Annotated in this window: 50 protein-coding genes and 1 tRNA gene (1 of these 51 running past the window's edge); 21 read left to right on the top strand and 30 right to left on the bottom strand. The window is 34.1% G+C overall.

Features of this window, described 5'->3' with window-relative positions:
* The 14 genes from nuoL to aspS all read right to left on the bottom strand — a co-directional run.
* Positions 1 to 386, bottom strand: the beginning of a protein-coding gene (gene nuoL / locus A4F88_RS05335; protein WP_068841529.1) for an NADH-quinone oxidoreductase subunit L. 1,498 nt of this gene lie to the left of the window's left edge; the window shows 386 of its 1,884 coding nt (coding positions 1-386); it begins with the start codon at positions 384 to 386; its stop codon lies beyond the left edge, outside the window.
* Between the two features lie 7 nt (positions 387 to 393).
* Complete coding sequence (nuoK, locus tag A4F88_RS05330; protein WP_012023318.1) at positions 394 to 714, bottom strand: NADH-quinone oxidoreductase subunit NuoK; 321 nt, start codon at positions 712 to 714, stop codon at positions 394 to 396.
* Entirely contained in the window at positions 714 to 1,253 is a 540-nt protein-coding gene (locus A4F88_RS05325) for an NADH-quinone oxidoreductase subunit J family protein (RefSeq protein ID WP_068841528.1), read from the bottom strand. The genes nuoK and A4F88_RS05325 overlap by 1 nt, the downstream gene beginning before the upstream one ends.
* Positions 1,253 to 1,798 (bottom strand): NuoI/complex I 23 kDa subunit family protein, encoded by a 546-nt coding sequence (locus tag A4F88_RS05320; protein WP_068841527.1) that lies wholly within the window; start codon positions 1,796 to 1,798, stop codon positions 1,253 to 1,255. Before A4F88_RS05320 ends, A4F88_RS05325 begins: the two co-directional genes overlap by 1 nt.
* 158 nt (positions 1,799 to 1,956) lie before the next feature.
* Positions 1,957 to 3,009 (bottom strand): NADH-quinone oxidoreductase subunit NuoH, encoded by a 1,053-nt coding sequence (gene nuoH, locus A4F88_RS05315; protein WP_068841526.1) that lies wholly within the window; start codon positions 3,007 to 3,009, stop codon positions 1,957 to 1,959.
* Positions 3,010 to 3,012: 3 nt separating this feature from the next.
* Positions 3,013 to 4,044 (bottom strand): NADH-quinone oxidoreductase subunit G, encoded by a 1,032-nt coding sequence (locus tag A4F88_RS05310; protein ID WP_068841525.1) that lies wholly within the window; start codon positions 4,042 to 4,044, stop codon positions 3,013 to 3,015.
* 89 nt (positions 4,045 to 4,133) lie between these two features.
* On the bottom strand, positions 4,134 to 5,504 hold the full coding sequence (gene nuoF, locus A4F88_RS05305) for an NADH-quinone oxidoreductase subunit NuoF (protein ID WP_068841524.1): 1,371 nt from the start codon (positions 5,502 to 5,504) through the stop codon (positions 4,134 to 4,136).
* A gap of 1 nt (position 5,505) precedes the next feature.
* A complete protein-coding gene (locus A4F88_RS05300) occupies positions 5,506 to 6,036 on the bottom strand; it encodes a complex I 24 kDa subunit family protein (RefSeq protein ID WP_068841523.1) in 531 nt (176 codons plus the stop codon).
* 42 nt (positions 6,037 to 6,078) lie between these two features.
* Complete coding sequence (locus A4F88_RS05295) at positions 6,079 to 7,317, bottom strand: NADH-quinone oxidoreductase subunit D (protein ID WP_068841522.1); 1,239 nt, start codon at positions 7,315 to 7,317, stop codon at positions 6,079 to 6,081.
* Positions 7,318 to 7,335: 18 nt separating this feature from the next.
* Entirely contained in the window at positions 7,336 to 7,857 is a 522-nt protein-coding gene (locus A4F88_RS05290; RefSeq protein WP_068841521.1) for an NADH-quinone oxidoreductase subunit C, read from the bottom strand.
* A gap of 1 nt (position 7,858) precedes the next feature.
* Complete coding sequence (locus tag A4F88_RS05285; RefSeq protein WP_057121621.1) at positions 7,859 to 8,407, bottom strand: NADH-quinone oxidoreductase subunit B; 549 nt, start codon at positions 8,405 to 8,407, stop codon at positions 7,859 to 7,861.
* A gap of 148 nt (positions 8,408 to 8,555) precedes the next feature.
* On the bottom strand, positions 8,556 to 8,921 hold the full coding sequence (locus A4F88_RS05280) for an NADH-quinone oxidoreductase subunit A (protein ID WP_068841520.1): 366 nt from the start codon (positions 8,919 to 8,921) through the stop codon (positions 8,556 to 8,558).
* A gap of 241 nt (positions 8,922 to 9,162) precedes the next feature.
* On the bottom strand, positions 9,163 to 9,357 hold the full coding sequence (locus tag A4F88_RS05275; protein WP_007137066.1) for a cold-shock protein: 195 nt from the start codon (positions 9,355 to 9,357) through the stop codon (positions 9,163 to 9,165).
* Between the two features lie 309 nt (positions 9,358 to 9,666).
* A complete protein-coding gene (aspS, locus tag A4F88_RS05270; RefSeq protein WP_068841519.1) occupies positions 9,667 to 11,418 on the bottom strand; it encodes an aspartate--tRNA ligase in 1,752 nt (583 codons plus the stop codon).
* Between the two features lie 187 nt (positions 11,419 to 11,605).
* On the opposite strand from aspS, the gene A4F88_RS05265 reads away from it, so the two are divergent.
* Entirely contained in the window at positions 11,606 to 12,601 is a 996-nt protein-coding gene (locus A4F88_RS05265) for a TlpA family protein disulfide reductase (RefSeq protein ID WP_068841518.1), read from the top strand.
* Between the two features lie 210 nt (positions 12,602 to 12,811).
* On the top strand, positions 12,812 to 13,159 hold the full coding sequence (locus A4F88_RS05260; protein WP_068841517.1) for a toxin-antitoxin system YwqK family antitoxin: 348 nt from the start codon (positions 12,812 to 12,814) through the stop codon (positions 13,157 to 13,159).
* Positions 13,160 to 13,204: 45 nt separating this feature from the next.
* Here A4F88_RS05260 and A4F88_RS05255 read toward each other — a convergent pair whose 3' ends face one another.
* The 7 genes from A4F88_RS05255 to A4F88_RS05225 form a co-directional block, all read right to left on the bottom strand.
* Positions 13,205 to 14,317, bottom strand: coding sequence for a PepSY-associated TM helix domain-containing protein (locus A4F88_RS05255; RefSeq protein WP_068841516.1), 1,113 nt, complete (start codon positions 14,315 to 14,317; stop codon positions 13,205 to 13,207).
* Between the two features lie 57 nt (positions 14,318 to 14,374).
* The gene (locus A4F88_RS05250) at positions 14,375 to 15,931 is read right to left on the bottom strand and encodes a PepSY-associated TM helix domain-containing protein (RefSeq protein ID WP_068841515.1); all 1,557 of its coding nucleotides are present in this window, start codon (positions 15,929 to 15,931) and stop codon (positions 14,375 to 14,377) included.
* A 3-nt stretch (positions 15,932 to 15,934) separates the two neighbouring features.
* Positions 15,935 to 16,237 (bottom strand): hypothetical protein, encoded by a 303-nt coding sequence (locus A4F88_RS05245; protein ID WP_068841514.1) that lies wholly within the window; start codon positions 16,235 to 16,237, stop codon positions 15,935 to 15,937.
* Between the two features lie 18 nt (positions 16,238 to 16,255).
* Positions 16,256 to 16,588, bottom strand: a complete 333-nt coding sequence (locus A4F88_RS05240) for a hypothetical protein (protein ID WP_068841513.1) — start codon at positions 16,586 to 16,588, stop codon at positions 16,256 to 16,258.
* A gap of 59 nt (positions 16,589 to 16,647) precedes the next feature.
* Positions 16,648 to 19,116, bottom strand: a complete 2,469-nt coding sequence (locus A4F88_RS05235; protein WP_068841512.1) for a TonB-dependent receptor — start codon at positions 19,114 to 19,116, stop codon at positions 16,648 to 16,650.
* Between the two features lie 216 nt (positions 19,117 to 19,332).
* Entirely contained in the window at positions 19,333 to 20,577 is a 1,245-nt protein-coding gene (gene odhB, locus A4F88_RS05230) for a 2-oxoglutarate dehydrogenase complex dihydrolipoyllysine-residue succinyltransferase (protein WP_068841511.1), read from the bottom strand.
* 78 nt (positions 20,578 to 20,655) lie between these two features.
* A complete protein-coding gene (locus A4F88_RS05225; RefSeq protein WP_068841510.1) occupies positions 20,656 to 23,430 on the bottom strand; it encodes a 2-oxoglutarate dehydrogenase E1 component in 2,775 nt (924 codons plus the stop codon).
* 116 nt (positions 23,431 to 23,546) lie between these two features.
* Here A4F88_RS05225 and A4F88_RS05220 point away from each other — a divergent pair, with 116 nt between their 5' ends.
* From A4F88_RS05220 to A4F88_RS05210, 3 genes are all read left to right on the top strand, one after another.
* Positions 23,547 to 24,098, top strand: coding sequence for a hypothetical protein (locus A4F88_RS05220; RefSeq protein WP_068842301.1), 552 nt, complete (start codon positions 23,547 to 23,549; stop codon positions 24,096 to 24,098).
* Between the two features lie 46 nt (positions 24,099 to 24,144).
* On the top strand, positions 24,145 to 24,654 hold the full coding sequence (locus tag A4F88_RS05215) for a hypothetical protein (RefSeq protein ID WP_068841509.1): 510 nt from the start codon (positions 24,145 to 24,147) through the stop codon (positions 24,652 to 24,654).
* A 353-nt stretch (positions 24,655 to 25,007) separates the two neighbouring features.
* Positions 25,008 to 25,808, top strand: a complete 801-nt coding sequence (locus A4F88_RS05210; RefSeq protein WP_162268783.1) for a T9SS type A sorting domain-containing protein — start codon at positions 25,008 to 25,010, stop codon at positions 25,806 to 25,808.
* 19 nt (positions 25,809 to 25,827) lie between these two features.
* On the opposite strand, the gene A4F88_RS05205 is transcribed toward A4F88_RS05210, so the two are convergent.
* Together A4F88_RS05205 and A4F88_RS05200 are read right to left on the bottom strand one after the other, a co-directional pair.
* The gene (locus A4F88_RS05205; protein WP_068841507.1) at positions 25,828 to 26,181 is read right to left on the bottom strand and encodes a hypothetical protein; all 354 of its coding nucleotides are present in this window, start codon (positions 26,179 to 26,181) and stop codon (positions 25,828 to 25,830) included.
* Between the two features lie 41 nt (positions 26,182 to 26,222).
* Positions 26,223 to 27,248: a LacI family DNA-binding transcriptional regulator gene (locus A4F88_RS05200; protein ID WP_068841506.1), complete on the bottom strand. Its 1,026-nt coding sequence runs from the start codon at positions 27,246 to 27,248 to the stop codon at positions 26,223 to 26,225.
* 164 nt (positions 27,249 to 27,412) lie between these two features.
* On the opposite strand from A4F88_RS05200, the gene A4F88_RS05195 reads away from it, so the two are divergent.
* From A4F88_RS05195 to A4F88_RS05185, 3 genes are all read left to right on the top strand, one after another.
* Positions 27,413 to 30,052: a TonB-dependent receptor gene (locus A4F88_RS05195; RefSeq protein ID WP_068841505.1), complete on the top strand. Its 2,640-nt coding sequence runs from the start codon at positions 27,413 to 27,415 to the stop codon at positions 30,050 to 30,052.
* A 121-nt stretch (positions 30,053 to 30,173) separates the two neighbouring features.
* A complete protein-coding gene (locus A4F88_RS05190) occupies positions 30,174 to 31,394 on the top strand; it encodes an MFS transporter (RefSeq protein WP_068842300.1) in 1,221 nt (406 codons plus the stop codon).
* Positions 31,384 to 33,249 (top strand): trehalase family glycosidase, encoded by a 1,866-nt coding sequence (locus A4F88_RS05185; RefSeq protein WP_068841504.1) that lies wholly within the window; start codon positions 31,384 to 31,386, stop codon positions 33,247 to 33,249. The genes A4F88_RS05190 and A4F88_RS05185 overlap by 11 nt, the downstream gene beginning before the upstream one ends.
* Positions 33,250 to 33,515: 266 nt before the next feature.
* Here the strand turns inward: A4F88_RS05185 and A4F88_RS05180 are convergent, their stop codons facing one another.
* The gene (locus A4F88_RS05180; RefSeq protein ID WP_068841503.1) at positions 33,516 to 34,490 is read right to left on the bottom strand and encodes a polyprenyl synthetase family protein; all 975 of its coding nucleotides are present in this window, start codon (positions 34,488 to 34,490) and stop codon (positions 33,516 to 33,518) included.
* Positions 34,491 to 34,757: 267 nt separating this feature from the next.
* Here A4F88_RS05180 and A4F88_RS05175 point away from each other — a divergent pair, with 267 nt between their 5' ends.
* From A4F88_RS05175 to A4F88_RS05155, 5 genes are all read left to right on the top strand, one after another.
* Positions 34,758 to 35,279 carry a YceI family protein gene (locus A4F88_RS05175; RefSeq protein ID WP_068841502.1) on the top strand — a complete coding sequence of 174 codons (522 nt, stop codon included), beginning with the start codon at positions 34,758 to 34,760 and terminating at the stop codon, positions 35,277 to 35,279.
* Positions 35,280 to 35,388: 109 nt separating this feature from the next.
* Complete coding sequence (locus A4F88_RS05170; protein ID WP_068841501.1) at positions 35,389 to 35,988, top strand: TetR/AcrR family transcriptional regulator; 600 nt, start codon at positions 35,389 to 35,391, stop codon at positions 35,986 to 35,988.
* Between the two features lie 10 nt (positions 35,989 to 35,998).
* On the top strand, positions 35,999 to 37,333 hold the full coding sequence (locus tag A4F88_RS05165) for a TolC family protein (RefSeq protein ID WP_068841500.1): 1,335 nt from the start codon (positions 35,999 to 36,001) through the stop codon (positions 37,331 to 37,333).
* Positions 37,334 to 37,342: 9 nt separating this feature from the next.
* The gene (locus A4F88_RS05160) at positions 37,343 to 38,410 is read left to right on the top strand and encodes an efflux RND transporter periplasmic adaptor subunit (protein WP_068841499.1); all 1,068 of its coding nucleotides are present in this window, start codon (positions 37,343 to 37,345) and stop codon (positions 38,408 to 38,410) included.
* Between the two features lie 141 nt (positions 38,411 to 38,551).
* The gene (locus A4F88_RS05155; RefSeq protein ID WP_068841498.1) at positions 38,552 to 41,728 is read left to right on the top strand and encodes an efflux RND transporter permease subunit; all 3,177 of its coding nucleotides are present in this window, start codon (positions 38,552 to 38,554) and stop codon (positions 41,726 to 41,728) included.
* Between the two features lie 97 nt (positions 41,729 to 41,825).
* On the opposite strand, the gene A4F88_RS05150 is transcribed toward A4F88_RS05155, so the two are convergent.
* The 5 genes from A4F88_RS05150 to A4F88_RS05130 all read right to left on the bottom strand — a co-directional run bounded on the left by A4F88_RS05150 (position 41,826) and on the right by A4F88_RS05130 (position 48,544).
* Positions 41,826 to 42,263, bottom strand: a complete 438-nt coding sequence (locus A4F88_RS05150; RefSeq protein WP_068841497.1) for a retropepsin-like aspartic protease — start codon at positions 42,261 to 42,263, stop codon at positions 41,826 to 41,828.
* Complete coding sequence (locus tag A4F88_RS05145; protein WP_068841496.1) at positions 42,215 to 44,878, bottom strand: CHAT domain-containing protein; 2,664 nt, start codon at positions 44,876 to 44,878, stop codon at positions 42,215 to 42,217. Before A4F88_RS05145 ends, A4F88_RS05150 begins: the two co-directional genes overlap by 49 nt.
* 123 nt (positions 44,879 to 45,001) lie before the next feature.
* A complete protein-coding gene (locus tag A4F88_RS05140) occupies positions 45,002 to 46,954 on the bottom strand; it encodes a PKD domain-containing protein (RefSeq protein ID WP_068841495.1) in 1,953 nt (650 codons plus the stop codon).
* A gap of 111 nt (positions 46,955 to 47,065) precedes the next feature.
* Positions 47,066 to 48,052 (bottom strand): hypothetical protein, encoded by a 987-nt coding sequence (locus A4F88_RS05135; RefSeq protein WP_068841494.1) that lies wholly within the window; start codon positions 48,050 to 48,052, stop codon positions 47,066 to 47,068.
* 192 nt (positions 48,053 to 48,244) lie between these two features.
* On the bottom strand, positions 48,245 to 48,544 hold the full coding sequence (locus A4F88_RS05130) for a hypothetical protein (protein ID WP_068841493.1): 300 nt from the start codon (positions 48,542 to 48,544) through the stop codon (positions 48,245 to 48,247).
* Between the two features lie 129 nt (positions 48,545 to 48,673).
* Here A4F88_RS05130 and A4F88_RS05125 point away from each other — a divergent pair, with 129 nt between their 5' ends.
* The 6 genes from A4F88_RS05125 to A4F88_RS05100 all read left to right on the top strand — a co-directional run bounded on the left by A4F88_RS05125 (position 48,674) and on the right by A4F88_RS05100 (position 55,065).
* Entirely contained in the window at positions 48,674 to 49,258 is a 585-nt protein-coding gene (locus tag A4F88_RS05125; protein ID WP_068841492.1) for an RNA polymerase sigma factor, read from the top strand.
* A 2-nt stretch (positions 49,259 to 49,260) separates the two neighbouring features.
* Entirely contained in the window at positions 49,261 to 49,983 is a 723-nt protein-coding gene (locus A4F88_RS05120) for a tetratricopeptide repeat protein (protein WP_068841491.1), read from the top strand.
* A gap of 171 nt (positions 49,984 to 50,154) precedes the next feature.
* Entirely contained in the window at positions 50,155 to 51,795 is a 1,641-nt protein-coding gene (locus tag A4F88_RS05115) for a S41 family peptidase (RefSeq protein WP_068841490.1), read from the top strand.
* Between the two features lie 268 nt (positions 51,796 to 52,063).
* Entirely contained in the window at positions 52,064 to 52,843 is a 780-nt protein-coding gene (locus tag A4F88_RS05110; protein ID WP_068841489.1) for a TatD family hydrolase, read from the top strand.
* A 64-nt stretch (positions 52,844 to 52,907) separates the two neighbouring features.
* A complete protein-coding gene (locus A4F88_RS05105; protein WP_068841488.1) occupies positions 52,908 to 54,044 on the top strand; it encodes a 1-acyl-sn-glycerol-3-phosphate acyltransferase in 1,137 nt (378 codons plus the stop codon).
* Positions 54,034 to 55,065: an asparaginase gene (locus A4F88_RS05100; RefSeq protein WP_068841487.1), complete on the top strand. Its 1,032-nt coding sequence runs from the start codon at positions 54,034 to 54,036 to the stop codon at positions 55,063 to 55,065. The genes A4F88_RS05105 and A4F88_RS05100 overlap by 11 nt, the downstream gene beginning before the upstream one ends.
* 95 nt (positions 55,066 to 55,160) lie before the next feature.
* Here A4F88_RS05100 and A4F88_RS05095 read toward each other — a convergent pair whose 3' ends face one another.
* Entirely contained in the window at positions 55,161 to 56,402 is a 1,242-nt protein-coding gene (locus A4F88_RS05095) for an MFS transporter (protein ID WP_068841486.1), read from the bottom strand.
* A 91-nt stretch (positions 56,403 to 56,493) separates the two neighbouring features.
* Here A4F88_RS05095 and A4F88_RS05090 point away from each other — a divergent pair, with 91 nt between their 5' ends.
* Positions 56,494 to 57,363 carry a LysR substrate-binding domain-containing protein gene (locus tag A4F88_RS05090; protein WP_068841485.1) on the top strand — a complete coding sequence of 290 codons (870 nt, stop codon included), beginning with the start codon at positions 56,494 to 56,496 and terminating at the stop codon, positions 57,361 to 57,363.
* Positions 57,364 to 57,422: 59 nt separating this feature from the next.
* A tRNA-Ser gene (locus tag A4F88_RS05085) sits at positions 57,423 to 57,509 on the top strand.
* Positions 57,510 to 57,671: the final 162 nt, after the last annotated feature.

Below are 57,671 nucleotides of genomic sequence, written 5' to 3'. Positions count from 1 at the left end.
ATCATAAAGAATACGAACAGATTTAAATACGCAAAAAACTTGTGCATATTTTCATCGTCATGCATGTAACTGATAGAGTATAAGTGAATCAAAGATCCAATTCCGGTCACGAAAAGCAACCAAAGAACAGATAGCTGATCTAATAAAAATCCAAGATTGATTTTTAGATTACTAATTTGAATCCAGTCAAATAAAGTAACTTCAATTCCTTTTCCGGTTGAAGTTATTTGATTAAAAAGAACAAGAGTAACTATAAAAGAAACAGCCACGGCAGCAGTTCCGATAATTCCGGAAACTGTTTTTCCTAAGCTTTTCCCAAAGAAAACATTTATTAAAAATCCTAAAAAAGGAGCTAAAACTAAAACTAAAGCTAAATTGGTATCCATTTCTATTTTATCCTTTTAAATTTTTTAAATTATCGATACTAATTGAGCCAATGTTTCTGAAAATAGAAACCAGAATAGCTAATCCTACCGCAACTTCAGCAGCAGCAACCGCCATCGAAAAGAATACAAAAACTTGTCCTTGTGCGTCCTGATGATAAGTTGAAAAAGCCACAAATAAAAGGTTAACTGCATTTAGCATGATCTCGATAGACATAAAAACGATAATTGAATTTCGTCTGTACAATACACCAAAAACACCAATACAAAAAAGTACAACACTTAAAAAGATGTAATTTTCAATACCTATTTGATTTAATATATTACCCATTATTTATTTAATTTTTCTTTTTTAGACAATAATACAGTTCCAATCATCGCAACCAAAAGTAAAATCGAAGCAAATTCAAATGGTACCATATATTCGTTCAACAATATTTTACCCAATACTTTAATAGATTGGAAATCTTCTCCAGTCGAATCGTATTCGCCCATAATTGGTTTCGAATTGATGAATATTGCAATCAAAACAATAACAATAAGACAAAAAGAAACGATCGCCCCTAAACGTGTAATTCTTGGTCTGTGAACTTCTCGCTGCTCGTTTAAGTTCATTAACATAATCGTAAACAGGAACAAAATCATAATCGCTCCGGAGTAGACTATTATATGTACAATGGCTAAAAATTGTGAGTTTAATAATAAATAATGTCCGGCAATTGAGAAGAAACAAATCACCAGGTAAATAGCAGAATGAATAGGGTTTCTGCTAAAAATAGTTAAAAAAGCAGTTATTACCGTGATAAACGCTAAGAAACAAAATATAATTTGTACAGTTGTTGCGTGTGCAAAATCAGGAATATGTATCATTAGTTAGCGTTATTTAATTGTGAGTTTTTAATAGCCATTTCTAAAGGCATCACTAATTTGTCTTTCCCAAAGATGAAATCTTCTCTTTCGTAACTTGCAGGAACCAAAACCTTAGAAGTTGTTAAATAAATAGCATCTTTTGGACAAGCCTCTTCACATAAACCACAGAAAATACAACGAAGCATGTTTATTTCATAAATCGAAGCATATTTTTCTTCTCTGTATAAATGTTTCTCATCTGGCTTACGTTCAGCAGCTTTCATTGTGATTGCTTCTGCAGGACATGATAAAGCACATAATCCGCATGCTGTACAATTTTCACGACCCTGCTCATCACGTTTCAACATATGCTGACCACGATAAACCGGACTCATCTCACGAACCTGTTCCGGATAATGAATCGTAATTTTTTTTCTAAAAAGGTGCTTAAGTGTAATAGCAAGACCTTTTACAATCGCCACAAGATACAATCGTTCCAAAAAAGTCATCTCTTTGTTAGAGACCACTTTTTTTCTACCCGATAATGATATAGTTTCTATTGACATTTTTTAATCTATGATTTATGATTTACAATTTGAGATCAATCAAATTCAAAATCTATTTTGTTTTTATTTAAAGCTAATCCTGCTATCCGCTTTATCTTTTATGGTGAACCCCACCATAAAAGGATGCCGCTTCTATCAGGGCTAGGACATTACGGTTCTTAGAATCCTAAAGCTGCTGCGATATCGTGTCTTAAAATAACAGCGCCCGTAATCATAATATTAATAATCGAAAGCGGAATCAAAATTCTCCAGCCTAAGTTCATTAATTGGTCATATCTAAATCTTGGAATTGTCCAACGTACCCACATGTAAAAGAATATGAAGAAACATATTTTTACAAATAATACTGCAATTCCTAAAAGATTAGCTGTGTTTACTCCAACATTTTCTACCATCCATTGCATTCCAGGATAGTTATAACCTCCAAAGAATAATACAGAAATAATAGTAGCAGAGATAAACATACTTGCATATTCAGCAAATAAATAGAATCCCATTTTCATGGATGAATATTCTGTATGGTAACCTCCAATTAATTCGTTTTCACATTCTGCTAAGTCAAAAGGAGTTCTGTTTGTTTCTGCAAACGAACAAATTAAGAAGATTAAAAATGATACTGGCTGATAGAAAACATTCCAGTTCATTCCTTGTTGCTGTAAAGAGATTTCTTTTAAACTCATTGTTCCGGTCATCATCAATAATGCGATCATTGATAATCCCATTGCAATCTCATAAGAAACCATTTGAGATGCTGCACGAACAGCTCCCATTAAGGAGAATTTATTGTTAGAAGCCCATCCACCAATCATGATACCGTAAACTCCAACAGAAAGAACTCCAAAAATGTATAATAAAGCAATATTTACATCAGTTGCCTGAAGGATTACATCTCTTCCAAAAACATGAAGTCTGTCTCCCCATGGAATTACAGCGCTTGTCATTAGGGCTGTACTCATTGCAATCGCAGGACCTACAATAAATAAAAATCTATTTGGCGTGTTTGGAAAAAACTCTTCTTTAGAGAATAATTTCATACCATCGGCAAGCGGTTGTAATAAACCTCCCCAACCTGCACGGTTTGGTCCAACACGATCCTGAAGAAAAGCAGCAACTTTACGTTCTGCCCACGTAGAATACATCGCCATAATCATGGTTACCGCAAAAACGACAACAATAACAACACTTTTTTCTATAATAAATGCACTTTCCATTTCTTAAGAATTTTTATCATTAGCAGTTAATGGAATTGCCGCCATACTAATTTTTTTACGGTCAATATCTCTACCTAAAAGAATATTCTTTTCAGTATCGATTTCAACTTTCTCTAATTTTTGAGTGTAATTGTTTTGGTTGATCACAGAATCTTTTTCAAATTCTCTTGGTCCTTCGATAACCCAGTCCTTAACATCTTTGTGATCAAAACGACAGCTGTTGCAAATAAAATCTTCTACTTCATGGTACTCATCTTTACGACCAGTCACACGTTGAATTTCTCCACCAAACATCCAAACCGTAGTTTTACCACAACATCCAGGAGTTGTACATTCTCTGTGTGCGTTAAAAGGTTTGTTAAACCAAACTCTTGATTTAAAACGGAAAGTTTTATCGGTTAAAGCTCCAACCGGACAAACATCAATCATGTTTCCGGAGAACTCATTGTCGATCGCTTTAGAAATTCCTGTCGAAATATTAGCGTGGTCACCACGGTCTAATACACCGTGAACTCTGTTGTCTGTCAATTGATCTGCAACTTGTACACATCTTTGGCATAAAATACAACGGTTCATATGCAGTTGAATATTTGGACCAATATTTTCTGGTTCAAATGTTCTTTTCTCTTCAATATAACGTGATTTTGGATTTCCGTGCTCAAAACTTAAATTCTGAAGATCACATTCACCAGCCTGATCACAAATAGGACAGTCTAATGGGTGGTTAATTAATAAAAATTCTGTTACAGATTTACGCGCTTCGGTAACTCTGGCAGAAGATTTACTGTTTACTTCCATTCCGTCCATACATCCTGTTACGCAAGATGCCATTAATTTTGGCATTGGTCTTGGGTCAGCCTCACTACCTTTAGAAACTTCAACTAAACAACAACGGCATTTTCCACCGCTGCCTTTTAATTTTGAGTAATAGCACATGGCTGGCGGAACCAAATCTCCACCAATCATACGTGCAGCCTGCAGGATTGTTGTTCCTGGCTCTACGTCTATACTTTGACCGTCTATGGTTACTTTCATTTCTTTATGTCTTAATGTCTAAAGTCTAAAGTCTAAAGTCAATCTACATAACTTTTAAACTTTTCAACTTTCGACTTTTTAACTTTTGACTATATTATTACTTTACCGCCTACTAAATGCTTTACTTGCGAAAAAGGTTCAGCAACAAAGTGATCTCTATTTTTGATTTTTTCAGGGAAACGAACGTGATATTCAAATTCATCTCTAAAGTGACGAATCGCTGCTGCTACTGGCCAGGAAGCGGCGTCACCAAGCGGACAAATTGTGTTTCCTTCAATTTTACTCTGAATACTCCAAAGTAATTCGATATCTTCTTCACGGCCTTGACCGTTTTCAATTCTCCATAAGATTTTTTCTAACCATCCTGTTCCTTCACGGCAAGGCGTACATTGACCGCAAGATTCGTGGTGGTAAAAACGTGCAAAGTTCCAGGTGTTTCTTACAACACAAGCGGTATCATTGTAAACAATAAATCCTCCGGAACCTAACATAGATCCGGTAGCAAAACCACCGTCACTTAAAGATTCGTAAGTCATTAATCTGTCTTCACCGTTTGCTGTTTTGAAAATCAATTCAGCTGGTAAAATTGGCACAGAAGAACCTCCAGGTACAAATGCTTTCAAAGGTCTGCTTGAAGACATTCCTCCTAAATATTCATCAGAATTCATGAATTCGTCTACACTTAAACCTAATTCAATTTCGTAAACCCCAGGGTTTTTGATATGTCCAGAAGCAGAAATTAATTTAGTTCCAGTTGAACGTCCAATTCCAATTTTAGCATAATCGTCACCAGAATTGTTTACAATCCATGGCACCGTTGCAATAGTTTCAACATTGTTTACTACTGTTGGATTTGCCCAAAGCCCTGAAACCGCTGGGAATGGTGGCTTAATACGAGGATTTCCTCTTTTACCTTCCAAAGACTCAATAAGTGCAGTTTCTTCTCCACAGATATAAGCTCCGGCTCCACAGTGAACATGAAGTTCAAGATCGTAACCTGAACCTAATATATTTTTTCCTAACCAGCCTGCAGCTTTAGCTTCGGCGATTGCTCTTTCTAAAATTTTGAAAACCCACATATATTCTCCACGAATGTAGATATACGAAAGGTTAGCACCTAAAGCGTAACTAGAAGTGATCATTCCCTCGATCAATAAATGAGGAATAAATTCCATCAAATAACGATCTTTGAAAGTTCCTGGTTCTGATTCGTCAGCGTTACAAACTAAATGTCTTGGTTTTCCTGATTTTTTGTCAATAAAGCTCCATTTCATTCCGGCAGGGAAACCTGCACCACCACGACCACGAAGACCTGATTTTTTTACTTCTTCAGTAACTTCATCCGGTGTTAGTGTTTTTAAAGCTTTTTCTACAGAAGCATAACCGCCATTTTGACGATAAACTTCGTAGGTTTTAATTCCAGGAATATTGATTTTATCTAATAATATTTTTTGTGACATCTTATTTATCGTGTAATATTATTTTATCATCTCTACAATCAGCAATGATCTGATCGATTTTTTCTTCTGTCAGTTTCTCTTTGTAGAAATCGCCTAACTGCATCATCGGAGCGTATCCGCAAGCACCTAAACATTCAACTCCGGCAATGGTGAACATTCCGTCTGGAGTGGTTTCGCCCATTTTAATGCCTAATTTTTCAGAAGTATAATCCATTAAATCTTCTGCACCACGTAAACAACAACAAGAAGTCTGGCAAAACTCAAACATGTATTTTCCAATTGGTTTTTGGTTGAACATGGTGTAAAAAGTAACTACTTCATAAACCTCAATTGGTTTGATCTGAAGAATTTCAGCAACTTTATCTTGTAGTTCAGTACTAAGCCAGTTGTTGTGTGCATCCTGAACTTCGTGCAAAACAGGCAGTAAAGCCGATTTTTGTTTGCCTTCAGGATAATGACTGATTAATTCATTGATACGGGCGATCAATGCGTCAGTCATATTTATTTCTTGTTTGTAATGTTTTCTTTCCATTTTATTCTTGTTTTGCCACAAAGGCGCAAAGGCACAATTTTTTTAGGCGTCTAATTCTCCTGCAATTACATTTAAACTTGATAAAATAACAATTGCATCAGAAAGCAACGATCCTTTAATCATTTCCGGATATGCTTGGTAATAGATAAAGCAAGGTCTTCTGAAATGTAATCTATATGGAGTTCTGCTTCCGTCGGTAACTAAATAAAAACCGATCTCACCGTTTCCACCTTCAACAGGATGGTAAATTTCGGCAACGGGAACAGGAACTTCTCCCATTACGATTTTAAAGTGATAGATTAATGATTCCATCGAATTGTATACATCTTCTTTTGGAGGAAGGTAATAATCAGGAACCTCTGCATGATATTCGTTTCCAGCCGGCATTTTTTCTAATGCCTGACGAATAATGCTTAAACTTTCCCAAACTTCAGCATTACGTACACAGAAACGATCGTAAGTATCACCTGATTTTCCAACAGGAACAATAAAATCGAAATCTTCGTAAGAGGAATAAGGCTGAGCCACACGAACATCGTAGTCAACTCCGGCAGCACGTAAGTTTGGACCTGTAAATCCGTAAGCCATTGCTTTTTCTGCAGAGATTGCACCTACGTTTACAGTTCTGTCAAGGAAAATTCTGTTTCTTTCGAATAAGTTTTCGAATTCTTTCCAGGCAACTGGAAATTCTTCAAGGAAAGTGTCTAGTTTTTTGAAAGCTTCCGGAGACCAGTCTCTCTCAAAACCACCAATCCTTCCCATATTTGTAGTCAAACGAGCTCCACAAATTTCTTCGTAGATTTCGTAGATTTTTTCTCTAAATTGAAAAACGTATAAGAAACCAGTATACGCACCAGTATCAACACCAAGAATTGAGTTACAGATTAAGTGATCTGTAATACGAGCAAGCTCCATTACAATAACTCTTAAATATTGTGCTCTTTTTGGAACTTCAACGCCTAATAGTTTTTCTAATGTCATCCACCATCCCATATTATTAATAGGAGAGGAGCAATAGTTCATACGGTCTGTAAGAGGAGTGATTTGGTAAAACGGACGATTTTCGGCGATTTTTTCAAAAGCTCTGTGAATGTAACCAATGGTTGGTTCAGCTTCTAAAATTCTTTCACCATCCATTAACAGGATATTTTGAAAAATACCGTGAGTCGCAGGGTGAGTAGGACCTAAATTCAATACCGAAAGTTCGCTTCCGTCTTCGTTTAGTTTCTCCTTAATTATTTTAGCATAACGATGCTCTGGTGGTAATAATAGTTCTGACATTTTATAATGTTGAATTATTTAGCTATTTGATACTGTTCTTCCGAAGAATCTGTCGTCTTTATCAGTTCTTCCGCTGTCTTCCATTGGGAATTCTTTTCTCATTGGAAAAGAGACCATTTCGTCCATATTCAAAATACGTTTCAATTGCGGGTGACCAATAAAATTGATTCCGAAGAAATCGTATGTTTCTCTTTCCATCCAGTTTGAACTTAAGAAAATATTTGAAATAGATTTAATTTCCGGTTTTTCACCATTAAGGTAAACTTTTATTCTCAAACGTTTGTTTTCGTACCAGTTATGTAAATGATATACAACAGCAAACTGACGTTCTGAATCGTTATCCGGATAATGAATTCCGCATAAATCTGTTAAAAAGTGAAAACGTAAATCAGAATCGTTTTTAAGGAATAGAATCAACGCTGTAATTTTATCAGCTGATGCTTCAAGAGAGAAAATATCTCTTTCCTGCTGAAAGTTAAAAACATCGTTGTTGAATGTTTCTGTAAGTTTATCTTGGATCAGGGTGTTTTCTAAAGCCATCTTATGAAATGTTATAGGAAGCTAATAATTCTTGGTATTCCGGAGAGCTTCTGCGTCTCACAGATTCGCTTTTTACCAATTCTTGTAATCTCATTACTCCGTCAACAATTTGTTCAGGTCTTGGAGGGCATCCGGGAACATAAACATCAACCGGGATTACTTTGTCAATTCCTTGTAAAACTGAGTAAGTGTCGAAAACACCTCCTGAAGAAGCACATGCTCCTACAGCAATTACCCAGCGAGGTTCAGACATTTGTTCGTAAACTTGTCTTAAAATTGGAGCCATTTTTTTTGAAATCGTTCCCATTACTAACAACATATCTGCCTGACGAGGAGAGAAACTCACACGCTCAGATCCAAATCGTGCCAAATCATAATGTGAAGCCATTGTTGCCATAAACTCAATTCCGCAACAAGATGTTGCAAAAGGTAAAGGCCAAAGAGAATTCGCGCGTGCCAAACCAACAACATCATTTAGTTTTGTAGCGAAGAAACCTTCTCCTACAACTCCTTCCGGTGGCGCAACCATATTTACATTTGAATCGCTCATTTTTATTTTAGATTGTAGATCTCTGATTTTAGATTTAATTCTGAAATCGAAATCAATATTTTAAAAATCAATATTGTGTTTTGAGAAATTATTTTTCAAATCTTAAATTCTAAATCAAACAATCTAAAATCTGAAATCTAAAATTTCTTTATTCCCAGTCTAAAGCTCTCTTTTTGATGATGTAGAAAAAACCAACTAAAAGCAATGACATAAAAACAATCATTTTTAGCATTCCTTCAACACCAAGATCTTTAAAGTTTACTGCCCAAGGATAAAGGAAAATAACCTCTACATCAAACAATACAAATAAGATCGCAACAAGAAAATATTTTACAGAAAAAGGAATACGGGCATTACCAACAGATTCGATACCACACTCGAAGTTTTTATCTTTTACTTCAGAGGTTCTTTTTGGGCCTAATTTTCCGGAAATAATGATTGTTCCTACCACAAAACCAACAGCCAGAATGAACTGCATTAAAATAGGAATGTAACTGTATTGATCAGATTGCATAAACTTAGGATTTTTACTTAAAGAATAAGCCACAAAGATAACTTTCAACTATGTAAATCACAAACTAAAGGAGGATATAAGTAGGGTATGAAACCGCGTTTATGTGTAATTTTTATTGATTATAAATAAGATTTGAAAATTTTAATATTTTTTTAAGAAATGGGCAAAAAAAAACGTTTCGAAATTAATCGAAACGTTTTAAACCATTCAGAGGCAAAAAAAATAAATTGCTATATTTTTCTTAGATTACTGCTACTTTAGCAGCAACTTTCCCTTTTCTTCCTTCTTCTTCTTCATAGCTTACACGGTCACCTTCGCGTAATTCTTCCGCGTTAATTCCTGAAGCGTGAACGAAGATGTCCTTTCCTGTTTCTTCGTCTGTAATGAATCCATAACCTTTAGATTCATTGAAAAATTTTACTGTACCTGTACGCATTGTAATTGTAATAATAATTTATAATAAAGCAAATGTAATATATAAATTCATACAAAAGACATGAACCTGTTAATTTTTTGTAAAAATTATTGATTTACAGTGTTTTTACGTCGTTTATTGCATCAAATTTTATATGAAATACCATAATTTGAGAATCATTAATTGTAAGAATATAAAAACGATAAAAATGTAGGAATTTGATAATTTGAAAAATATAAAATTTGGATTTGTTCATATCATCTTCTGAAATAAAAAAAGCAGCTGAAATTTCAGCTGCCTTATCTTTATTCTAATTGTTATTCCTGAGAATTAAATAGCATCAATTTTAATATGCAATTCTTTTAACTGAGCCTCGTCTATTGCAGCAGGTGCATCGATCATGACATCACGTCCTGAATTGTTTTTTGGGAAAGCAATAAAGTCTCTAATAGTTTCCTGACCACCTAAAATGGCAACTAATCTGTCTAATCCAAAAGCTAATCCACCATGAGGCGGTGCTCCAAATTGGAAAGCATCCATTAAGAATCCAAATTGTGCTTTTGCTTCTTCTTCAGTAAAGCCCAGGTATTTAAACATTAACTGCTGTGTTGCCTTGTCGTGAATACGAATCGATCCTCCACCAATTTCATTTCCGTTTAAAACCATATCGTATGCGTTTGCACGAACTTTTCCCGGTTCTGTTTCTAACAAAGCCATATCTTCTGGTTTTGGAGATGTAAACGGATGGTGCATTGCGTGATAACGACCACTTTCTTCATCTAATTCTAATAATGGAAAATCTACAACCCATAATGGGGCAAATTCTTCAGGATTACGTAATCCTAAACGAGTAGCCAATTCCATACGAAGTGCCGAGAGCTGAGCGCGTGTTTTATTAGCCGGACCAGAAAGTACAAAAATCATATCTCCCGGGTTTGCTTCAGTAGCTTTTGCCCAGTTTGTTAAATCATCCTGATCGTAGAATTTATCTACAGATGATTTGTAGGTTCCGTCTTCATTACATTTTACATAAACCATTCCAGACGCTCCAACTTGCGGACGCTTAACCCAGTCAATTAATCCGTCGATTTCTTTACGGGTATAATTTCCTGCTCCCGGAACTGCAATTCCAACAACTAATTCTGCTGCATTAAAAACAGGGAATTCTTTGTGTTGCGCAAATTCGTTCAATTCGCCAAATTTCATCCCGAAACGGATGTCCGGTTTGTCATTTCCGTATGTCTTCATGGCGTAGTCGTAGGTGATTCTTGGGAATTTCTCTACTTCTATACCTTTAATTTCTTTTAATAAATGTCTTGTCAATCCTTCAAAAACATTCAAAATGTCTTCTTGTTCTACAAATGCCATTTCGCAGTCAATTTGTGTAAACTCAGGCTGACGGTCTGCACGTAAATCTTCGTCACGGAAGCATTTCACGATTTGGAAATATTTATCCATTCCACCTACCATCAAAAGTTGTTTGAAAGTTTGTGGAGATTGTGGCAATGCATAAAACTGTCCTTCGTTCATACGGCTTGGTACAACGAAATCTCTCGCTCCTTCGGGAGTCGATTTGATTAAGTAAGGCGTTTCAACTTCGCAGAAATCTAAATCAGATAGATATTTACGAACTTCCATCGCTACTTTATGACGGAACAATAAGCTGTTTTTTACCGGATTTCTACGAATATCCAAATAACGATATTTCATTCGAATATCTTCACCACCATCAGTTTCATCTTCAATTGTAAATGGAGGTGTTAATGCCGAATTAAGAATAGTTAATTCAGAAACTAAAATTTCGATATCACCAGTCGGGATGTTTTTGTTTTTGGCTTCACGCTCAATAACAGTTCCTTTTACCTGAATTACGAATTCACGACCAAGGGTTTTGGCTAATTCAAAAACGGTTTTATTAGTACGACTTTCGTCGAAAATAAGTTGTGTGATTCCATAACGGTCGCGTAAATCGACCCAATTCATAAATCCTTTATCGCGTGATTTTTGAACCCAGCCCGCAAGTGTTACTTCGGTATTAATATTTGAAGCGTTTAATTCGCCGCAATTATGACTTCTATACATGATCTCAATTTTAGACTGCAAAAATAAACACAAAATTCAAATTACAGCATTTTAAATCTAACTTTAAACAGGAATAAACCAGTAAAGTGATAAGCAATGACCTATAAAAATGAAATATTTTGTTAATTCTGAAATTTCATGGCCGTAATTTTTTAGATTTGAGTCAGTAAAATAAACTTTAATACTTATGAAAAAACTTTTTGTTACAGGTTTATTGGTTTTCAGCACACTAACTATCATTGGTCAAACTAAGAATCAAATAAAATTTACAGCCAAAATCGCCAATAGAAACAGTGATACTTTGGTTATTAGAGGTAAGGATAATTTTAAACAGGTTATTCCAATTAATAAAAAAGAAATTTTTGTTGCTTCTTTTGATGCTCCAAAAGGATTTTATGTGTTTTCTGATGGTACAGAATCTTCTAATTTATATTTAAAACCAAATTCTGAAGTGAATCTGACAATGAACGCTAAAGAATTTGATGAAACCATTGTGTACAAAGGTAAAGGTGTAGACGAAAGCAATTTTCTGGCACAACAAGCTTTAAAAGATGAACAATTTCAAAAAGAAGCTTTTGCCAAAGAAGCAACTGAGTTTGCTACGGTTTTAGAAGCTAAGAAAAAATCGGATATTGAAAATGTTGAAAAAGGCAATTTTGATCCTGAATTTAAAACGGCTTTAAAACGTAATTTCGAAAGTTTTAATCAATATGCTGTTCAGGAATATGAAAGAGCTGCAAAAGCAAATAAATTAAACGGAAAACCTTCTCCGGATTTTGAATATGATAATCACAAAGGCGGAAAAACAAAACTTTCTGATTTAAAAGGTAAATATGTTTATATCGATCTTTGGGCAACATGGTGTGCGCCATGCAGAGCCGAAATTCCGTATTTGCAAAAGATAGAAGAGAAGTATCACGGAAAAAACATTGAGTTCGTTAGTATTTCAATTGATAAATTGAAGGATAACGAAAAATGGAAAAAGTTCGTAACGGATAAAAACCTGGGCGGAGTACAATTGTTTGCTGATAAAGATTGGGAATCTGAGTTTGTAACCAGTTATGGTGTAACAGGAATTCCGAGATTTATTATCGTAGATCCAAAAGGAAATGTTTTAAGTGCTGATGCAGAGCGACCTTCGTCTCCAGAGCTTCAAACGAAGTTAGATTCATTATTGAAGTAATTTATTGATCAAATTTACAACGTTATCGTAAAAATAGCTTTTTTATAAAAAGTCAGTAAAACCAAGGCATGAGCTTTGGTTTTTTTGTTTTAAAGGAATTTTCAATGTTAAGTTTTTATTCAATGTTACCAAATTGTTAAGTAAAAGTTTTTTTAATGTAAACAATTAGGTATATTTGATAAAGATTTGATAACATTAAATACCTAAGATATGAAAAAGTGTGTAATTTTAGTTGCAATATTGTTCTCTGGAATTTTAGTTGCACAAGAAGTAAATCCTCAATTAGAAGCTGTTGGAAACAAAGTAAAAGCTACCTATTATTATGAAAATGGCAGAGTACAACAAGAAGGCTTTTTTAAGGATGGTAAATTAGATGGTGTTTGGGTATCGTATGACGAAAAAGGAAATAAAGTAGCAGTAGGCGAATACACAAACGGATTGAAAACTGGAAAATGGATGTTTTTTAACGAAAAAAGCCTTTGTGAAGTTGCTTATGATAACAGTAAAATCAGTTCAGTTAAGAATTTACAAAGAAATGCTTTAGCTAATAGAAATTAATAAGATTTCGAATAATTTATAAACCGCCTTTAACTGGCGGTTTTTTTATGCCTTGATTTTTTTAGTTTTCTTTCTTCTGCCATACCAGATTGTAAAACCAGTTACGGGTAAAGCAGCCGCAATTAAACTAATTACAAATGCAATAATTTTGCCCGGTAAATCTAGAATTTGCCCTGTGTGAATTCCATAATTCATTTCGACAACCTGTAAACCTAAACTCTTTTTATCAAAAGGCTGACTCTGAATCAAATTTCCATTCTCGGGATGAAAGTAATAATTACTCTGATGATCGTATCTTAAAGTATGCGGATAAGCTCCGGTATTGATGATGTCGCCTTTTTGTTGTGGAAATGTTACAAAAAACATTTCGGCTTTTGGCTGTAGTTTTATGGTTTGAATAAAAGCGCGGTCTACAGCATTAGTTTTATTCTTGTCAAATGTAGTCGTATCAATTACCGGTGCTTTTGTTTCTAAGGTCTTATTACCTCCAAAATTGAAAATTTTATAAATCCCGTCTCCAACCCATTCGTAGGTAAAGGTTAAACCTGTAATTGCAATAATGACAGCAATAATTGTAATGTAAAATCCGGATGTATTGTGCCAGTCGTAATTTACACGGCGCCATTTTGCAGACCATTTAACAGTAAAACTTCGTTTGATATCGCTTTTGCGTTTGGGCCACCACTGAATAATTCCCGAAATCAATAATAAAATAAAAATGATAGTAGCTCCGCCCACAATATGTTTACCAATATAATCCGGAAGCAGTAAATACAAATGAATGTATTCGACAATAATAAAAAAATCAGTTTCGGGATTTTCAGTCTTTAAATATTTTCCAGTGTATGGATTAAAGTAGAGATAAAGATTTCCAGCATCAGAAAAGGTATAAACTATTGCAGATCGGTTTTTTCCGTAATACGAAACCATCGACAATTTATTTTTTGGAGCAATTTTCCTGGCTTTTTCCTGTAAAACTGATGGAGTTAAAAAAGGTTTGTTTTGTGGTTCAACAAATCGCCATTCTTTGCGGGTAATGTCTTTTATTTCATCATGAAAACAAAAGATACATCCGGTAACGCTTACGATAAAAACAATAAGCCCGGAAATTAATCCGAGCCATTTATGTAAAAATCGTATTTGTGTTTTAAAGCCCATTTTCTGAATCAAACCGTAAAAGTATACGCTAAATCAGTTAGGCACAAATTATTTCAATTATTTTTGAGAAGCAGGAACTTTAGGTTTTAATGAAAAAGCAACATAAAGCGTTATAGAAGCCAACACAATCCAGAAAGCATCTATAAAGAAAACCTGGATTTTATTCTCTATAAATGATGTCCAAAACCAGTTTCCTGAAACAATCCCGTTTGTTATCGGGATTAGGAAACCTAAAATACTTCCCGAAATTAAACAGAACTTATTGGTAAAAGTATCATTCTTTTTAAGAATAAAAAAGATCGTAAGAATTAGCCATCCACTAAAATAAACCCAATAGAGATCATTTTGAGTTAATGGATAAAATATTTTGGTAACAATAAAAGCAAGTGCTGTAATTGGATACATGCTTAAACAAATGGCAAGATAAATGCGAACAACTGCTGCATTAAAACGACGTTTTTTCTCCGGTAAATTATTTTTTTGTCTGGCAACAAGCCAAATCATAACCCCCGAAATGATTACAAAACAGGTAATAATTCCCAGAACAAAACTTATAATTTTTAAGGCATATCCGCCATAATCGCCAAAATGAATTCGGTACAAAACATTTTTTACTATATCTAAATAGTTGGTTTGGGTAACAGGATTTTTTCTTGCGATTTCTTTTCCGTCAACAATTCGATAAATTACTTTTCCTATTCCTGTAAATTTTTTTTGGTTTGGCATTTCACCTTCAACGATCACATGCATGTTTGCATCACCATAATTCTGAATAAAAACTTTTGTAATTTCAAAGTCCTTCCAGTTGCTTTTTGCTTTTGCAACCAGCTGTTCTATATTAAAAGGTGTCGCGAGTTCTTTATTGTCAAATTTATATTCTGGATCATTGTATTCTAATTCCTGATATAATTTTTTGTCGTCACCCTGATACAAAGCCATTACTGCCGGAGCTACAATGAGAAGTTTGATCATAAAAAATGTACCTGTAACAGCATATACAAACTGAAAAGGCAATCCAATCATTCCTAAAGCTGTATGCGCATCTGTCCAGAGTGTTTTTAATTTTTCTTTTGGACGGAAAATATAAAAATTAGAAACGATTTTTTTCCAATGCAACAAAAGTCCCGTTACAATAGCAAATAAAAAGAACAGGGCAGTAAAACCAGACAGATAATAACCCACAGGATACGGAATCTGTGCGAAGAAATGTAAACGGTATAAAAACTCACCTAACGAATATGATTCTTCGTAAGTGAAAGTTTTGAAGCTTTTTGTGTCAAGGTAAAAGAATGTGCCTTCTTTTTGTTTGGCTGGAGCCAAAGTGTCTTTGGTACCTTCCATATAAACCGCAACTCTGTTTTCTACGGATGGTTTAGAAATAGTGATATTTCTTCCATGCAAAACATACTCTTTGTCAAGTTTGTTCAGCGCTTTGTTGTAGTCTAACTGGATTTCTCTGGTAATAGCAGTAGATTCACTTCTTTCCCAATTGATGATTTCATCTCTAAAAAAAGAAAAGGATCCTGCGAAAAAAATCACAAAAAGCACCACGCTAATCACAATTCCGCTAACAGTATGTGTGTGAAAATAGATATTATAATGACGGTTATTCATAAGTTATTTGGCTATCGGATTGTAGGTTTGACCTAAGTAAATAAAAAGAGAAAAAAATAAAGTAAGGAGTATATAAAGACCCCAGATTTTCCATCCGCTTTTTGCTAAAAAAGCAATTACCATTAGTGCAACCCAAAGAATAAATCCGCTAAAAGCCATTGTCATCAGGATTGCAGCGCGATTGAACCACGCAGCCAGTGCCAGATGAAAACTGACCGAAACAAAATAGCCGCCTAGTATGGCTGCTGTAATTTTGGCAAAACGCGGCCAAAATGATGGGGTTAGGTATTTAGGATTTGCTGGCATATTTTGGTTAGAAACAGGTTAGTTGTAATAGAACTCTAATAAAGCAACAAGTACAAAAAGAGCAATAATAGCATATTTGCTTATTTTTTTCAGAGGGGTTAAAATGATAATTAAGCTGCCAATTGTCATGAGCTGTATAAGAAACATGAAGGTTCCGCAGCCTAAAGACTGACTAAACAGCCAAAAGGAGTAAGCTAATAAAAGAAGTCCTAAACCTATAATTTTAGTTGGCTTAAGATTGCTTTTCATCCATTTTTCAAAACCTAAATCATAAGATAAAACGGCTCTTTTTGAGGTATAATAAAGAGTATAAAAAGCTAAAAAAACGATAAGACTTGCAATTGTTATCATGATTTTATGAATTTAAAAAACACCTTTCTGACTGAACAGAAAGGTGTTTTTGTTTTTTATTAGAATCTGTACGTGAAACTTGCTGCAAAAGTTCTAGGATCTTTTGGATGAATAGTTGACCATCCATCATAAATTTGCTCGTTTGTAAGATTGTTGGCTTTAAGCGTAATGGTAAACTTCTCAGCACTGTAGAATAAAGATGAGTTTAATGCTGTATATGCAGGAATTGTAAATGTTCCGGAAGTAGTTCTGTTCATGATTTTATTATCACCCACATAGTTTCCTCCAAATCCTACACCAAATCCTCTTAATAAACCTTGTGTGAATTTGTAACTAGCCCATAAGTTTGCCAGGTTTTGTGGTCCTGCACTTTCTGGTCTGTGATTTACGAAATCCGGATCACCTGCAGTTAAAATAGCATTGTTGTAGCTGTATCCAAAAATAATATTTAAACCATTAATTGGGTTAGCCACGATTTCAGCTTCAAAACCTTTATTGTGTTGTGCTCCATTTTGATATGAAGTCTGATCGTTTGGTATATTAGCAGGATCAGAACTTGGTGTTTCTATAACATACACCTGATCTTTTACCTGAATGTCGTAATAGCTGAATGTAGCATAAAGTTTATCTTTAAAAAGATTCAGTTTTGTACCTGCTTCAAATTGATTAGCGTGCTCAGGATTGAATGTTTTTGGAGTTGAAATTCCATTTACACGATTTGCACCAGGAGCTACGTTAGTAAAACCATTCATGTAATTAGCAAATAGAGATACTTTGTCAATAATAGGCTGGTATACTAAACCAAATTTTGGAGAAAAAGCAGTTTGATTATAGTTGTCTGCATCTGTAGAAACATCTCCTGTGTTAATGAAACGGTCTGCACGTAAACTTACCATTGCTGATAAAGCCGGTGTAAAGTTGATTACATCTGAGAAATAAGCACTGTAAACTTCTTGTTTTGTTTTGTTGTCGTTTCTTGGACTGTTTCCTACGATAGCGTCAGATGCAGCTTTTGTTAAAACTCCGGTATCACCATTTGATGGGCCAAAAACAGCATTAAAAGAAGCTAAGTTATCTCCAATATAAACAGATCCATTACCAAAATATCCTGAACTTTGATCTGTTGCTGTTCTTTTAAAATAATCAAAACCTACAACAAGTCTGTTTCTTAAACTTCCAATTTTAAAGTCACCAATAAAATTTTGTTGAATATCTGTAGTTAAGTTTGTATTGTCCTGGTAGTTAAAAAATCTGTTCAGTACAATTCCTTCTGTAATTTTTGGCTGGTATGCTGTTCCTTCGTATAAATAAGCATAATTTCCTGTTGATTTAGAAGAGCTTGTAGAGAAAACAGTTTGCGAGTTCCATTGATCAGAAATCTTATAATTCATTTGACCCTGAATATTATAAGATGGTGTTTTTATTGTCAATTCATTACTGGTATAAGAACGTTTGTTGTCGTACTTTAATTCAGCAATATTATGAACTCTTAAAGGATTCGATCTGTCTAAAAACAACATTGTTGGATTAGTCGATTCATTGCTCATAAACTCTGTGTTTACCAAGAATGATAATCTGTCGTTTACTTCGTAAGATAATGAAGGTGCAACAAAGAAAGATTCTCTAAAACCGGCATCCTGAAAACTATTTTGTTTGTTGTATGCTGAGTTAATTCTGAAATTTAAACTTTTTTTCTCGTTTAATGATGTATTAATATCTGCAGTAACACGGTTTAAGCCATAGCTTCCAACAGTATAGTTTAGCTCTGCACCAAAACCTTTGTAAGGTCTTTTTGTAGTGGTATTGATTAATCCTCCGTATGAGATTAAGCTGCTGCCAAATAAAGTTCCTGATGGTCCTTTGATGATTTCGATTCGGTCAACATTAGCAGGATCTAAACTTCCGTTTGTTAATCCCGGTAATCCGTTTACCATTGTTGGCTGAACGGCAAATCCTCTAAGAGAGTAATATCCGGCACCATCTCCGCCACGACCTGTTGAAGCCCAAAGTTGTGTAATACCAGGTGCATTTTTCAATGCATCATCAAAAGTAGTTACAACTTGTTCTTTTAAAACTTCTCCGGTAATAGTAGTATAAACTTGTGGATTTTCAAGATTTTTAAGTGGTAATCTTGATACTTGTTGGTTTTCTTTTCGGGCAAAATGATTTTTTCTTCCGTTTACAACTACTTCTGTTAATTCTTCTGAATTTGAAGTAAGTTTAAAATTTTCAGTCAATTCTTCACCTTCTTTTATTATAATCTTCTTTTCGGTTGAAGTATAGCCTACATAAGAAACTTTTAAAGTGTAGGTTCCGGGTTTTACATTTTTTAACTTGTAATTTCCCTGTTCATCTGTAGTTGTTCCAAATCTTGTTCCTTTTAGTGCCAGCGAAATTCCTTCAGGAGATTCTTTGTCGCTTAAAGATATTTTACCTTTAATGGTTGCTTTTTCCTGCGCTGAGATTGTTGTAGCTGCTAATAGAAAAAAACAAAAACTCAAAAAGGAAATTGTCAATTTATATTTCATTTTTATTTAGAATTGATTTTAATAGCGCAAATTTAGTTGTTGAATGCCAACTATACAAGCTATTCTTATTTATTCTAAATAAAATATTTTTTAAAGGGTAAAATTTTAATTTGTTTAAAAAATTAACATCTTAAGCTAAAATTAAGCCAATATTAAGAAAAAAAACCTGTTCAAAGCAATGAACAGGTTTTAAAGTATTGTTGAAAATTATTACAATTACAATTCTAAAGCACGTTTAGCATCGCCATTCATTAATAATTCTAATGGGTTTTCTAAAGCTTCTTTTACAGCTACTAAGAAACCAACAGACTCACGTCCGTCAATGATTCTGTGATCATAAGAAAGTGCCACATACATCATTGGGTGAATTTCAACTTTTCCGTTTACAGCAATCGGACGCTCAATAATATTGTGCATTCCTAAAATTCCTGATTGAGGAGGGTTGATAATTGGGGTAGATAACATACTTCCAAAAACTCCACCATTAGTGATTGTAAAAGTTCCTCCAGTCATATCGTCAACTGTAATCTGGCCATCACGAGCTCTTAAAGCTAATCTTTTGATTTCGGCTTCAATTCCACGGAACGTTAATAATTCAGCATTACGAACAACAGGAACCATTAATCCTTTTGGTCCAGAAACTGCGATAGAGATATCAGCAAAATCGTAAGCGATTTTGTAATCACCGTCCATCATTGAGTTTACATCCGGATATAATTGTAAAGCTCTTGTAACTGCTTTTGTAAAGAATGACATGAAACCTAATCCTAAACCACCATGTTTCGCTTTGAAAGCATCTTTGTATTCATTACGAATTTGGTTGATTGGTGTCATGTTCACTTCGTTGAAAGTAGTAAGCATAGCTGTTTCGTTTTTAGCCGAAACTAATCTTTCTGCTACTTTACGACGTAACATTGATAATTTTGTACGCTCAGTTCCACGGCTTCCACCAGTTGGAGTTCCCATAGAAGGTACTGCATTTACAGCATCATCTTTAGTAATTCTTCCACCTTTACCAGTTCCTGAAACTGTTGCCGGAGCAATATTTTTTTCGTCTAATATTTTTCTTGCTGCTGGAGATGGAGTTCCTGCTGCATAACTTGTAGCTGCTGGAGCCTGAACCGGAGCTGCTTTTGGAGCTTCAGCTTTTACTTCTGCCTTAGGAGCCTCAGCTTTTGGAGCTTCAGTTGCTGGTGCAGCTGTAGCATTTCCTGCTGGTTTAGCAGCATCTGTATCAATTAAACAAACTACAGCGCCTACAGCTACTGTATCACCTTCTTCAGCTTTTAGCGTAATAACTCCGCTCATTTCAGCAGGTAATTCAAGAGTAGCTTTGTCTGAATCAACTTCAGCAATAGCCTGATCTTTTTCTACATAATCTCCGTCTTTTACTAACCAAGTTGCAATTTCAACTTCTTTTATTGATTCCCCTGGTGATGGGACTTTCATTTCTAAAATCATCTTTGTTTTTGTTTAAGGTTTTTATGGTTTCAGGTTTCATGTTGTTAAAACTGAAACCTGAAACTTGAAACATTCTTTTTATCTGAATAAATTTTTATCGAATACCATTCTAATTGCATCTGCATGACGACGTTTTGCACGTGTATAACTTCCAGATGCTGGAGCAGCATATGCTTTTAATGAAGCTAATCTCCATTTTACAAGATCAAAGTTCATTAACATAAAGCTGTAAGCTCCCATGTTTTTAGGTTCTTCCTGAGCCCAAACATAATCATCAGCGTTTGGATATTGTGCGATGATTGCTTTTAATTGTTCTACAGGTAATGGGAACAATTGTTCGATACGAACAACTGCTACATCATTTCTTCCATTGTTTTCTCTTTCAGCAACGATGTCATAGTAGAATTTACCGGTAACAAAAACTAAAGTTTTTACTCCTTTTTTATCTACTGTATTGTCATCGATAGTTTCCTGGAAACTTCCGTTTGCTAATTCGTCAACTGTTGATACACATCTTGGATCACGCAATAAACTTTTTGGAGAGAAAACCACCAAAGGTTTACGGAAATTAGTTTTCATTTGTCTTCTTAACAAGTGAAAGAAGTTTGCCGGTGTTGTACAGTCAGCAACATACATATTTTGTCTTGCACAAAGTTGTAAGTAACGTTCCATTCTTGCAGAAGAGTGTTCTGCACCTTGTCCTTCATATCCGTGTGGCAATAATAAAACGATACCATTTTGGTTGTTCCATTTATCTTCTCCACAAGAAATATACTGGTCAATCATAATTTGAGCTCCATTTGAGAAATCTCCAAATTGTGCTTCCCATATTGTTAAGGCTTTCGGATTTGCTAATGCGTATCCGTAATCAAAACCTAGAACACCATATTCAGATAAAAGCGAATTGAATACACCAAATTTTCCTTTTTTGTTTTCGATTCCATTCAATAAGATTACTTCTTCTTCAGAATCTTCAACTTTAACTACAGCATGACGGTGAGAGAATGTACCACGCTCTACGTCCTGACCTGAAATACGAACATCAAATCCTTCTGTTAAAAGAGATCCGTAAGCTAATGCTTCTGCAGTTCCCCAATCAAGTGTGTTATTGTCGTATCCTGTTTTTCTATCAGTAACAATTTTCGTTATTTTACTGATGAATTTCTTATCAGATGGTAACGTTGAAATTGTATTGATGATAGAATCCAGTCCTTTTTTATCAAAAGTAGTGTCTACTTTTTGAAGCATTTGCGTATCTGTTACCTGAACAAATCCGTCCCATTCGTTTTTCATGAATGGAGTTATAATAGTCAAATCTTTTTTACGTGAAGCTTCTAAGTTTTCTTCTAAAGCAGATTTGTATTCTTTTTCTAAAGCATTTACATAAGATGCATCGATTACGCCATCAGACAATAATTTCTCTGCATAAATATCTCTTGGATTTTTATGTTTTGCGATGATTTTATATAATACCGGTTGTGTAAAACGAGGTTCGTCACCTTCGTTATGACCGTATTTTCTATATCCTAACAAGTCAATAAATACGTCACGTCCAAATTGCATTCTGTAATCTAATGCAAAAGAAACTGCATGTACAACAGCTTCAGCATCATCAGCATTTACGTGTAAAACTGGTGAAAGAGTTACTTTGGCAACATCTGTACAATAAGTAGATGAACGAGCGTCTAAGTAGTTAGTGGTAAATCCAACCTGATTGTTGATTACAATATGAATTGTTCCTCCGGTTTTGTAACCGTCAAGCTGTGCCATCTGAATGATTTCATACAAGATACCCTGACCTGCAATTGCAGCATCTCCGTGTACGGCGATAGGTAATACTTTAGAGAAATCGTCAGCATAATATTTATCTTGTTTTGCTCTTGTGATTCCTTCAATAACAGCTCCAACAGTTTCTAAGTGAGAAGGGTTTGGTGCTAAATTGATATTGATGCTTTTTCCAGATCTTGTTTTTTTGTCAGCTGTAAGACCTAAGTGGTATTTTACGTCACCATCAAAATATTCCTGATCGTAATCTTTACCGTCAAACTCGCCAAAAATATCCTGAGTTGATTTTCCGAAGATGTTTGCCAAAACGTTCAAACGACCACGGTGAGCCATTCCCATTACGAATTGTTCAACACCTTTTTCAGCAGCTTGCTCGATTAAAGCGTCAAGAGCCGGGATAATTGATTCTCCACCTTCTAGTGAAAAACGTTTTTGCCCAACATATTTAGTGTGAAGGAAGTTCTCGAAAGAAACAGCTTCATTTAATTTATTTAAGATCGTTTTCTTTTCTTCTGTAGAGAAATTAGGCTGGTTAACATTTACAGCTAATTTTTCCTGAATCCATTTTACAACACCAGGATTCCTGATGTACATATATTCGATACCAATATGCTGGCAGTAAATAGCTTTAAGACGATTTACGATAGCTTCTAGTGAAGAAGGTGGAATTCCGATTGTTTGTGCAGCATCAAAAACAGTTGAAAGGTCAGCTGATGATAATCCGAAGTTTTCGATGTCTAAAGTTGGAGATGAAGTTCTGCGGTCACGAACCGGATTTGTTTTGGTAAACAAATGTCCGCGGGTACGGTATCCATCGATTAATTTTAGAACGTTAAATTCTTTTTGCAGTTTGTCTGAAACCTGACTGTAATCTGTGTTTGGGCTAGTCACATACTCAACAATCGTTTGCACTGGATTTTCGTCATTATAAGTCGTTTGTCCAAAGTCAAAACCTTGAAAGAAACTTCTCCAGCTAGGCTCAACGCTGTCTGGGTTAACTAAATATTGATCGTATAATTGTGCAAAAAACTCGGTATGCGCTGCATTTAAAAATGAAAACCTATCCATAATATTAGTGAATATACTTTTTGTTAAATAGAATGGCAAAAGTACAACAATCGCATTTATTTAAATCCTTTTTTTACGTACTTTTACGTAAAAATTTGTTAAAAATAGACTTAACTATGAATAATAATCAAATTTCAATCGTTTTCAAATCTTTTTTTGTGATTTTGGTGTTGGTGTTTTCAGGTTCTCTAAATGCACAGCAAAAATACATTATAGATAACAGTAATCATTTCTGGGATAAAGTTCAGTTTGGAGGTGGTCTTGGTGTGGGAATTGGTTCGGGCTACACTGATATTTCGGTAATGCCAAGTGCCATTTATAATGTAAACGAAATTGTAGCTGTAGGTGTTGGACTGCAATTTGGTTATTTGTCTTCAAAAAGTTATTATAATTCCTTTGTTTATGGAGGAAGTCTGGTTGGACTTGTCAATCCAATTCCTGAAATTCAGTTGTCTGCAGAATTAGAGCAGGTGAGGGTCAATACAGATTACAATGCTACTAATTACAGACCAAGTTATTCTGATAATTACTGGAATACCGCTTTATATCTGGGAGCAGGTTACAGAACCGGAAGTGTTACTATTGGTGCACGATACGATGTTTTGTATAATCCGGACAAAAGTCTTTACGGATCAGATTTTATGCCTTTTGTGAGGGTTTATTTTTAATTTAAAGATGCTAAGGTACTGAGGTGCTAAGATTCTAAGTTTTTTTATGAATTATTATACTTACTGGTCTATTTCGGAATTGCCATCTAACACAAGATCCTTTGATGTCTTTTTTTGGGTTGCAATTGGCTCTCTGGTTTTTTGGATTTTGATTAAAAAGTTCAAAAGAAAAAATAATGATTATGAAAAGTTGATACTATTATGGACTACTGGTGTCGTTTTTAGTTTATCAGCAGTTATGTTTTTTTATTTGAAATTATATACAACAGATACTACGGAAAAAAGAATTCAGAACCTTTTTAATTCTCCAAATGTGTTTGTGATAGAAGGTAAAATTACTGATTTTAAAAGGGAAGAACAAGTTAAAAAAATGGCAACTATTACTTGGGAAAGCTTTATGGTCGATTCTATTCAGTTTAGATATAATGATGTATTATTAGGAAGATTTAATCATTTTGGTGAAACAAGAAATCGAGTTTTTAAAAATGATTTACCAATTAGAATAACTTATGCAAAAGAAAATCATGAAATTCTAAAAATAGAAATTGCTAGATAGCTTTAAAAAAAAGCTATAAACTCAGCGTCTCAGTACCTTAGAAACTTACTTATAATAATTTCGAAACCAAACCTTTTGTCATTCTCTTTTTTAAATCAAAAAAGGAATCTCTTCATCGGTTTTTTTACCTTTATTTCAAGGATATAGGCAATATAAAGCAGATTAAGATATTTAGTAAACTTTACCATATTATAATAAAAAACAAATGATTTTATGTTGTTGTAGACAAAATCAAAAGTTTTATAAATAAAACTGAAAGTGTGAGTTAGGATTAAAATTTATGTTTGTGCGTAATGATTGTAGAGAAAACAATCAATCAGACAAAAATATTTTCTAACACAATACTTTCTATTATGACTAAAAAACTACTTCTTTTACTGTTTACTGTAGTATCTTCAGTAAGCTATGTTAATGCTCAAAAAGTTTGGAATTTTTCTAACGATACTTCAAACTGGACGACTTCTACAGTAGGTTACACTACCAATACAATCAAAGATAATTTGGGAATTTATCCGGGCGTTACGATCACTACACCATCAATAGGAGGAATTATTCCGTCGACAATAACTTTTTCAGACGGGTTTGTTGCCTCACGATATTTTAGAATGGGACAATCCTCTGTGTTTTCAGGTAATAAACCATCAGAACGTTATTTGTATTTTGCTACAGCCGGAGCAGGAACCATAAAAATATGGTTTACAAGTGGCGGTGGCGGGAGCCGTTCTATCAAGGTTACAGATGGGACAAATGAGATTGCTACAGTTAGTTCTGCCAATTCTACAACGCCTGCAATCCTCGAAGCTGAATATACTCAAACCAGTGGTAATATTTTTATTTATACCAGTGTGGGTACAGGTGTTAATATTTATAAAATTGAAATAACCGGAGCAACGGGTACTACAGCATTAATAGCAACACTTGGTGTAAATGATTTTAAAGAAGATTGGTCAGCAAATGTATATTCTAACGGAAAAGAAGTTTTTGTAACCAGAGTAAAATCAAATACAAAAATAGATGTTTACAATATGACAGGTGCATTAACGAAATCAGTACAAACAAATACAGATACTTCTTTTGGATTGAATGCGGGATTGTATATTGTAAAAGTAAAATCTGATGAAGGAGAAAAATCAGTGAAAATAGCAGTAAAATAAACTTAACAACTGAGTACCTCTACTTATAATAATTTCGATACCAGACCTTTTGCCATTCTCGTTTTAAAATCAAAAAAGAAACCTGTTCGGCAAGGATTACTAAGTCAGATCCGTCGAGTTTTTTTACCTCGATTTCAGGAACATCGATAATATAAAGAAGGTTCAGGTACTCAGCAAATTTGTACTGAATCATTCGGTAAATTTTTTCGTGAAGCTGAATTTTTAGTTCTTCAGGAGTAACACTTAACGGAAAATCAATTCCTTCATTAGCCAGATTAAAATCTTTATTAATTTGCTCAATTAAGCTTAAATATAAATTTTCTTTTTCGGCATCGGCCAATAAAAAATCGGTATTTTCAGGAATTGGAAACATTGAGGCTTTTTAAGAATTGGCGCAAAGTTAAAACTAAAAAATCATTTAACAGTAGATTCTCTTTCAATGATTCTTGTTGGAAGTTCGATAATTTGATGTGTTACCGGCCGGTGTTCTTTTATATCGACAATTTCATCAATTAAAAGCGAAACAGCCTGATGTCCCATTTCAAATCCGGGCTGATCAATTGTAGTTAATTTAGGAGAAATAACCGTGCTCATAAACCAATTACTGAAGCCAAAAACCGCAACCTGTTCCGGTGTTTTTATTCCGGCTTCATTAAAATATTTTATAATCCCAATGGCGACTAAATCTGTAATGGCAAAAATGGCATCGATATCCGGATGTTCCGTCATTATTTTCTGGGCATTTTCGTAACCGTCTTCAAAGTCAGTGTTGTTATCGCATACATACACCAATTTCGAATCGTACTCAATTCCATGAGCTTCCAGTGCTCTTTTATACCCTAAAAAACGATCAATAGAATTTTGCGGAACATAGGAACCTCTAAAATGAGCTATTTTTTTATAGCCTTTATTAATAAGGTACGAAACCGCATCAAAAGCCGCTTTAGCATCATTGATAACTACTTTGGAGCAGTCTACTCTTTTCGCAATTTTATCAAATAAAACAACAGGTGTATTTTTTCGGATGGCCTCATTAATATGAGAGAAGTCGTCCGTTTCATTTGAGAGCGACATCAAAACACCATCAACCCGCTTTTGAATCAACAAGGCAAGTTGTTTTTTCTCCAGTTCGTATTTTTCATTCGATTGTAAAATAATAACCAGATAACCTCTTTTTTCAGCCTCTTCGAGAATACCATTGAGCACACTTGAAAAGAAATGATGCACTGTTGCAGGAATAATAACACCAATGGTTTTGGTTTCATTGGTTCTCAGGTTAACCGCAACAGAATTAGGCATGTAGTTCATAGTTTCGGCCATTTCGATCACTCTGGCGCGGGTAGACTTGCTAATATCTGTATATCCTTTTAACGCTTTTGAAACCGTAGTAACTGAAATTCCCAGTGCAGAGGCTATATCTATTAATTTTGTGTCATTCATGAAATAAATGTACTAAAAATAAACTGCATCAATAAAAAATTAACTTCCGAAAACGTTTTAGGTCATTTCGAAAACGTTTTCGATTTTTAATTCCCATATTCCTTATAATTTGTTGTTAAGTTTGACAGTGATAACCATAATTACTAACTAACCAAACAAAAAAAATGAAAAAGCTACACCATTATTTAGGTACATTTCTTTTAATGTTTTGCCTATTTTTTTTACCCGATAATCTGTTTGCCCAAAATAAAAATACAGTTTCAGGAAAAGTACTTGACGATAGCGGAGTAACAGTTCCGGGAGCCAATGTATCGATTAAAGAAACGGGCATGAATACCGTAACAGATATCAATGGAGGATATTCATTCTCAAATGTTACTGCCGGAACCTATACTATTATTGCATCAAATGTGGGATATAAAACATTCGAAAAGCGAATTGCAATAAAAGAAGGAGAATCTTTAGAGGTAAACCTGCTTCTCGAAGGAGAATCGCAAAGTTTAAAAGAAGTTGTCGTGACCGGATCGTCAAGCCCGAGATCAAAATTAGAATCGAGTGTTGCCATAACAACAATGGGAGCAAAAGCAATCGAAGACAGAGCGCCATCAAGTACAGCTGCTTTATTGCAAACCATTCCAGGATTTGTGGTTGAAGCATCAGGAGGAGAAATTGGAAATAACCTTTTTGCAAGAGGAATCCCGTCTGCAGGAGCTTATGAATATGTACAGATTCAGGAAGACGGATTACCGGTTTTTGAAGATGGTGCATTACAATTTGCCAATGCCGATACTTTTTACAGACTAGATGAAACCGTAAGTAAAATGGAAGCCGTTCGTGGAGGTTCTGCATCTATATTTGCAAATAATGCTCCGGGTGGAATTATCAACTTTATTTCGAAAACAGGACAAAATGATTTTCAGGGACGAGCAAAATTTACCACTTCAGATTATGGAATGTTAAGAACAGATCTGAACTTATCAGGTGCTTTAATTCAGGATAAATTATTTTTCAATATCGGAGGTTTTTACAGAGCCGATAACGGTGTTAGAAATACAGGTTTTACAGCCAATAAAGGCGGACAAATAAAAGGAAACATCACCTATAAATTTGATGATGACGATTATTTAAGAGTTAACTTCAAACATCTTGACGACAGAAATACATTCTATTTACCAATTCCGTTAAAAAGTAATAATGGAAAAGTAGAAGGTATTCCCGGATTTAATCCGAATTACGGAACATTGACTTCAGTAAATTTAAGTCATTTAAATGTGCCTCAATATGGCGGCGGAACTTTTAGCGCTGATTTAGAAGATGGTTCTCATCCAATTATCAATTCTATTGGAGCAGAGTTTAAAAAGAAAATATCGGAGAAAGTAACCTTCAAAAATGCTTTCAAAAACACGAATATCGATTTGAATTATAATGCGATTTTTCCAAATGGAGGTCCGTGGACACAAGATGCTTATGCTACAAGCGTTCAAAATACAACAGCTAGTAATCTGACTTATTCGTATGTAGATAACGGACAAAAATTAGATCCAAATGCTTTAATTATGAGAGCTGATCTTTGGCATATCGAAAAAAAGATGAACAATTTTGCGAATAATTTCTCTTTTGCTTTTGATTTAGATCCTGTAAAATTAACTGCGGGTTACTATTATTCTAACTGGAAATCGAATCAATACTGGAACTGGAATTCATATTTAGTTGGAGTTTCAGACAACCCGAGATTATTAAATGTAAAAGACAATACCACCGGAGTTAATCATACCTGGAATGGTATCGAACGAATCACCTGGTTAGAAAGAGACGCACAAACTAAAGGGCTTTTGAATGATATTTATGCTGATGCCGAAATTAAAGCTACAGATAATCTGACCTTCAATGCAGGTTTAAGATACAACAAAGACAAATACTCAGGTTACAGAGATAACGCGAGATTTTTTGCAGAAAATTTAGGAGTTTTAGACAATAATACGGCCGATGATGCGGTAACAACAGTAAAAGGAAATCCGTATACATACTGGAGATATGATGTAAGCGAATGGTCGTATACGGCTGCAGGGAATTACAAGTTTAATGACAATATGGCTTCGTATGTTCGTTACAGTCACGGATTCAGATCTCCAATCGAAGAATCTTTTTATGACAATGCTGCTGATTTAAGCAAACTTCAGAATACCGAAGTAAACCAGTTTGAATTAGGGTATAAATATGCAAGTTCGTTTTTCTCTGTAAATGCCAATTTGTTTCATATGAACTTAAAAAACGTTGCTTTTACGGATATTTTGTCTGATGGATCTTCAGAAAATAAATTTGCAGATGTAAACAATATTGGTCTTGAGGTAGAAACCAATGCCAGATATGAGTTTGTAAAACTGAACTTTACATTTACCGTTCAAAAACCAGAATATGATAATTTTACAGGTACAAATGCAGATGGTTCTACGTTTAATTTTAACGGAAATACAGCCAGAAGAATCCCTAAATTTTTCTGTAACCTAAGACCTGAAGTAGATATTACTAAAGATTTGACAGCTTATGTTCAATTCTCTTATTACGATAAAAAATTCACCAATCAGGATAACAAACAAGTTTTGCCGGCTTACAAAGAAGTAGGAGCAGGTTTAAATTATAAATACAACAATCTCCGTTTTGCAGTCGATGCTTCGAATTTATTCAATGAAATTGGTTTAACAGAAGGAGATCCTAGACAAACAACATCTGCGGCAAGTGATGTGTTTATGGCAAGACCTATTTTAGGACGCGCGTTTAGATTTTCGGTTGCAATTAATTTCTAAATTTATATTGTAAAGACGTACAAATGTGCGTCTTTACAAAATATACGGGAATTCAGAGATGTATAAAAAAGCATTTTTGTGCCGCAAAAATAAAATATCGGCAACCAAATCACATTCAAAAATGAAAAACATAGGAATTAAAATCTCACTCTATCTTAATTATTTTGTCTTCGCTATTCTATTAAACAGCGTGGGCATTGTGATTTTAAAATCGCAGAAAAATTACGGAGTAGATGAAGTTCAGGCTAGTATTTTAGAAGCCTTTAAAGACATGCCTATTGCTATTGTATCTTTTTTTATAGCCTCTTTTTTACCCAGAATAGGCTATAAAAAATCGATGCTCATTGGTTTAGGTCTGGTTACTTTAGCCTGTATTTCTATGTATTTTGGAAACTCATTCGACAATGCTAAGATTCTTTTTGCAACCGTAGGAGTTTCGTTTGCACTGATCAAAGTTTCTGTTTACTCTTTGATTGGAACCGTGACCGAAACCAAAAAAGAACACAATGCTTTAATGAGCAGTATTGAAGGTTTTTTTATGGTAGGAATTGCCCTGGCTTATTTTTTATTTCCCGCTTTTAATAACGAAAACGATGCTAATTCATGGTTAAATGTATATTGGTTTTTGGCTGCATTATCGTTCCTGTCATTTTTGTTTTTATTTTTTGTAAAATTCAAAGAACCCGAAGTTTCTGCAGGAGCGAATCTCAAAGATGACTTCATGCAAATGTTTCGGTTAATGGCAAAATTGCTTACCGTAATTTTTGTAATTAGTGTCTTTTTGTTTGTCATGATCGAACAGGGAATCCTTTCCTGGTTGCCCACATTCAATACCAAAGTGCTTCATTTACCCGAGAATATTAGCATTATGATGGCGAGTATCTTAGCAGTTTCACTGGCAATTGGCAGAATGATTGCGGGTATTGTGACCAAAAAAGTCAATTGGATCTGGGTTTTAAGTTTTTGTATTATTTCGGCTATGCTGCTTGTCACTTTTGTACTTCCAAAAACAGTAGGGTTAGAAGTCAAAAACATCAATACACTTTCAGATATTCCATTAATAGGTTTTGCGTTTCCATTAATAGGATTATTTATTGCGCCTATTTATCCGTTACTAAATTCAATTGTATTGAGTGCTTTACCCAAGAATTTACAAAGTTCCATGACCGGATTAATTGTAATTTTTTCGGCTCTTGGCGGAACCTTAGGTTCCAGGATAACAGGTTGGCTGTTTAAAAATGAAGGACCGGAAAAAGCCTTTTACTTTACTTTAATTCCAATGTCTTTATTATTAATATCCTTTTTTATTCTTAAAAAAATAACTGCAAAAGATGAAATTTAAATTACATATAACCCAAACCATCGAAAAATTATTGGCTCAGGAAGATACTGACGGTGATAAAAAAATAACGATCGATGATCATGGTCCAAAAAAGTTTTTGTTGAATGATGAAAACGGAAATTCTGCTTTGATAGAGGGAACGTATCAGCTTTCGAATTTGTTACAGGAATTGGCTTTAGCCAAAAAAAGCAATACCGAATTTGCCGAAATTGACCTGAATGAAATTACCGAAGATCCGGTAAAAAGAATCTCAGGAAAAATAAAAGAACTGTATTGGAAAGGACTCACACGTACTATTGACGCTGTTGGCGTAAAAAAGATTCTGGAAGACAATAAGATCGAAAATGAACTGGCTTATTTGTATGTGCCTTTTGGTGATGAAATTGTTTTTGATTATTTCAAGAAATTAGAAGCTGTCACACCAAAATTGAAAGTAGTGCAAATGCCTAAAAACATTACACCGGAATATGTTTTGTCGTTGAATAAAAAACCCGGAATCCTGGCCTTGGCACTTCAGATCAAAAACAATGAAATTTCAGGAGTTCCGTTTGTCGTTCCTGGCGGAAGATTCAACGAAATGTACGGTTGGGACAGTTATTTTATTGCCAAAGGACTTTTGATCGATGATAAAATTGAACTTGCCTTGGGTATTGCCGAAAACTTTAAATATCAAATTGATCATTACGGAAAAATTCTAAATGCCAACCGGAGTTATTATTTAACCCGAACACAACCACCGCTTTACACATCGCTGATTATGGATGTTATTGAAAAGTCTGATCCGGATATTTTCTGGATTGAAAGACATTTAAAAACTGCCATAAAAGAATATCAGACAGTTTGGATGGAAGAAGGTAAACGACTAACGGCAAATGGATTAAATCGCTATAAAGCAGAAGGAATTGGACTTCCGTTTGAAGTAGAAGAAGGGCATTTTGATGATATTCTGGAACAATATGCACCAAAATACAATCTGTCAACACGCGAGTTTGAAAAGAAATACCTGGAAAGAGAAGTTGTTGATCCTGAGCTGGACAAATATTTTATTCATGACCGAAGCATGCGCGAAAGCGGACATGATACGACCAATAGACTGGTTGGAATTTGTGCCAATTTAAATACAGTTGCTATCAATAGTTTGCTTTTTAAATATGAAACTGATATTGCTTTTTTGATTAAGAAATATTTTAAAAACGAATTTCAGTATTTTGAGGATAAATCATTTTCAAGTGAATATTGGCTTTCGAAAGCTGCTTCCAGAAAAGACAAAATCAATGAATTATGCTGGAATCCAGAATATGGATGTTATCTGGATTATGATTTTGTGAATGAAAAACAGCATTTCTTTGAAGCTGCACCAACTTTTTATCCGCTTTGGGCGAAAATAAGCACACAGGAACAAGCAGAAATTTTGGTTAAAAAGACGCTTCCGAGATTTAAAATGAAAGGCGGAATTGCCGGAAGTACAAAAGAATCAATTGCCGGTGTTGATGAAAATGCGCCAATTCGACAATGGGATTATCCATTTGGATGGGCACCGCATCAAATGCTTTTGTGGGAAGGTTTACTCAATTATAATTTTAGCGAAGAAGCACAGGAAATGGTCTATCGCTGGCTTTGGCTCATTACCAGAAACGCAGTTGATTACAACGGAACCATTCCGGAGAAATTTGATTTATCGATAAGCTCACATAAAATCTTTGCCGAATATGGAAACGTAGGAACCGAATTTGATTTTATTACCGAAGAAGGTTTTGGATGGATGAATGCTTCGTATCAATACGGATTAACGATTTTAGAAGACGATTTAAAGCAAAAATTATCAGATTTAGTAGATCCGGATGAACTTTTTTAGTCAAACAAGCCTTCGACTTCGCTCAGGATAACACTCGGTTTTATTATAATATTTATCGGGCCAAGCGAAGTTGAGGTCTTTTTAGGTTCTGAAAGTGACAAATCTGTTAAATTTCTTATGTATAAAAAAACACAGACTAAAAAGATTTCAAGGATTTAACCTGTGATAATCATTTTAGTCTGTAGCTTAAAATTTTAGTGTTCTCTTAATCGTTTAGACAGGAACTTGTAATGTCAGGCTGAGCGAAGTCGAAGCCCTTTTGAAAACTAAACCTTTCTTCCCATTAAATTCTCACCAAAAGTTCTGAGAATATCTTTCTTTTCAGCGTTAATATCCATTTTTTCTAAAGTTTCAAAAGCTTTAAAAGTATACGTTTCAATAGCATCCTGAGTCGCTTTTGAAGCGCCTGATTCATTAAAAATGTTTTTGGCAGTTTCTATTTTTTCAATATTGTCTTTCAGTTGTAAACTGAATAATTTTTCTAATTCAGAAGCTTTTTCCGGAGATGAAAACTCACGTGCTTTTAGATATAAATAGGTTTTTTTATTCACCATAATATCTCCTCCAACTTGTTTTCCAAAAGTTTCAGGATCACCAAAAGCATCTAAATAATCGTCCTGAAGCTGGAAAGCCAATCCTAAATTTAATCCGAAATTATAAATTAAATCTCCTTCTTTTTCAGAAGTTTTGGCTACAATGGCACCCATTTTCATAGCTGCGGCAACCAAAACCGCTGTTTTATATTCGATCATTTTTAGATATTCCGGAATCGTGACATCGTTTCTTTTTTCAAAATCAACATCCCATTGTTGTCCTTCGCAAACCTCAAGAGCAGTTTTGCTGAATAATTTTGCCAAATCCCTGAAAACAACCGGTTCGTATTGTTCAAAATATTGATAAGCTAAAATAAGCATTGCATCTCCGGAAAGAATCCCGGTGTTTAAATCCCATTTCTCGTGTACCGTTTCCTGTCCTCTTCGCAAAGGAGCGTCATCCATAATATCATCGTGAACCAATGAGAAATTATGAAAAACTTCGACAGCCATTGCGGCCGGAAGCGCTACTTTATAATCAGTATCAAAAACCTCTGCAGCCATTAAAGTAAGAACAGGACGCATGCGTTTTCCGCCAAGTCCTAAAATGTATTCAATAGGTTCGTATAGGTTTTTTGGATTTTTCTGTATGCTTTGGTTTTTTAAATAACTAATAAAAAAATCTTGGTATTGACTAATATCGTGCATAAAATTTAATCTGAATTGCGAGGCTCAAAGATACGATTCATTATGAATTATTCCTTTTTTAAATTTTAAATGCTGGTTTCCATCAAAAATAGCCCCTAAAACGCTTAATTCTTAAGATGTTAAAATTATTTCTAAAAAAACTTGGAAACTTTTTTGGTGTTTAGAGTTTCCTGTCTATATTTGCACCGTTAATTTGGAAACTAAGAACACTGAAAAAGTTTCCGCAAGAGTTTGAACAATTTATAAACTCAGTAAAATCAAATATTTATGAAAACAACATGGACCTTAGATTCTAGCCAATCAGATGTTTTAATCAAAATGAGACATTCGATAATTGCTTATATGGGAGGAACTACCAATAAATTTGATGGATACGTGGATATTGAAGACAATGAAATTGAAGATGCTTCTGTTGAGTTTTCCTTAGACATCAATAACAAAAAAGATAGTTTTCAACAAATCGATACGTATTTGCAACTTCAGGATTTTTTCGATGTAGATGAACATCCAATTATCAGTTTTAAATCGACTTCTTTTCAAAAAGTAAACAATAACATCAATTTTTTTAAAGGAGACTTAACCATAAAAGATGTTACCAAAGTAGTAGAACTTGATGCTGAGTTTATTGGTATCAATTCTTATAACGGGGAGAAAAAAGTAGCATTCGAAATTAAAGGAGATATTAAACGCCAGGATTTTGGCTTAGACTATAATTCTTTTAATCATAATGGAGGTTTGGCTATGGGAAAAGATATTAAACTTATTGCAAATCTTGAATTTAGTATATAAATCTTACAGAACGCAATAAATTAATGTAAAATTATTACAAAATTCAAGGAAACTATTTTTCTAATTTTAGTTTCCTAAGTATATTTGTAGTACAATTTTGAAAATTAAGATGAAAGAGAAAATAATATCAAAAGCGAGTGAGTTATTTTTAAAACTGGGTTTTAAAAGTGTTACCATGGATGATATCGCAGGAGAAATGTGTATTTCGAAAAAAACGATTTACAAATATTTCTGCAATAAAGAGGTTTTAATTGAAGAGAGTACAGCGACAGTTCATAAACAAGTACATCAGGTTATTGATACTATTGTAGCTAAAGATTATAATGCGATTCATGAGAATTTTGAGATAAGAGAAAGTTTTCGGGATATGTTTAAAAACGCAACCGATACTTCGCCTCTTTATCAGTTAAAAAAACATTATCCTGAAATCTATCAAAATATAATGACTCATGAAATAGATCAGTGTAATCATTATTTCAGAGATAACATCCTGAAAGGAATCCGTGAAGATTTATACAGAGCAGATTTAAATATCGATTTGTATGTGAAGTTTTATTACACTTTGATTTTTCATATTAATGAAACTACAGTTTCAGAAAGAGAAGCACAAAAAATAGAATTAGAAGCGCTGGAATATCACACCAGAGCTATGGCAACAGAAAAAGGAATACTGGAATTAGAAAAACAACTTAAAAAAATTACCATTTAATCATCAATCTATGAAAAGAATAATTCTTATATTTTTGTGTACAATTGGCTTGAGTGCCAACGCACAAGTCAAATCTCTAACCTTAAAAGAGGCTATTACGTACGCGCTTGAAAACAAAGCCGATGCGAAAAAAGCAAAGTTACAGGTTGAAAACAGTGAGTATAAAATTCAGGAAGTACGTTCAAGAGCATTACCTCAGATTTCTGCAAACGGAAACTTAACGCACAATCCAATAATTCAGACAACAGTTATTGATGGTGCCGGATTTGGTCAGCCAGGAACTACTATTCAGGCAGCATTTGGTCAAAAATGGACTTCAAACGCAGGGATTTCATTAACTCAGACCATATTTGATCAATCTGTTTTTACAGGATTAAGAGCTGCAAAAACTACCCGCGAATTTTATCAGATCAACGATCAGTTAACAGAAGAGCAGGTAATCGAAAGAGTTGCAAATAACTATTATTCAGTATATGTACAACGCGAAAGATTAGTTTTATTAGACAGTAACTATGTTAATACAACTAAAGTTCGTGACATTGTAAAAGGACAATTTGATAACGGACTGGCTAAAAAAATTGATTTAGACCGTATTATCGTTAAAATGTCAAACATCGATACAGAGCGTCAACAAATTAAAAACCAAATTACTTTACAGGAAAATGCTTTGAAGTTTTATATGGGAATGCCTATTGAAACTCAAATCGAGATTCCAAAAGAAGAATTTGAAGTGGTGCCTGCAGCTTTGACAGAAGCACCAAATGTAGAAAACAGAACAGAATACCTGCTTTTGAAAAAACAAGAACAGCTTTTAGTATACAACAAGAAAGCAGTTGAAGCAGGATATTACCCAACACTTTCTTTAACGGCTGGTTACAATTATATTGGTCAGGGGCCGCAAATGCCTTGGTTTGCAAAACCTTCAGATGGAGTGTACTGGTCAGATTACTCCGCAATTGGATTAAACTTACATGTACCAATTTTTACAGGTTTTGGAACCCGTGCTAAAGTAAGACAGGCCGATGTAGAAATCAGATCGCTTCAGGAAGATATTAAAGACACCAAACTTTCGCTTGATTTGGATTACCGAAATGCAATGGCTGAGATCGAGAACAACCTTGTAACAATCGAGAACCAAAAAGAAAACATGCGTTTGGCAACTGAAATATTAAGCAATACAAAAAACAATTATCTTCAGGGATTAGCATCATTAACAGACTTGTTAGATGCAGAAAATGCATCACTTGAAGCTCAAAATAACTATACCAGAGCAATCTTAAATTACAAAATTGCCGAAGTAGCACTAATCAAATCAAAAGGCGAACTTAAATCTCTTATTAAATAACTAAATAAAATGAAGAAAACTATTATAACAATCGTAATCATAATTGCAGCGTTGGGTGTGATTGGATATGTCTTAAATAATAATAAGAAAAAGAACAAAGAAAAAACAGACATCGTAGCAGAAAAAAATGCAGCTGTTTCTGTAAAAGTGGCTCCGGTAAAAACAGAAGAAGTTTCATTGGACTTTGTAGCTAACGGAAACTTTCAGCCTACTCAACAATTAACTTTCTCTGCTGAAAAATCAGGAAAAGTAATTAGCGTTTTGGCGAAAGAAGGAGATTACGTAAAAGTTGGTCAGACATTATTAACAATGAGAGGTGATGTTATTAATGTAAGTGCACAACAAGCACAGGCAGTTTACCAAAATGCAAAATCAGATTACAGCAGATACGAAAATGCCTTTAAAACGGGTGGTGTTACAAAACAACAATTAGATCAGGCAAGATTAGCATTAACAAATGCTGAGTCAAGCTTAAAACAAGCAAACATTAATGTTGGTGATACAAAAGTAAAAGCACCAATTAACGGATTTATCAATAAAAAATACATTGAGCCAGGATCTATTTTAACCGGAATGCCGGCAACTGCATTGTTTGATATTGTAAATGTTTCTAAACTAAAATTAGTAGTTACAGTAAACGAAAATCAGGTAGCGAGCTTAAAAGTTGGAGATCATATTAATGTAACTGCAAGTGTTTATCCTGACAAAACTTTTTCAGGAAAAATTACTTTTATCGCTGCAAAAGCAGACGAATCTTTGAACTTCCCGGTTGAAATTGAAATTACAAATAACGTTAACAATGACCTGAAAGCAGGTATGTACGGAACTGCAAACTTTGCATCAAAACAACAAAAACAACACTTAATGGTTGTACCTAGAAATGCATTTGTTGGAAGTGTGAGCAGTAATGAAATTTTTGTAGTTGAAAAAGGTATTGCAAAATTGAAAAAAGTAACTGCAGGAAGAATTTTAGGAGACCAGGTAGAAATTATCAACGGATTATCTGACGGAGAAACTGTAATTGTTACAGGTCAAATTAACCTGCAAGACGGTAATACAGTAGAAATTATTAAGTAAGCTTTAAGCTATAGGCAATAAGCAATAAGCTTTTTAAAAAGCCTAATGCATATAGTTTAAAGCCTACAGCCTGAAAAAAAATATGAAATTAAACCTTAAAGCTTAAAGCCTACAGCCTAAAGCCTATAGCATTAAAAAAATATGAAATTAGCCGAAATATCCATAAAACGTCCGTCGTTGGTAATTGTATTGTTTACAATTCTGACACTTGGTGGATTGTTCAGTTACAGCCAATTAGGCTATGAGCTGATCCCAAAATTTGAACAAAACGTTATTACCATTTCTACAGTTTATCCGGGAGCTTCTCCAAGTGAGGTAGAAAATACTGTAACCAAGAAAATTGAGGATGCGATTGCATCCCTGGAAAATGTCAAGAAAATTGACTCAAAATCGTACGAAAGTTTATCTATCGTTTCGATTACACTAACATCAAATGCAAAAGTCGATTTCTCATTAAATGATGCACAGCGAAAAATTAATGCCATCATTAGTGATTTACCAGATGATGTTAAAACGCCGGCATTAACCAAATTCTCGTTGAGTGATTTACCAATTATGACGCTTGGTGCCAACGGAAAAATGGACGAAGCAGCATTTTATGACTTAATTGACAAAAAAATTGCTCCTATTTTATCCCGTGTACAAGGTGTTGCTCAGGTAAACATCATTGGTGGTTCTGAGCGTGAAATTCAGGTAAACCTTGATGCTGTAAAAATGCAGGGTTACGGATTATCTGTTCCGCAGGTACAACAGACTATTTTGACTTCGAACTTAGATTTCCCAACAGGAAACATCCAGACTCGTAATCAAAAAATATTAATTCGTTTAGCGGGTAAATATAAAAGTGTAAATGAATTAAGAAACTTAGTAGTTTCTTCTCAAAACGGAATTCAGGTTCGTTTAAGTGATATTGCTGATGTTCAGGATACACAAAAAATTGCCGAAAAAATCTCACGTGTAGATCAAAAAAGCGCTATTGTTTTACAAATCGTAAAACAATCTGATGCGAATGCCGTTGCAGTAAGTGAGCAGTTATTAAAAACAATTGCAATTCTTGAAAAAGACTATAAAGTAAACCAGTTAAAATTAGAAGTTGCAAAAGACAGTACTGTTTTTACTCTTGAAGCTGCAGATTCTGTAGTTCACGATTTATTAATAGCAGTAGTTCTGGTAGCATTTGTAATGTTGTTCTTCCTGCACAGTATTAGAAACTCGTTGATCGTAATGGTTTCGATTCCTGCATCTTTGATTGCGACCTTTATTGGTATTTATTTAATGGGATATACCTTAAACTTAATGAGTTTACTTGGATTGTCTCTGGTTGTAGGTATCCTTGTGGATGATGCGATTGTGGTATTGGAAAATATCTACAGGCACATGGAGATGGGTAAAAGCAGAATTCGTGCTTCTTATGACGGAACTGCCGAAATTGGTGGAACAGTAACTTCGATTACATTAGTAATTGTCGTGGTATTCTTGCCTATTGCAATGAGTTCCGGATTGGTTTCTAATATTATTACACAATTCTGTGTTACGGTAATTATCTCAACGATGTTATCATTATTAGCTTCATTTACTATTATTCCATGGTTATCATCTCGTTTTGGTAAATTAGAGCATATCGAAGGAAAAAATTTATTTGGAAGAATCATTCTTGGCTTCGAAAATTATTTAACACGTTTCACGGATTGGGTTTCTCATTTATTGACATGGTGTTTAGATCACTATATTAAAACCTTTATAGTTGTAATTATATTATTCTTTGCATCAACTGTTGGATTAATGGGTGGTGGTTTTATTGGAGGAGAGTTTTTCGCATCATCTGATAGTGGAGAGTTCCTTGTTCAGATTGAAATGCCAAAAGATGCTTCGTTAGAACAAACGAATTTCATGACTCAAAAAGCAGAAGCTTATTTGAAAGCACAAGAATATGTTCACAGTCAAATTACAACAGTAGGACAAACCAGTGAAGGTTTTGGAGCATCTCAGGCTACAGCTTACAAAGCAGAGATTGACGTAAAAATGATTGAGCAAAAAGATCGTACAGATGATGCGAATGTTTATGCAGCAAAAATCAAACGTAAATTAGAAAAAGTATTAGTTGGAGCAAAAGTAAAAACAGTTCCGGTTGGTATTTTAGGAACTGCAGAAGATGCTACTTTAGGATTAATTGTAACAGGTCCTTCAACAGAAGCAGCTATGGCTTTTGCTAAACAAGCCGAAGCAGAATTACGTACAATTCCGGGAACAACAGAGATTAAATTAACTGTTGAAGACGGAAACCCTGAGATCAACGTAAAAGTAGATCGTGATAAAATGGCTGCTTTAGGCTTAACACTTCAAACAGTTGGTTTAACAATGCAAACTGCTTTTAGTGGTAACACTGACGGTAAATACAGAGCAGGTGAATACGAATACGATATCAACATCAGATACAATGCTTTTGACAGAAAAAGTATTACGGATGTTAGTAATTTAATTTTCATCAATGCAGCAGGACAACAAATTAAATTGTCTCAATTTGCAGATATTACAGAAGGTTCAGGACCTAGCCAGTTAGAGCGTAGAGATAAATCAGCTTCGGTAACAGTAAAAGGACAAAACGTTGGGGTGCCATCAGGAACAATCGTTCAACAATGGCAGGTTAAGTTAGATAAACTTAAAAAACCAGCAGGAGTTAACTATATCTGGGGAGGTGACCAGGAGAACCAATCAGAAGGATTTGGTACTTTAGGAATCGCTTTACTTGCCGCTATTATTTTGGTATACCTTGTAATGGTGAGTTTGTATGACAGTTTCGTGCATCCATTCGTAGTATTGTTTGCAATTCCGCTTTCGTTCATCGGAGCGATGTTAGCACTGGCATTAACAAACAACTCATTAAATATCTTTACCATTTTAGGTATCATCATGTTGATTGGTCTGGTGTGTAAGAATGCGATCATGCTTGTCGATTATACCAACCAAAGAAGAGCTGCCGGAGAATCAATCAGAACGGCATTAATTCAGGCAAACCACGCTCGTTTACGTCCGATCTTAATGACAACAATTGCGATGGTATTTGGTATGTTCCCAATTGCATTAGCATCAGGAGCAGGAGCAGAATGGAAAAACGGATTGGCATGGGTAATCATCGGAGGATTAATTTCTTCGTTATTCTTAACCCTGATTGTAGTTCCGGTAATTTATAATATCATGGAGAAAATTATCCATAAATTCTCTAAAGGAGAAAAAATCGATTACGAAGCTGAAATGGTTGCCGATTATACGCCAACTGAAGTTAGTGAAGACGGTTTTAATCCTAAACATACCCATTAATTGATTTAATTTTAGACTGAAAAATCCCAAATTCCTTAATTGGAGTTTGGGATTTTTTTATTTGAAACCTGAAACCTGAAACCTGAAACCTGAAAAATTATTTCAGATATACATAATGATTAAAATAATCAATAATTGCTTTTCCTTCTAACAAAACATCAGCGCCAATAATACCGTGAACCGGTTTTGCTTTGTGCGATTCTAAAGCCTCGTTAACATGCGAGAGATCAAAAATAACGATGCTGAAGTCCTTGTTTTTCCAGCTTCCTAATTGTAGTTTATTTTGAGATGAAATCTGGGTTTTCATTCCCGTTCCGCCAGCTCCTGATGCTTTTGTCTTCGATTTTTTTGCTGCCATTTCAAAACGCTCAATACTTTCAAAACCTATACAGGTGTTTGAAGCGCCCGTGTCTAAAATGAAATTACCGGAAACACCGTTAATTTTCGCTTTTATTAAAAGATGCTGGGTTTTGGTAACCTTGAATTTTATTTTTTTATAATTCTCTTTTTTGAGAACCTCGTGAAGATTTTCCATTTTCGATAGTGATTGAATATCAAAAATAAGCCAATTAGAGTCAATAAACTAATCACATAATAGATATAATTTCCTGATTCTTGTTCAGATGAAATCGATCCGTAATACACAAAAGAACTCCAGTAATAAGGAGATTTCTTCGCATTAGAAATTGATTTATCATTCAAAAAAGCAATCTTGGCATTCGTATTAGCTTCAAAATACGGAACATCATTTTTAATGTTTTTATAAAAATCAGCCATAAAAACAGATGTTGTAAAATCATTTACCTTCCATAAAGAAAACAATAAATTCTGTGCTCCGGCAAACTGAAAACCTCTTGCAATACTCATCGCGCCTTCGGCTTTGTAGAGTTTTCCAATTCCGGTTTCGCAGGCACTTAAAACAACCAAATCAGGATTAATGTTGAGGTTGTATAATTCAGAATACAAAACCTCCTGGTCGTAAAATTTAATACTTGCCGGTGTCTCAATATCGCCCGAAGAAGCATGTGTACTTAAATGTAAAATGGAATATTGGTTTGCGTTATTTTTAAAGTTAGAAAAACTCGCTTCAGAATTTTCTAAATATTTCCCTTTAAAATTACTTTTGATAGATTGTAATTCTTTCTTCGAATAACTCAATTCAAAAAAGGTGCCTTCGAAAACCGGAAAAACACCTAAAACCGTTTTTTCTGATTCTGAAATTGGTTTTGAATTCAGATAATTACTAGCCGAATTATTATAAGCAATCTTGAAATCATTTAGTAAATAATGCATTTTAGCAAAATTAGTTGTTGATGATTCCTGTGTGATCAAAGCTTCAAAAGGAAGAAAATTCAAAATACCATCCGGAACAATGATAAGGTTATTGTAGATTGTTTTTTGAGGTAATTTCAGAATATTATAAGCTCTTTTTCCGCAATGATTATATCCGGAAATATCATTTGTTATGTTGTTTACATTATTGAAATAATCTATAAATTGTACAATTTTTGGAATTGCAGTGTCCGTAATATTAATGTGATTTAGATTAATTTTTTTATTTTCTACAATGAAATAATACAGATTCTCAGAACCCATAAAATAGTAAACCATTCCTGCTTTATCTTTTTCCAGTTTTGATAAAAGTGCTTTTATATCACAATTTTCAGGAATATAATTGGAACTTTTGGTTTGAATTTTCTTGAGGGAAAGCATCAGTTCATTTTGTTTTTTTATTGCCGAATTAATGTTAGAAATATCAGCCCGATCTCCTTTTTGCTGTTCTTTTAAAATGGCATTATTTAAATTTTGAAGTTCCTGCAAAAGCTGTTTTTCTTCTGCGGAAGCATTTTTAATATTCGATCGGTACCCTTTTAAAATTCCTGATTTCGTTCTTTCAGATAATTGAAAAGCTTCTTCAAGATATTGAGTTTTGTTTTCCTTTTTAAATAAATCATCATAAATCGAAATACATTTCTCAGTACGATTTCGGGCTCTGATTTGTGTAATGATTTTTGAGTTTTCATAAACCAGAACATTCATCAGTAAGTCTTCGATATGAAAAGAAAGTACAAAAGTTTCAATTGCTTTTTTAGATTGATTTTGTATAGAGAAGATTTCTGCCTGTAAATCCAGAACATCCATCAAAATTGTTTCGGCGTACAATTGATTTTGATTCGGAAGAATATTTTTTGAACTGTAATTCGGAATCAGGATTTTAAAAATAAGCTGAATCTGTTTTGCGCTTTCATCATATTTTTGTTCATCAAAAAGTAACAAAGCTTTTTCATAATATAATTTTGCCCGTTTTCTGGGTTGATGATTTGTTGTTTCTGAAAATAATTCTTCAGCCTTTTGCATATAAGAATCAGCAATCTCAAATCGTTGCCATTGTCTGTTCATCGAAGCCAGATTACGATAAGAATTGGATAAAGTTTCTGATTGTCCTTTTTCGTTTTTGAGGTATTTTAGTGAGGATTCAAAAGCCTTTTCGGCATTGTTTGGCGAGTTTTTAATGAACACAAGTTGTTTTGAGCCTAGCCAATAACTATTTCCCAGATTATTCCATAAAATTCCTTTCTGAGAGTTTGATAATGGTTCTGTTTTTAAGGTACTTTCTAATAATTCAATAGCGAGAGCCGTTTTTCCGGAACTTTGATAAACATTCGATAAATTTAAAATCGCAGCAAATTTTTGTCTTTGTGCATCAGGATAATTTTTAGAAGTATTTACAATAAAAAAATATTGTTTTATCGTATTTTCTGCACTGTCATAATCGCCTAAAATCGTATATAAATTTCCTAAAGGTTTCAGACAATATTCGATGATGTCATAGCTGTTCAGTTTGTATTTCTGATAAATTTGCCATGCTTTTTCATAACTTGAAATTGCTTTTTCGGTTTGCCCGAATTGGTTTTCATAATACGCTTTATTGCAATTTAAAACTACAATCGCCAGTAATTCGTCTTTGGTTTTTGGTCCTGGATTTTTCCAGAAATCAGCTTCTGTATTCTTTAAGTTTTCTATGGCTTTCACCGAAGGATGTGCAACAAAAACATCAATTGTATGGTATATTTTATCTTCCTGATGCTGTGCTGACAGATTCAGACTAAAAAAAAGAAAAATCAAACCATATAAGTTATATAAGTTCATATTAATTTGCTGCGCATAGCTTTAAAGTTTTTTCGCCAAGAATTCACGAATTTGATTTTTAAATTTTTATAATAATTCGTGGCAAATTCTCTGCGAATCTTCGTGCATCTCTGTGCAATAACATTAAAACTTCCAGATTCCATAAAACTGAAAGTAATTGAAATTTTGCTCAAAGTTCATGACATATCGTGCGCCCAAACTCGGACCTATTCTTGCGAAACCTAATGTAAGATCAAATAAAAGTCCTGTTTTTAAATTGGCAAATGAGTTTTTGACTGAACTTGATTCTGTTTTGGTGTCGATTAAAAACTGATCCGTTCCACCTTCAAAAGTTTCAATTTTTCTGGTTTGGTTTTGTTCTGATGAAACATCAAAATTCGCTTGTACACCAGCACCAACTCCAATATAATTGTTAATATTATACCGAATAAGAACCGGAACTTCCCAGTTTACATTTTTGTTTTCTGTGGTGGTTGTGGTTCGCTGAAATTGTTTTACACCATTTGCGCCTAAAACAGTCTGATCGATTACCGTTGCACCACTTTCATATTTATTTATGGCATTTAACCATTCTGCCTGCCAGTAAAAACGATAAGATTTAAAAGGTGAAATGGTCGCTCCCACAAAATAACTTGTTGACTTTTCGAGATCAGGATATACATTATAACCTGCTTTTGCCCCAATCGAGATTCCGGGTAAAAATCGGGTAGTGGCATAATTCGTAATTATAGGTTCATTTTTGTCGAAGATAATGGCGGTTCGGCTTTTGGTTTTTACTTTATGAAAGTCTTCTGCAAATTTCATGGAGTATTTTACAAATCCTTTTGTACTGTCTTTTTCCTTTACATTTTTTTGCTCACTTCCGGGTAAATAGATGTTTTTGAAGGTAAAGAAAATTTGATTTTTTTTAATAATAGTATCCAGGCAACTTACGGTTGGTTCTTCGCCTTTTGGACAAATAGGACATTTTGGATACATATCTTCGACCTGAAATGTTTTTTTGTCAAACATATCCGGAATATCTGTTTCAAGTCTGATCATTCTGGCCGGACCTTCGCCGTTGTTTTGGAAACGGGTTTTGAAATTGACTCTTTTAAAACGCACTAGTCTGTAATTCATAAAACTTCCGTTAGAACCCATTTTATTGGGATCATGAGAGGTTACAATTTCCATCTCGAGGTTTTTTATTTTATGGTTTTTATAACTTCGGTTAGGAACAAAAATGCCGCGCATGGTAACTGTTGCACTGGTATCTTTAATCATTTCCGGAGTGGTTTTAAACGTATAAAAAACATTGTGGGTTTCGCCGGGATTGGCATCGTCAAATTCCAGAACCGAAACATTGTGATAAGTTTTGTGAGCATCTGATAACGAAGCATCCAGATCTTCTTCGGTAGTGGTATTTCTATATTTTTTAAGTTTGAAAGTGTTTTCGGCACTGGCCAGATAACGATTAGAATCGTCAAGATCGTTAACAGAAGCAATAGTATTTTCTTTTACTTCGCGTTCGTTAGCATACGTTCTGTAATCGACTAATTCGAAATTATTGTTTTTAAATTGTTTTTCATTATAGAATAAATACAGCTTTCCGCTTGTTACATAATTTTCCAGATTTTGATAACCTACTACAACTACCATTTCCTGATCCGGAACAGGATCACAGTTTTTTAAAATGGCAAATCCGTTTTGATCTGCAATCGAAGCAATATCTTTATAATTGGTATCAATAATGTCATTTACAGCTACTTTTTTAGGTCGTGTTGCCGGAGGTTTCCCGTTGTCGTAATTGTTGGTTACGGCAAGTCTTGTGGTATAAGTGCCTTTGTTTTTATAGACATGTTTAGGTTCAGCTTCTTTACTGTAATGTCCATCGCCCAATTCCCACAAATACGAATAACTGGGTTTTGGTGCTCCTGCAATTGGTATTAAAAGAGGTGTTTCAGGTTTGTAAGTAACAGTATTTCCGTTTTGAATAAAAACAATATTGGCTCTTCGGGTTATGGTGTCTTTTACTTTGGTTTGTCCCATTGAGAAAATAGAGAATAGAATAAAGAAAATAGACAGTTGTGGTTTCATAACTAGATAGTTTTGGGTTCTAAAATCTTAAGGATCAATTTTAAAACAGGATTAAATGTAAAAAAAAGTGATGAGCAAATCACCACTTTTTCTTAAAAAAGTATTCATAAGTTACTGAATAGCATTGATTGCGGCTACAAGCTGAGCTTCGGTACCTATTATTGTTTCAGCAAGAGTAAAGGTATAAACATCGTTGGCAGCAACAGTTACCGCTTTGATTGCATAACGCCATTGACCATTAGATTCTGTAGCAAAAATAACGTGACATTTTAGTCCAATTGGAATTTGTCCGTAGTGCTCACTAAACAATCCGGCAGGAGTATAAGTATCTAATTTCGCAAGAGCATTTGTTCCTTCACCATCATAAGATAAGTAAATAGCACTATTATTATTGTCATAACCGTCTGGAGCTTTTGCCAAAATTGTTGTTTTAGGTCTTGGATCGCTGTAAAAACGGTCAACATTTGTCCATCCAAAGTTTCCAAAAGTTACATAATAATTAGCTCCTTCTCCTTGTACGCCTCCTTTTCCGCCATTTCCTGTAGCATCAGGTTTATTCTCTTTCCAGGCTAATTCTCCTTTATCATCGATAACCCCATTCCATAAAGTCATAGCATTGTCTAAACCATTAGTTAAAGCAGTTGGAACAACTAGATTCATATAGCAGGAAGTTTGAAGTTCAACACCGCCCTGTGTGGCTTTGATAAAAAATTCTCCTCCTGAAATGAGTAAGTTTTTCTTTCCGTCAGCTGTGATTCCCATTGTTGGTTTGTTGGTAATTAACATGGTTCCTTTGTCGAAAAGTTCAATGTATTCAATATCAACTTGTCCGGTTACAGGAACTCCGTTTTTGGTCAAACAATCGCCATTGATGGTTAATTTTACTCCTTTGGCAGATGTTATGGTTTTAGTACCATTTCCGGCAGTGATGGTGAATTTTTGTGTATTTGCCGATACTCCTTTTTCGCTAATGCTTTTAAAAGCTGCTCCGGTTGGAGGAAGTACAAGATTGTTGTTATCGCCGTCGCTGTTGTCGCAACTTACAAAACTGATAACTAATAAAAATAGAAGTCCGATTTTTTTAAAATTTGTGTTCATAATTTCCAGGTTTTATAAATCTGTCCTGATTTTTTTCAGGCGGTTTTCAGATTTTGGTTTTTAATTATATTTTAATATCAATTTGGGTTTGATATTGTTACCCTTGTTTTTAAAATTTATTTCAATCTGTGTTTATAATGGTATATCAACAGGAGCATAAAATTGTTACCTCTGTTTTTTCGTTTTTTTATTTTATGCCGAAAGACACTTGTCTTCAAACAGATTTCCATCTTCGTCAACAGCGACAAGGATGCTTTTTTTCTGCGAAAGCGTAATAATTAAATAGATCCAGACAACAGACCAAAGACCTAATGTGAGGCAGGTAAGAAAGAGGTGTAAAGTGTGTTTGATTGCTTTTTTCTCTTTGGATAAAACAACATATGGCAATTTTTCATTTTGCTCTACAATTACAAAACCATTTCTTTTTTTGGCAGAAATCATTTCGTGAAATTGATTTAATGTCTTTTCGTTTGTAAATTGATAAGTATCCATTTTCTCTTAATTTTAAATGTTTAAAAGACTTTTGTTTCCTTTATATCAACCTGTAGAATGAATTGTTACCCCTTTATTTGAAATTTATTTGAGATTCTTTTTTAACTTTAGCTAATCAAAAGTTTATTTATGGATAAAACCAAATTACATCCTGACCAAATATATATTGACGGACTTGCCTCAAACGACTCGGCAATTATTCAGTCTATATATAAAAAGTTTGTTCCAAAAGTCGTACTGTTTATTATGAACAATTCCGGCGACAGGGATCAGGCGCAGGATGTGGTTCAGGAAGTTTTGATTTTGCTTTTTAATCAGGCGAGAGCCAATACGTTGCAGTTAACTTGTCCGTTTGATGCCTACTTTTTCTTATTGTGTAAAAGAAAATGGCTTAACGAGCTGAAAAAAACATCCAACAAAGGGGTAACAATTATAGAAGATGCAGTATCTATGAATGAATCTGCTCTACAGTTAATTGGACAAACCGAAGAATTTGATGAAAAGCAACAACTATTTGATACGATGTTTCAGAAATTAGGAGACAAATGCAAAGAACTCCTGAAGCTGAGTTTTGAAATTAAATCGATGGAAGAGGTTGCCGAAAAACTAAACGTTACTTACGGATATGTGCGTAAAAAGAAATCGTTATGTGTAGGTCAGTTAACACAGTGGATTCAGGAAGCAAAAAACTTTAAATCTCTAAAAAATAATTAGTCATGAGTGAAGAACGCTACATATTATTTGATCAATATCTTCAGGACGAATTAACGATTGATGCCAAAAATGATTTTGAAAAACAGCTGTCTGAAAATCCGGAATTTGCCTCGGAATTTGAGACGTTCAAAAATGTACAATCTCAGGTAGAACATAAGTTTGGACTGGAACAGGAAAGAGCTGCATTCAAAGAAAATCTAACCAACATATCTAACCAGCATTTTAATAAGAAACCAAAAGTAATTGGATTAAAACCATGGTATTTTGCTGCTGCGGCTTCGGTTGTGGTTCTTTTTGGATTGTTCTTTTTTAATTATAATCTAAATCCGGTTTTTGCAGATTATAATGATCCGGAACATGCTTCTTTTACCGAAAGAGGTACTGTTGATGAGGCATTAAAAGGAGCTGAAACTGCATATAACAACAAAAGATATAATGAGGCAATTCCGTTTTTTGAAACAGTACTGCAAAAGCAAAAGACAGCAGAAATTCAATTTTTTTATGGTGTTTCCTTATTAGAAGAAAGTCATTATAAAAAAGCGGAAACTGTTTTTAACGAACTGAAATCAGGAACTTCAGCCTACAAAGAAAAAGCAGTCTGGTATTTAGCATTATCTAAGTTGAAACAAAAAGATTATGATGGATGTAAAGAAATCCTGCAGACGATTTCTGAAGATTATGAAGGATATGATCAGGTTCAGGACCTTTTAGATCAGTTAGATTAGTGATTTCATAAACACATCAAGATTTTATATAGAGATTCGCAAAGAGATAAGATACTTTGCGAATTTTTTTACGTAAAAACGTAACTGTTTTTGGATTTTTAATTCTAAATTCGATTTTCTTTTGAAAAGAACCTATCCAAAAACTATCTAAAACCTAACCACTTCAGGCGAATGAAAAAAATTGCTTTATTTTTTCTTCTTGTATTTTCACAGATTATTTTTAGCGCTTCCAAAATTACTGAAACCGAAAAACTTGCTGCAACCTGCAAAGTATGGGGATTCTTAAAATACTATCACCCAAAAGTAGCCAATGGAGAAGTAAATTGGGACAACCAGCTTTTAGAAAAACTTCCTAAAATAGAAAAGGCACAAACCAAAGAAGAATTTTCATTGATTCTCGAAAACTGGATTGACGAACTTGGTCCGATAAAAGAAATTGCACCAATTCCTACACCCAAAGATGTTAAGTTCTTTGATAAAAACTTCGATTTAAGCTGGTTTAACAATAAGGTGTTTTCCAGGAGACTTTCGAAGAAGCTCAAATTTATTGAAGAAAATAGATTTCAAAGTAATGTAGAATTTGGGCCTGATTTTGATAGTTTTAAAAGTCTTAAAAACTATTTTGATCTTGATTATAATAGTAAAGGTTCCAGAATTTTAATGCTGTTTGTCTATTGGAATGTGATTGAATATTATTTTCCATATAAATATATAATGGATCAAAAATGGGATCTGAGTTTAGAACAAACGTTACCACTTGTTAGTGATGCTAAAAATGAAAGTGATTTTTATATTGCAATGAGAAAAATGGTTACTAATCTCAATGACAGTCATGTTGAGTTTTTTTTATACAAATCTTTGAAAAGTCTAAAATACTATTTTCCGGCAACAGGTAAAATAATTGATGAAAAATTGGTTGTTACCAATATTTTGGGTGATAGTCTTGCTGAAGCTGATAATATAAAAATAGGAACTGTAATTACTAAAATAAATGGCAAAACGATAAAAGAGTTAGCTTTAGAGAATCGGGATTTAATTTGTGCTTCAAATGAAGTTGCGTATTTCGATAAATTAGTTACACCAATTTTAAGAAATGACTCTCAAAATGTTGAAGTAGAATTTCTAAAAAATGGGAAGTACGAAACAAAGTCAATGATTTGGTTTAGTTACCATGATTCTCATAGAAATGAATTTAAAAAAGGAGCCACAAAAAAGAAGGAGAGATTTAAACTTCTGGATAATAATATAGGCTATGTAGATATGGGGATAATAAAAGAGAAACATATTCCGGATATGATTCAAGCCTTAAAATCGACAAAAGCAATTGTTTTTGATATGCGAAATTATCCACAAAACACATGGAAAGAGATTTCAGATTTTTTAAATTCTCAGGAAAAGAGTTTTTGCATTTATACAATGCCATACCCAAATTATCCTGGCAGATATGTTTGGACTGAAGAAAGAAAATGTGGTTTTGAAAATAAAGATAATTATAAAGGAAAAGTAATTGTATTGCTTAATGAAGACTCGATAAGTCAGTCTGAATGGACTGCCATGAGTTTTCAAACGGCTAATAATACCACAATAATAGGAAGTCAAACTGCAGGAGCAGATGGAAATGCATTTGAATTTGATTTTAAAGGATTTCATACGATATATTCAGCAATAGGAGTGTATTATCCTGACGGAAGAGAAACACAAAGAATTGGAATCGTACCAGATATAGAAGTAAAACCAACCATAAAAGGAATTCAGGAAGGAAAAGATGAGGTTTTAGACCGTGCTTTAGTCTTTATTGAAACTGGAAAGTAAGGTTTTAACGTTTTGTATGTCATTCTGAGGAAAGAGGAATCACACTAGAAATTCCACAAAGAGAATCGCCAACCTTTGTCGGGTTACGAGTGTGATTTACTTTGTTTATTCGTTATTGCTTGAGTCTTCTTTCCTCAAAAGGGTAACAATGCGAAAATCTGTATCAATCTGTACTTTTATGAAATTGAATCCTTAAAATCCATAAGCAAACAAGCAATTGCTATTCTTTTAATATTGTCGTAATTTTGACAACTTTAAAAGTATACCATTGAATTCAACACCAATTATTACCGATACCCACACGCATTTGTATTCTGAAGAGTTTGATCAGGATCGCGACGAAATGATTCAGAGAGCTATCGATGCCGGAATTACACGCTTTTTTATTCCTGCAATTGATGCTGCTGCAACACAGTCTATGTACGATTTAGAACAAAATTATCCGGATAATGTATTCCTGATGATGGGTTTGCATCCCACTTATGTGAAAGATAATTACTTAGATGAATTAGCGCATGTTGAAACTGAATTGTCAAAACGAAAATTCTATGCTGTTGGTGAAATAGGGATTGATTTGTATTGGGACAAAACACATTTAAAAGAGCAGCAAATCGCTTTTAAGAGACAAATTCAACTGGCAAAACAATACAAGTTGCCCATTGTAATTCATTGTCGTGAAGCGTTTGATGAAATCTTTGAAATTCTGGAAGAAGAAAAATCTGAAGATTTATTTGGGATTTTTCATTGCTTTTCCGGAACTTTAGAACAAGCTCAGCAGGCAATCTCATATAAAATGAAATTAGGAATTGGTGGTGTTGTAACTTTCAAGAACGGAAAAATTGATCAGTTTCTAAATCAAATCGATTTAAAACATATAGTATTGGAGACAGATTCGCCTTATTTAGCGCCAATTCCGTACAGAGGAAAAAGAAACGAAAGCAGTTATTTGGTAAATGTTATCAGCAAATTGGCAGATATATATAATGTTTCTGAAGAAGAAATTGCCACAATTACAACTCAAAATTCAAAAGACGTTTTTGGGATTTAACCCAATCATTACTTTAATGTAATTTTTTTTTTGTTCATTTGCCTTCTTAAATCCGATATAAATAATGCAGAAATTTGATGCCATTCGACCATTTTATGATACTGAAATAAATGAAGCACTTCATGATGTGGCCAACCATCCGATGATGAAAACGATGATGAACTTTACTTTTCCGGAAGTAGAAGATGAGGTTTGGAAAGAGCAACTTAAGAAAACACACTCAATTCGTGATTTTCAATGCAATTTTATTTATAACACCATACAAAAGGTTCTGGAGAAAAGTTCTGAAGGACTTACTACTTCAGGTTTTGAGAAACTCGAAAAAAATACTTCTTATTTATTTATCTCTAATCACAGAGATATTTTATTAGATACTACTTTGCTGAATGTTTGTTTATTCGAACATGGTTTGGTTATGACAGCATCAGCAATTGGAGATAATCTGGTTAAAAAAGCTTTTTTGGCAACTTTGGCAAAACTAAATAGAAACTTTTTGGTTTTAAGAGGGTTAACGCCTCGTGAAATGCTGCAAAGTTCCAAATTGCTTTCAGAATACATAGGGCAATTACTGCTTCGCGAAAATCGTTCGGTTTGGATTGCACAAAGAGAAGGCAGAACCAAAGACGGAAATGACGAAACCAATCCGGGAGTTTTGAAAATGATAGGAATGGGTTCTGATGAAGAAAATCTAATGGATTATTTTAAGAAATTAAAAATCGTTCCGGTTTCGATTTCTTATGAATATGATCCTACAGATGTTTTAAAAATGCCCCAATTAATGGCAGAAGCCAATAATGAAGTTTACGTTAAAGATAAAAATGAAGATTTCATGACCATTATAAGTGGTATCATGGGAACCAAAAAAAGAATACATATTTCTGTTGGCGATGTTTTGGATAAAGAAATTGATCAGATTGTAGCAGAGAATGATAATGTAAACAAACAGGTTCAGGCTTTGGCACAAGTTATTGACGATTCTATCTTGACGAATTATCAATTATGGCCAACAAATTTTATCGCTTACGATATTTTAAACGAAACAAACAGATTCTCTGATTTGTATAAAGAAAATGAAAAATCACTTTTTGAGCGTCGTTTAGAAATGCGTATCGGAAGTGATAATCCTGTTACAAGACAAGGATTTTTGGCAATGTATGCCAATCCGGTTGTCAATAAATTAAAATACCAAGATGTCATCTAAAGCAAAAATACTTTTGATTTATACCGGAGGAACCATCGGTATGAGCAAAGACTTTGAAACCGGAGCGCTCAAAGCGTTCAACTTTGGAAAATTGTTGCAAAAAATCCCCGAAATCAAACAATTAGATTGTGAGATTGAAACGGTTTCTTTTGAAAATCCAATAGATTCATCGAACATGAATCCGGCAGAGTGGACGAAAATTGCAGAAATCATCGAAGAAAATTATGCTTCTTATGACGGATTTGTAGTACTTCATGGTTCAGATACCATGTCATATTCGGCTTCAGCATTGAGTTTTATGCTCGAGAATTTAGCTAAACCGGTTGTGTTTACGGGTTCGCAATTGCCAATTGGAGATCTGCGTACCGATGCTAAAGAAAACCTGATTACAGCAATTCAAATCGCTTCATTGCAGGAAAACGGAAAACCTGTAATTACCGAAGTTTGCTTGTATTTTGAATATAAATTATACCGCGGAAACAGAACTTCAAAAGTAAATGCCGAACACTTTAGAGCTTTTACAGCACCAAATTATCCAGAATTGGTAGAGTCTGGCGTGCATTTAAAGTTAAATACTCATTTATTTCTTCCAATAAACAAAAATGCAGATTTAATCGTTCACAAAAACTTAGACAATCATGTAGCGATTATAAAAATGTTTCCGGGAATGAGTGAAGTTGTTTTGGCTTCGATTTTGGCAACTCCAGGTTTACGGGGGATCGTTTTAGAAACTTACGGTTCAGGAAATGCTCCAACCGAAGATTGGTTTTTAAACTTAATTGAAAAAGCAATCAAATCCGGAATGCACATTGTAAATGTAACGCAATGTTCAGGCGGAAGCGTTAATATGGGACAATATGAAACCAGTACAGCTTTAAAATCGCTTGGTGTTATTTCAGGAAAAGATATTACTACAGAGGCAGCAATTACAAAACTGATGTATTTGCTTGGACATGATATACCTCAAAATGAATTTAAAGATGTTTTTGAAACGGCTTTACGCGGAGAGATTTCTCTTTAAATTTTACCCTATAAATGGTTATAAATTTATTTAAATAAGTTGATTTGTCATTTCGGGGAACGAAAAATGACAAGTATGTGTACAATTGGAATTTATTAAAATTTAGAATTTTCGTAAGGAACAGGACAAGTTTCCAGCTCTTCTGAAGATTTATATTTTTTGTAATACACATATACAATAACAGAAACAATACAAATAATTCCCTGAATGGCTACTGTATTTCTTGTTCCGATAATATGAGAAACATAACCAATAATTAAACTTCCCACAGGAATCATTCCCTGATAGGCCATTAAATAATAACTAATACTTCTGGATCTCATATTCACAGTACTTTGTGTCTGAATGTAAATATTTATAGATGAGGTTTGGGCCATCATGCCTACACCGCTCAAAGCCATACAAATTAGCGCTACAGTTAAGCTATTTGAGTAAGCAAGTATAATAATACTAAAACCTAATAATAAGCTGGCAGCGATCATTATTTTACTCATATTATCTGCTTTTTTAAGATTAGCCAGATAAATGGCAGATAAAATAGAACCAATTCCGGCCGCGCTTTCGAACCAACTGAAAGTCTGGGCATTTCCGCTAAAAATATCTTTGGCAAAAACAGGCATTAAAGTATTGAAAGAAATAACAAATAAACTACTGCACATGAGCATCAGAAGCATTTTTGCCATTTCAGTTTCTTTTCTCACATAATCCAGTCCTTCAATAAAGTCATCATACATTTTAAGCTTATCTGTAGCTTTAATATGCGGAGTGATTTTCATCATCAATAACGAAATTAAAACCGGGATATAGCTTAAGAAGTTTCCAATAAAACAAATGTCTTCACCATATTGATGCAGAATAATTCCTGCCAGAGCCGGACCGGCAATTCGGGCGAAATTGTTTAAAGTCGAGTTTAGTGCGACTGCATTTGGCAAATCTTCTTTATTGTCGACAATATCAATCATCATGGTTTGTCGGCAAGTCATATCAAAAGAATTTATGATTCCCTGAAAAAGACTTAATGCCAGAATAAAGTTGATATTGTAAATTTTTAAATATATCAATAAAGCCAAAGCTCCTGCCTGAAACATAGCCAGAGACTGTAATAAAATCATGGCTTTATGTCTGTCGTATCGGCCAATGATACTACCGGCCAAAGGTGCCAGAAATAAAGAAGGAATCATGCTTAAAAATGTAGCCAGTCCTAATAAAAAAACAGAACCTGTCACGCTGTAGACCATCCAGCTTACAGCTGTTTTTTGAAGCCATGTTCCAATTACAGAAACAGATTGTCCATAAAAGAATAGCTTGAAGTTTTTTGATTTTAATGCCTTAAACATGATGCCTGATATTTTTTTACAAAGTTCGGAATTATGATTTCATTAGAAAAATTAATAATTTTACTGATAATAAGTATTTAAAGTTATCGATATGGAAATTTATCAATTAGAATATTTTATTAAAACAGCTGAGGTATTGCACTTTACAAAAGCTGCCGAATTGTGTTTTGTAACGCAATCCGGACTTTCGCAGCAAATCAAGAAACTGGAAGAAGAACTCGGAATGCCTTTGTTTATCAGGATTGGGAAAAAAGTACAGCTTACAGAAGCAGGCGCTGTTTTTTTAATACACGCCAAAAAAGTGATCGAAAATGTGCAAAACGGAAAACAGGCAATTGATGACTTGAATGAAATGATTGGGGGTGAATTGCGAATAGGTGTGACTTATATTTTCGGTTTACTGATTCTGCCTGTGATAAATGCATTTGCAAAAACATATCAAAAACTGAAAATAGTGGTAGAATATGGAACAACAGAAGCATTAGAACAGAAATTAATTCACAACGAACTGGATTTGGTTTTGGTTATTTCATCACATGAGATAGGACTTCCAATTCAAAAAGTACCTTTGTTTACTTCACATATGGTTATGGCAGTTTCAAAATCCCATTCTTTGGCTGCTTTAGATAAAATTGCTTTCAAGAAAATAGAAGAAATACCGCTGGTTCTTCCGGGAAAAGGCTCCAATTCGAGAGAATTTGTAGAAGAGTTATTTGCTAAAAACAAGATGAAACCTAAAATTTCGATTGAATTAAACTCGATTCATGCTTTATTGCAAATGGTACAGGACAGCGATTGGGCAACAATCGTAGCCGAAAAAGCCTTAAAAGGCTGGGATGATCTCAGAGCAATCCAGATTACAGGAGTGGCAACCCGAAGAGATTCATTTATGCTGACGATGGGCGGGTATCAAAAGAAAGCAGTAAAGCTGTTTATGGAAGAATTTAGAAAAAGCATTTAAGTATTATTAGATTTTACTTTTGTAACTCAATTTTTTTTGTGTTCTTTGCAGACCAATTTAGAGAGGTGTCCGAGTGGTTGAAGGAGCTAGCCTGGAAAGCTAGTATATGGGTAACTGTATCGAGGGTTCGAATCCCTTCCTCTCTGCAAAAACAACGTTAACCCTTTTCAATAAAGGGTTAACAAGGTTTTTAAGAAAATGCTGTGTCAAATTTGTGTCAAATTATTTATAGTTTAAAAAATGTGAGTTTTTTAAACTATAAAAAAAAATGCAAAATTCTGAAAAATCTACTCTCTCACGTAATAAGA

This window comes from Flavobacterium chilense (genome assembly GCF_001602525.1).
GTDB lineage: Bacteria > Bacteroidota > Bacteroidia > Flavobacteriales > Flavobacteriaceae > Flavobacterium > Flavobacterium chilense.
This window is presented reverse-complemented; position numbering and strand designations above follow the sequence as displayed.

Excerpts from the sequence above, each read along its gene's own strand:
- A4F88_RS05255 (WP_068841516.1), bottom strand. The coding sequence starts at position 14,317 with ATGGGCTTTAAAACACAAATACGATTTTTACATAAATGGCTCGGATTA.
- A4F88_RS05290 (WP_068841521.1), bottom strand. The coding sequence starts at position 7,857 with ATGGCTTTAGAAAACACCCTGATCCAAGATAAACTTACAGAAACATTC.
- A4F88_RS05160 (WP_068841499.1), top strand. The coding sequence starts at position 37,343 with ATGAAGAAAACTATTATAACAATCGTAATCATAATTGCAGCGTTGGGT.
- A4F88_RS05310 (WP_068841525.1), bottom strand. The coding sequence starts at position 4,044 with ATGAAAGTAACCATAGACGGTCAAAGTATAGACGTAGAGCCAGGAACA.
- A4F88_RS05280 (WP_068841520.1), bottom strand. The coding sequence starts at position 8,921 with ATGCAATCTGATCAATACAGTTACATTCCTATTTTAATGCAGTTCATT.
- A4F88_RS05095 (WP_068841486.1), bottom strand. The coding sequence starts at position 56,402 with ATGTTTAAGGCATTAAAATCAAAAAACTTCAAGCTATTCTTTTATGGA.
- nuoK (WP_012023318.1), bottom strand. The coding sequence starts at position 714 with ATGGGTAATATATTAAATCAAATAGGTATTGAAAATTACATCTTTTTA.
- A4F88_RS05205 (WP_068841507.1), bottom strand. The coding sequence starts at position 26,181 with ATGTTTCCAATTCCTGAAAATACCGATTTTTTATTGGCCGATGCCGAA.
- A4F88_RS05135 (WP_068841494.1), bottom strand. The coding sequence starts at position 48,052 with ATGAACACAAATTTTAAAAAAATCGGACTTCTATTTTTATTAGTTATC.
- A4F88_RS05100 (WP_068841487.1), top strand. The coding sequence starts at position 54,034 with ATGTCATCTAAAGCAAAAATACTTTTGATTTATACCGGAGGAACCATC.
- A4F88_RS05145 (WP_068841496.1), bottom strand. The coding sequence starts at position 44,878 with ATGAACTTATATAACTTATATGGTTTGATTTTTCTTTTTTTTAGTCTG.
- A4F88_RS05105 (WP_068841488.1), top strand. The coding sequence starts at position 52,908 with ATGCAGAAATTTGATGCCATTCGACCATTTTATGATACTGAAATAAAT.
- nuoF (WP_068841524.1), bottom strand. The coding sequence starts at position 5,504 with ATGTCACAAAAAATATTATTAGATAAAATCAATATTCCTGGAATTAAA.
- nuoH (WP_068841526.1), bottom strand. The coding sequence starts at position 3,009 with ATGGAAAGTGCATTTATTATAGAAAAAAGTGTTGTTATTGTTGTCGTT.
- A4F88_RS05325 (WP_068841528.1), bottom strand. The coding sequence starts at position 1,253 with ATGATACATATTCCTGATTTTGCACACGCAACAACTGTACAAATTATA.
- A4F88_RS05275 (WP_007137066.1), bottom strand. The coding sequence starts at position 9,357 with ATGCGTACAGGTACAGTAAAATTTTTCAATGAATCTAAAGGTTATGGA.
- A4F88_RS05240 (WP_068841513.1), bottom strand. The coding sequence starts at position 16,588 with ATGATAACAATTGCAAGTCTTATCGTTTTTTTAGCTTTTTATACTCTT.
- A4F88_RS05285 (WP_057121621.1), bottom strand. The coding sequence starts at position 8,407 with ATGAGCGATTCAAATGTAAATATGGTTGCGCCACCGGAAGGAGTTGTA.
- A4F88_RS05200 (WP_068841506.1), bottom strand. The coding sequence starts at position 27,248 with ATGAATGACACAAAATTAATAGATATAGCCTCTGCACTGGGAATTTCA.
- A4F88_RS05090 (WP_068841485.1), top strand. The coding sequence starts at position 56,494 with ATGGAAATTTATCAATTAGAATATTTTATTAAAACAGCTGAGGTATTG.
- A4F88_RS05210 (WP_162268783.1), top strand. The coding sequence starts at position 25,008 with ATGACTAAAAAACTACTTCTTTTACTGTTTACTGTAGTATCTTCAGTA.
- A4F88_RS05140 (WP_068841495.1), bottom strand. The coding sequence starts at position 46,954 with ATGAAACCACAACTGTCTATTTTCTTTATTCTATTCTCTATTTTCTCA.
- A4F88_RS05320 (WP_068841527.1), bottom strand. The coding sequence starts at position 1,798 with ATGTCAATAGAAACTATATCATTATCGGGTAGAAAAAAAGTGGTCTCT.
- A4F88_RS05265 (WP_068841518.1), top strand. The coding sequence starts at position 11,606 with ATGAAAAAACTTTTTGTTACAGGTTTATTGGTTTTCAGCACACTAACT.
- A4F88_RS05220 (WP_068842301.1), top strand. The coding sequence starts at position 23,547 with ATGAATAATAATCAAATTTCAATCGTTTTCAAATCTTTTTTTGTGATT.
- A4F88_RS05190 (WP_068842300.1), top strand. The coding sequence starts at position 30,174 with ATGAAAAACATAGGAATTAAAATCTCACTCTATCTTAATTATTTTGTC.
- A4F88_RS05250 (WP_068841515.1), bottom strand. The coding sequence starts at position 15,931 with ATGAATAACCGTCATTATAATATCTATTTTCACACACATACTGTTAGC.
- A4F88_RS05125 (WP_068841492.1), top strand. The coding sequence starts at position 48,674 with ATGGATAAAACCAAATTACATCCTGACCAAATATATATTGACGGACTT.
- A4F88_RS05170 (WP_068841501.1), top strand. The coding sequence starts at position 35,389 with ATGAAAGAGAAAATAATATCAAAAGCGAGTGAGTTATTTTTAAAACTG.
- A4F88_RS05245 (WP_068841514.1), bottom strand. The coding sequence starts at position 16,237 with ATGCCAGCAAATCCTAAATACCTAACCCCATCATTTTGGCCGCGTTTT.
- A4F88_RS05225 (WP_068841510.1), bottom strand. The coding sequence starts at position 23,430 with ATGGATAGGTTTTCATTTTTAAATGCAGCGCATACCGAGTTTTTTGCA.
- A4F88_RS05130 (WP_068841493.1), bottom strand. The coding sequence starts at position 48,544 with ATGGATACTTATCAATTTACAAACGAAAAGACATTAAATCAATTTCAC.
- A4F88_RS05260 (WP_068841517.1), top strand. The coding sequence starts at position 12,812 with ATGAAAAAGTGTGTAATTTTAGTTGCAATATTGTTCTCTGGAATTTTA.
- odhB (WP_068841511.1), bottom strand. The coding sequence starts at position 20,577 with ATGATTTTAGAAATGAAAGTCCCATCACCAGGGGAATCAATAAAAGAA.
- aspS (WP_068841519.1), bottom strand. The coding sequence starts at position 11,418 with ATGTATAGAAGTCATAATTGCGGCGAATTAAACGCTTCAAATATTAAT.
- A4F88_RS05150 (WP_068841497.1), bottom strand. The coding sequence starts at position 42,263 with ATGGAAAATCTTCACGAGGTTCTCAAAAAAGAGAATTATAAAAAAATA.
- A4F88_RS05115 (WP_068841490.1), top strand. The coding sequence starts at position 50,155 with ATGAAAAAAATTGCTTTATTTTTTCTTCTTGTATTTTCACAGATTATT.
- A4F88_RS05295 (WP_068841522.1), bottom strand. The coding sequence starts at position 7,317 with ATGTCAGAACTATTATTACCACCAGAGCATCGTTATGCTAAAATAATT.
- A4F88_RS05175 (WP_068841502.1), top strand. The coding sequence starts at position 34,758 with ATGAAAACAACATGGACCTTAGATTCTAGCCAATCAGATGTTTTAATC.
- A4F88_RS05120 (WP_068841491.1), top strand. The coding sequence starts at position 49,261 with ATGAGTGAAGAACGCTACATATTATTTGATCAATATCTTCAGGACGAA.
- A4F88_RS05215 (WP_068841509.1), top strand. The coding sequence starts at position 24,145 with ATGAATTATTATACTTACTGGTCTATTTCGGAATTGCCATCTAACACA.
- A4F88_RS05185 (WP_068841504.1), top strand. The coding sequence starts at position 31,384 with ATGAAATTTAAATTACATATAACCCAAACCATCGAAAAATTATTGGCT.
- A4F88_RS05165 (WP_068841500.1), top strand. The coding sequence starts at position 35,999 with ATGAAAAGAATAATTCTTATATTTTTGTGTACAATTGGCTTGAGTGCC.
- A4F88_RS05180 (WP_068841503.1), bottom strand. The coding sequence starts at position 34,490 with ATGCACGATATTAGTCAATACCAAGATTTTTTTATTAGTTATTTAAAA.
- A4F88_RS05300 (WP_068841523.1), bottom strand. The coding sequence starts at position 6,036 with ATGGAAAGAAAACATTACAAACAAGAAATAAATATGACTGACGCATTG.
- A4F88_RS05235 (WP_068841512.1), bottom strand. The coding sequence starts at position 19,116 with ATGAAATATAAATTGACAATTTCCTTTTTGAGTTTTTGTTTTTTTCTA.
- A4F88_RS05195 (WP_068841505.1), top strand. The coding sequence starts at position 27,413 with ATGAAAAAGCTACACCATTATTTAGGTACATTTCTTTTAATGTTTTGC.
- A4F88_RS05155 (WP_068841498.1), top strand. The coding sequence starts at position 38,552 with ATGAAATTAGCCGAAATATCCATAAAACGTCCGTCGTTGGTAATTGTA.